General features: G+C 68.4%; 55 protein-coding genes (2 of these 55 cut by a window edge). 28 read left to right on the top strand and 27 right to left on the bottom strand.

Going from position 1 to position 54,891, the window contains the following annotated elements:
* The 4 genes from AC1DC5_RS04755 to AC1DC5_RS04740 all read left to right on the top strand — a co-directional run.
* Nucleotides 1-714, top strand: partial view of a cytochrome P450 gene (locus AC1DC5_RS04755; protein WP_476864376.1) — the 3' portion only. The gene continues 459 nt to the left of window position 1, outside the view; 714 of the gene's 1,173 nt are visible here — the last part of the coding sequence; the start codon falls outside the window, past its left edge; it ends in the stop codon at nt 712-714.
* The gene (locus tag AC1DC5_RS04750; RefSeq protein WP_476864375.1) at nt 711-905 is read left to right on the top strand and encodes a ferredoxin; all 195 of its coding nucleotides are present in this window, start codon (nt 711-713) and stop codon (nt 903-905) included. Before AC1DC5_RS04755 ends, AC1DC5_RS04750 begins: the two co-directional genes overlap by 4 nt.
* Nucleotides 902-2,116: an NAD(P)/FAD-dependent oxidoreductase gene (locus AC1DC5_RS04745; protein ID WP_476864374.1), complete on the top strand. Its 1,215-nt coding sequence runs from the start codon at nt 902-904 to the stop codon at nt 2,114-2,116. Before AC1DC5_RS04750 ends, AC1DC5_RS04745 begins: the two co-directional genes overlap by 4 nt.
* A 106-nt stretch (nt 2,117-2,222) precedes the next feature.
* Nucleotides 2,223-2,837, top strand: a complete 615-nt coding sequence (locus AC1DC5_RS04740; RefSeq protein WP_476864373.1) for a TetR/AcrR family transcriptional regulator — start codon at nt 2,223-2,225, stop codon at nt 2,835-2,837.
* Between the two features lie 38 nt (nt 2,838-2,875).
* Here AC1DC5_RS04740 and AC1DC5_RS04735 read toward each other — a convergent pair whose 3' ends face one another.
* The 5 genes from AC1DC5_RS04735 to AC1DC5_RS04715 all read right to left on the bottom strand — a co-directional run bounded on the left by AC1DC5_RS04735 (nt 2,876) and on the right by AC1DC5_RS04715 (nt 7,466).
* Nucleotides 2,876-3,691 carry a CPBP family glutamic-type intramembrane protease gene (locus tag AC1DC5_RS04735; protein ID WP_476864372.1) on the bottom strand — a complete coding sequence of 272 codons (816 nt, stop codon included), beginning with the start codon at nt 3,689-3,691 and terminating at the stop codon, nt 2,876-2,878.
* A gap of 118 nt (nt 3,692-3,809) precedes the next feature.
* Nucleotides 3,810-5,000: a 4-hydroxybenzoate 3-monooxygenase gene (locus AC1DC5_RS04730; RefSeq protein WP_476864371.1), complete on the bottom strand. Its 1,191-nt coding sequence runs from the start codon at nt 4,998-5,000 to the stop codon at nt 3,810-3,812.
* 60 nt (nt 5,001-5,060) lie between these two features.
* Nucleotides 5,061-5,870: an IclR family transcriptional regulator gene (locus AC1DC5_RS04725; protein WP_476864370.1), complete on the bottom strand. Its 810-nt coding sequence runs from the start codon at nt 5,868-5,870 to the stop codon at nt 5,061-5,063.
* 146 nt (nt 5,871-6,016) lie between these two features.
* A complete protein-coding gene (locus tag AC1DC5_RS04720; protein WP_476864369.1) occupies nt 6,017-6,250 on the bottom strand; it encodes a DUF6480 family protein in 234 nt (77 codons plus the stop codon).
* A 40-nt stretch (nt 6,251-6,290) separates the two neighbouring features.
* On the bottom strand, nt 6,291-7,466 hold the full coding sequence (locus AC1DC5_RS04715; protein ID WP_476864368.1) for a zinc-dependent alcohol dehydrogenase: 1,176 nt from the start codon (nt 7,464-7,466) through the stop codon (nt 6,291-6,293).
* Nucleotides 7,467-7,588: 122 nt separating this feature from the next.
* Between AC1DC5_RS04715 and AC1DC5_RS04710 the strand changes: the two genes are divergently transcribed.
* Together AC1DC5_RS04710 and AC1DC5_RS04705 are read left to right on the top strand one after the other, a co-directional pair.
* Complete coding sequence (locus AC1DC5_RS04710) at nt 7,589-8,062, top strand: MarR family winged helix-turn-helix transcriptional regulator (protein WP_476864367.1); 474 nt, start codon at nt 7,589-7,591, stop codon at nt 8,060-8,062.
* Nucleotides 8,063-8,151: 89 nt separating this feature from the next.
* The gene (locus tag AC1DC5_RS04705) at nt 8,152-9,609 is read left to right on the top strand and encodes an MFS transporter (RefSeq protein ID WP_476864366.1); all 1,458 of its coding nucleotides are present in this window, start codon (nt 8,152-8,154) and stop codon (nt 9,607-9,609) included.
* A 159-nt stretch (nt 9,610-9,768) separates the two neighbouring features.
* Here the strand turns inward: AC1DC5_RS04705 and AC1DC5_RS04700 are convergent, their stop codons facing one another.
* The 4 genes from AC1DC5_RS04700 to AC1DC5_RS04685 form a co-directional block, all read right to left on the bottom strand.
* Nucleotides 9,769-10,524 carry a maleylpyruvate isomerase family mycothiol-dependent enzyme gene (locus tag AC1DC5_RS04700; protein ID WP_476864365.1) on the bottom strand — a complete coding sequence of 252 codons (756 nt, stop codon included), beginning with the start codon at nt 10,522-10,524 and terminating at the stop codon, nt 9,769-9,771.
* Complete coding sequence (locus tag AC1DC5_RS04695; RefSeq protein WP_476864364.1) at nt 10,524-11,345, bottom strand: fumarylacetoacetate hydrolase family protein; 822 nt, start codon at nt 11,343-11,345, stop codon at nt 10,524-10,526. The genes AC1DC5_RS04700 and AC1DC5_RS04695 overlap by 1 nt, the downstream gene beginning before the upstream one ends.
* The gene (locus AC1DC5_RS04690; RefSeq protein ID WP_476864476.1) at nt 11,346-12,473 is read right to left on the bottom strand and encodes a cupin domain-containing protein; all 1,128 of its coding nucleotides are present in this window, start codon (nt 12,471-12,473) and stop codon (nt 11,346-11,348) included.
* A gap of 109 nt (nt 12,474-12,582) precedes the next feature.
* Entirely contained in the window at nt 12,583-13,404 is an 822-nt protein-coding gene (locus tag AC1DC5_RS04685) for an IclR family transcriptional regulator (protein ID WP_476864363.1), read from the bottom strand.
* A 49-nt stretch (nt 13,405-13,453) separates the two neighbouring features.
* On the opposite strand from AC1DC5_RS04685, the gene AC1DC5_RS04680 reads away from it, so the two are divergent.
* Together AC1DC5_RS04680 and AC1DC5_RS04675 are read left to right on the top strand one after the other, a co-directional pair.
* Complete coding sequence (locus AC1DC5_RS04680) at nt 13,454-14,794, top strand: MFS transporter (protein WP_476864362.1); 1,341 nt, start codon at nt 13,454-13,456, stop codon at nt 14,792-14,794.
* Nucleotides 14,787-16,058 (top strand): FAD-dependent oxidoreductase, encoded by a 1,272-nt coding sequence (locus AC1DC5_RS04675; protein WP_476864361.1) that lies wholly within the window; start codon nt 14,787-14,789, stop codon nt 16,056-16,058. Before AC1DC5_RS04680 ends, AC1DC5_RS04675 begins: the two co-directional genes overlap by 8 nt.
* Before the next feature lie 56 nt (nt 16,059-16,114).
* Here AC1DC5_RS04675 and AC1DC5_RS04670 read toward each other — a convergent pair whose 3' ends face one another.
* The 5 genes from AC1DC5_RS04670 to AC1DC5_RS04650 all read right to left on the bottom strand — a co-directional run bounded on the left by AC1DC5_RS04670 (nt 16,115) and on the right by AC1DC5_RS04650 (nt 21,357).
* Nucleotides 16,115-17,371 (bottom strand): N-acetylglucosamine-6-phosphate deacetylase, encoded by a 1,257-nt coding sequence (locus tag AC1DC5_RS04670; protein WP_476864360.1) that lies wholly within the window; start codon nt 17,369-17,371, stop codon nt 16,115-16,117.
* Nucleotides 17,372-17,558: 187 nt separating this feature from the next.
* A complete protein-coding gene (locus tag AC1DC5_RS04665) occupies nt 17,559-18,182 on the bottom strand; it encodes an RraA family protein (protein WP_441407196.1) in 624 nt (207 codons plus the stop codon).
* Nucleotides 18,183-18,214: 32 nt separating this feature from the next.
* Nucleotides 18,215-19,219, bottom strand: coding sequence for a tripartite tricarboxylate transporter substrate binding protein (locus AC1DC5_RS04660; RefSeq protein WP_441407177.1), 1,005 nt, complete (start codon nt 19,217-19,219; stop codon nt 18,215-18,217).
* Nucleotides 19,216-20,739, bottom strand: coding sequence for a tripartite tricarboxylate transporter permease (locus tag AC1DC5_RS04655; protein ID WP_441407178.1), 1,524 nt, complete (start codon nt 20,737-20,739; stop codon nt 19,216-19,218). Before AC1DC5_RS04655 ends, AC1DC5_RS04660 begins: the two co-directional genes overlap by 4 nt.
* A 3-nt stretch (nt 20,740-20,742) precedes the next feature.
* Complete coding sequence (locus AC1DC5_RS04650; RefSeq protein WP_476864359.1) at nt 20,743-21,357, bottom strand: tripartite tricarboxylate transporter TctB family protein; 615 nt, start codon at nt 21,355-21,357, stop codon at nt 20,743-20,745.
* Nucleotides 21,358-21,511: 154 nt separating this feature from the next.
* Here AC1DC5_RS04650 and AC1DC5_RS04645 point away from each other — a divergent pair, with 154 nt between their 5' ends.
* Entirely contained in the window at nt 21,512-22,354 is an 843-nt protein-coding gene (locus AC1DC5_RS04645; RefSeq protein WP_476864358.1) for a MurR/RpiR family transcriptional regulator, read from the top strand.
* Nucleotides 22,351-23,547 carry an MFS transporter gene (locus AC1DC5_RS04640; RefSeq protein ID WP_476864357.1) on the top strand — a complete coding sequence of 399 codons (1,197 nt, stop codon included), beginning with the start codon at nt 22,351-22,353 and terminating at the stop codon, nt 23,545-23,547. The genes AC1DC5_RS04645 and AC1DC5_RS04640 overlap by 4 nt, the downstream gene beginning before the upstream one ends.
* Before the next feature lie 15 nt (nt 23,548-23,562).
* On the opposite strand, the gene AC1DC5_RS04635 is transcribed toward AC1DC5_RS04640, so the two are convergent.
* Nucleotides 23,563-23,922 carry a Cif family virulence factor gene (locus AC1DC5_RS04635; protein ID WP_476864356.1) on the bottom strand — a complete coding sequence of 120 codons (360 nt, stop codon included), beginning with the start codon at nt 23,920-23,922 and terminating at the stop codon, nt 23,563-23,565.
* A 136-nt stretch (nt 23,923-24,058) separates the two neighbouring features.
* On the opposite strand from AC1DC5_RS04635, the gene AC1DC5_RS04630 reads away from it, so the two are divergent.
* Nucleotides 24,059-24,376, top strand: coding sequence for an antibiotic biosynthesis monooxygenase family protein (locus tag AC1DC5_RS04630; protein WP_476864355.1), 318 nt, complete (start codon nt 24,059-24,061; stop codon nt 24,374-24,376).
* Here the strand turns inward: AC1DC5_RS04630 and AC1DC5_RS04625 are convergent.
* Both AC1DC5_RS04625 and AC1DC5_RS04620 read right to left on the bottom strand, forming a co-directional pair.
* Entirely contained in the window at nt 24,373-24,987 is a 615-nt protein-coding gene (locus tag AC1DC5_RS04625; RefSeq protein WP_476864354.1) for a DUF6919 domain-containing protein, read from the bottom strand. The two genes, AC1DC5_RS04630 and AC1DC5_RS04625, sit on opposite strands and share 4 nt — an antisense overlap.
* Nucleotides 24,988-24,996: 9 nt before the next feature.
* Nucleotides 24,997-25,530: an SRPBCC family protein gene (locus tag AC1DC5_RS04620; protein WP_476864353.1), complete on the bottom strand. Its 534-nt coding sequence runs from the start codon at nt 25,528-25,530 to the stop codon at nt 24,997-24,999.
* 257 nt (nt 25,531-25,787) lie between these two features.
* Here AC1DC5_RS04620 and AC1DC5_RS04615 point away from each other — a divergent pair, with 257 nt between their 5' ends.
* Complete coding sequence (locus AC1DC5_RS04615) at nt 25,788-26,771, top strand: ABC transporter substrate-binding protein (protein ID WP_441407186.1); 984 nt, start codon at nt 25,788-25,790, stop codon at nt 26,769-26,771.
* Between the two features lie 276 nt (nt 26,772-27,047).
* Here AC1DC5_RS04615 and AC1DC5_RS04610 read toward each other — a convergent pair whose 3' ends face one another.
* The 7 genes from AC1DC5_RS04610 to AC1DC5_RS04580 are packed head-to-tail and all read right to left on the bottom strand — an operon-like array spanning nt 27,048 to nt 34,744.
* Nucleotides 27,048-28,502 (bottom strand): NtaA/DmoA family FMN-dependent monooxygenase, encoded by a 1,455-nt coding sequence (locus tag AC1DC5_RS04610; RefSeq protein ID WP_476864352.1) that lies wholly within the window; start codon nt 28,500-28,502, stop codon nt 27,048-27,050.
* A gap of 10 nt (nt 28,503-28,512) precedes the next feature.
* Entirely contained in the window at nt 28,513-29,745 is a 1,233-nt protein-coding gene (locus AC1DC5_RS04605; RefSeq protein ID WP_441407188.1) for an LLM class flavin-dependent oxidoreductase, read from the bottom strand.
* Nucleotides 29,742-30,602 carry a DUF1684 domain-containing protein gene (locus AC1DC5_RS04600; RefSeq protein ID WP_476864351.1) on the bottom strand — a complete coding sequence of 287 codons (861 nt, stop codon included), beginning with the start codon at nt 30,600-30,602 and terminating at the stop codon, nt 29,742-29,744. The genes AC1DC5_RS04605 and AC1DC5_RS04600 overlap by 4 nt, the downstream gene beginning before the upstream one ends.
* Nucleotides 30,586-31,758, bottom strand: a complete 1,173-nt coding sequence (locus AC1DC5_RS04595) for an LLM class flavin-dependent oxidoreductase (RefSeq protein ID WP_441407190.1) — start codon at nt 31,756-31,758, stop codon at nt 30,586-30,588. Before AC1DC5_RS04595 ends, AC1DC5_RS04600 begins: the two co-directional genes overlap by 17 nt.
* Nucleotides 31,755-32,783 (bottom strand): ABC transporter substrate-binding protein, encoded by a 1,029-nt coding sequence (locus AC1DC5_RS04590; RefSeq protein WP_441407191.1) that lies wholly within the window; start codon nt 32,781-32,783, stop codon nt 31,755-31,757. Before AC1DC5_RS04590 ends, AC1DC5_RS04595 begins: the two co-directional genes overlap by 4 nt.
* Before the next feature lie 9 nt (nt 32,784-32,792).
* Entirely contained in the window at nt 32,793-33,647 is an 855-nt protein-coding gene (locus AC1DC5_RS04585; RefSeq protein ID WP_476864350.1) for an amino acid ABC transporter ATP-binding protein, read from the bottom strand.
* Nucleotides 33,644-34,744: an amino acid ABC transporter permease gene (locus tag AC1DC5_RS04580; protein WP_441407193.1), complete on the bottom strand. Its 1,101-nt coding sequence runs from the start codon at nt 34,742-34,744 to the stop codon at nt 33,644-33,646. The genes AC1DC5_RS04585 and AC1DC5_RS04580 overlap by 4 nt, the downstream gene beginning before the upstream one ends.
* Before the next feature lie 258 nt (nt 34,745-35,002).
* Between AC1DC5_RS04580 and AC1DC5_RS04575 the strand changes: the two genes are divergently transcribed.
* The 3 genes from AC1DC5_RS04575 (at nt 35,003) to AC1DC5_RS04565 (ending at nt 38,303) form a co-directional block, all read left to right on the top strand.
* Nucleotides 35,003-37,021 (top strand): FAD/NAD(P)-binding protein, encoded by a 2,019-nt coding sequence (locus AC1DC5_RS04575; RefSeq protein WP_476864349.1) that lies wholly within the window; start codon nt 35,003-35,005, stop codon nt 37,019-37,021.
* A gap of 1 nt (nt 37,022) precedes the next feature.
* On the top strand, nt 37,023-37,574 hold the full coding sequence (locus tag AC1DC5_RS04570; protein WP_476864348.1) for a GNAT family N-acetyltransferase: 552 nt from the start codon (nt 37,023-37,025) through the stop codon (nt 37,572-37,574).
* Between the two features lie 162 nt (nt 37,575-37,736).
* A complete protein-coding gene (locus tag AC1DC5_RS04565; RefSeq protein ID WP_476864347.1) occupies nt 37,737-38,303 on the top strand; it encodes a LacI family DNA-binding transcriptional regulator in 567 nt (188 codons plus the stop codon).
* 22 nt (nt 38,304-38,325) lie between these two features.
* On the opposite strand, the gene AC1DC5_RS04560 is transcribed toward AC1DC5_RS04565, so the two are convergent.
* The gene (locus tag AC1DC5_RS04560; protein WP_476864346.1) at nt 38,326-39,333 is read right to left on the bottom strand and encodes a bile acid:sodium symporter family protein; all 1,008 of its coding nucleotides are present in this window, start codon (nt 39,331-39,333) and stop codon (nt 38,326-38,328) included.
* 299 nt (nt 39,334-39,632) lie between these two features.
* Entirely contained in the window at nt 39,633-39,926 is a 294-nt protein-coding gene (locus tag AC1DC5_RS04555) for a DUF4287 domain-containing protein (RefSeq protein WP_441407107.1), read from the bottom strand.
* A gap of 246 nt (nt 39,927-40,172) precedes the next feature.
* Here AC1DC5_RS04555 and AC1DC5_RS04550 point away from each other — a divergent pair, with 246 nt between their 5' ends.
* The 7 genes from AC1DC5_RS04550 to AC1DC5_RS04520 all read left to right on the top strand — a co-directional run bounded on the left by AC1DC5_RS04550 (nt 40,173) and on the right by AC1DC5_RS04520 (nt 47,613).
* A complete protein-coding gene (locus AC1DC5_RS04550) occupies nt 40,173-40,613 on the top strand; it encodes a protein-tyrosine phosphatase family protein (RefSeq protein ID WP_441407108.1) in 441 nt (146 codons plus the stop codon).
* A gap of 162 nt (nt 40,614-40,775) precedes the next feature.
* Entirely contained in the window at nt 40,776-41,060 is a 285-nt protein-coding gene (locus AC1DC5_RS04545) for a DUF1540 domain-containing protein (protein WP_441407109.1), read from the top strand.
* Nucleotides 41,061-41,193: 133 nt separating this feature from the next.
* Complete coding sequence (locus AC1DC5_RS04540; RefSeq protein ID WP_476864345.1) at nt 41,194-42,780, top strand: pyridoxal phosphate-dependent decarboxylase family protein; 1,587 nt, start codon at nt 41,194-41,196, stop codon at nt 42,778-42,780.
* Complete coding sequence (locus AC1DC5_RS04535) at nt 42,777-44,144, top strand: lysine N(6)-hydroxylase/L-ornithine N(5)-oxygenase family protein (RefSeq protein ID WP_476864344.1); 1,368 nt, start codon at nt 42,777-42,779, stop codon at nt 44,142-44,144. The genes AC1DC5_RS04540 and AC1DC5_RS04535 overlap by 4 nt, the downstream gene beginning before the upstream one ends.
* Nucleotides 44,141-44,704, top strand: coding sequence for a GNAT family N-acetyltransferase (locus tag AC1DC5_RS04530; RefSeq protein WP_476864343.1), 564 nt, complete (start codon nt 44,141-44,143; stop codon nt 44,702-44,704). The genes AC1DC5_RS04535 and AC1DC5_RS04530 overlap by 4 nt, the downstream gene beginning before the upstream one ends.
* Nucleotides 44,701-46,668 carry an IucA/IucC family protein gene (locus AC1DC5_RS04525; protein WP_441407113.1) on the top strand — a complete coding sequence of 656 codons (1,968 nt, stop codon included), beginning with the start codon at nt 44,701-44,703 and terminating at the stop codon, nt 46,666-46,668. Before AC1DC5_RS04530 ends, AC1DC5_RS04525 begins: the two co-directional genes overlap by 4 nt.
* A 204-nt stretch (nt 46,669-46,872) precedes the next feature.
* Nucleotides 46,873-47,613, top strand: coding sequence for a Type 1 glutamine amidotransferase-like domain-containing protein (locus AC1DC5_RS04520; protein WP_476864342.1), 741 nt, complete (start codon nt 46,873-46,875; stop codon nt 47,611-47,613).
* A gap of 16 nt (nt 47,614-47,629) precedes the next feature.
* Here AC1DC5_RS04520 and AC1DC5_RS04515 read toward each other — a convergent pair whose 3' ends face one another.
* Nucleotides 47,630-48,736, bottom strand: a complete 1,107-nt coding sequence (locus tag AC1DC5_RS04515) for a GTP pyrophosphokinase (protein ID WP_441407115.1) — start codon at nt 48,734-48,736, stop codon at nt 47,630-47,632.
* Between the two features lie 216 nt (nt 48,737-48,952).
* Here AC1DC5_RS04515 and AC1DC5_RS04510 point away from each other — a divergent pair, with 216 nt between their 5' ends.
* The 6 genes from AC1DC5_RS04510 to AC1DC5_RS04485 all read left to right on the top strand — a co-directional run.
* Nucleotides 48,953-49,747, top strand: a complete 795-nt coding sequence (locus AC1DC5_RS04510) for an alpha/beta hydrolase (protein ID WP_441407148.1) — start codon at nt 48,953-48,955, stop codon at nt 49,745-49,747.
* A gap of 92 nt (nt 49,748-49,839) precedes the next feature.
* Nucleotides 49,840-51,189 carry a Na+/H+ antiporter NhaA gene (nhaA, locus tag AC1DC5_RS04505; protein WP_441407116.1) on the top strand — a complete coding sequence of 450 codons (1,350 nt, stop codon included), beginning with the start codon at nt 49,840-49,842 and terminating at the stop codon, nt 51,187-51,189.
* Between the two features lie 200 nt (nt 51,190-51,389).
* Entirely contained in the window at nt 51,390-52,763 is a 1,374-nt protein-coding gene (locus AC1DC5_RS04500) for an MBL fold metallo-hydrolase (protein ID WP_441407117.1), read from the top strand.
* A gap of 62 nt (nt 52,764-52,825) precedes the next feature.
* The gene (locus tag AC1DC5_RS04495) at nt 52,826-53,827 is read left to right on the top strand and encodes a carbohydrate kinase family protein (RefSeq protein WP_441407118.1); all 1,002 of its coding nucleotides are present in this window, start codon (nt 52,826-52,828) and stop codon (nt 53,825-53,827) included.
* 9 nt (nt 53,828-53,836) lie between these two features.
* Nucleotides 53,837-54,349, top strand: a complete 513-nt coding sequence (locus AC1DC5_RS04490) for a YbhB/YbcL family Raf kinase inhibitor-like protein (RefSeq protein ID WP_441407119.1) — start codon at nt 53,837-53,839, stop codon at nt 54,347-54,349.
* 312 nt (nt 54,350-54,661) lie between these two features.
* Nucleotides 54,662-54,891 carry the start of an HAD family hydrolase gene (locus AC1DC5_RS04485; protein WP_476864341.1) on the top strand. The gene runs 589 nt beyond the window's last position, so the window shows 230 of its 819 coding nt (coding positions 1-230); its start codon is at nt 54,662-54,664; its stop codon lies off the right edge, out of view.

Below are 54,891 nucleotides of genomic sequence, written 5' to 3'. Positions count from 1 at the left end.
GACAACATGCTGCGTTGGGGCCAGGCCGCGATGCAGGTCCTTGGCCCGCTGAACCAGCGCACCCAGGAGAACTTCCCGATTGCCGGCGAGCTCTACGGTTGGTGCTCCACGGTCACCGCCGAGGACCTCGCGCCCGGCTCAATCGGCCGCGGCATCTTTGACGCCGAGACGCGGGGGGAGATTCCCCAGGGAACTGCCGGGCACATCATCCACCAGTATCTGGGGGCGGGTGTCGACACGACCATCGCGTCCATCGGGAACATCATCGCCCTGTTCGGACACCACCCGGAACAGTTCAAGCTGGTCCGGGAGAACCCGGAGCTCGTCCCGGCGGCTTTCGCCGAGGTGCTGCGCTATTGGGCACCGATCCACGTGTGGGGCCGCAAAGCAACACGTGATGTGCAAATCGACGGCGTCACCATTCCTGCAGGCGCCCAGGTGGGCATCCTCTTTGGCGCCGGCAACCGCGACCCGCGGCACTACGAGAACCCCGACACCTTTGATGTGCTCCGCAACCCGGTCGACCACCTCGCCTTCGGCTATGGACCGCACGGCTGCGCCGGCCAGGGTCTGGCAAAGCTTGAAGCGCATGCAATCATCGAGGCGCTGGCCCGCCGGGTGGAATCCATGACCATCTCCGACGAGCTCCGCGAACCCAGCAACATGACCCGGAGCTTCGAGAAGCTCCAGGTCGAAAAGGTGGTGGCAGCATGAGGATCGAACTGGACCGGCCGCGCTGCGAGGGACACGGTCTGTGCGAGGAAGCGGCACCTGGACTGATGCACCTGGATGACGACGGCGAACTGGTCATCGATGTGCCGGAGGTGGACGGTTCCGGGCTTGATGCCGCGAAGGCGGCGGTCAGGGTCTGCCCGGTAGCCGCGCTGCGGCTGGCGGCGGCATGACGATGCGCAGGATAGTGGTGGTGGGCAATGGCATCGCCGGCCTCACTGCCTGTGACTCGCTCCGCTCGGCCGGCTTCGACGGTGAGCTGACGGTCGTGGGTGCCGAGCGCCACCATCCCTACAGCCGCCCGGCCCTGTCGAAGGCGCTGTTGCACGGTGGTGATGGGAGCGGCGTCGGCGATCTCCAGGCTCATGAGCTGCCCGAGCCGAGCCACAACGCGGCCGAGCTGCTCGGGATCAGCGCCACGGGTCTCGACGTCGACGCCCGCCTGGTCCGCCTCGACGGGGGCGGTGAGCTGCCGTATGACGGCCTTGTCATCGCCTCCGGATCCCGGGCGAAGCGCCTCGCCGCGGGACCAGGGCCAGGAGGAACGCAGGGGGACGGCCCGCCCCGGGAGCTCACCCTGCGCACCATCGAGGATGCGGTACTCCTCAAGGAACGCGTCGCGTCGCGCCCCACGGTCATCGTGATTGGCGGCGGACCGCTCGGCATGGAGGTCGCGTCGGGATGCCTGCACATGGGCTGCGAGGTCACCCTCGTCGCCGACGCCAAGCCGCTGTCCGGCCAGCTGGGTGACCATCTGGCCGGGCTCTTCACCGACGCTGCCATCCGCCGCGGACTCCGGGTGGTCCGCGGCGGCAAGGCCCGCCTGGTCGATCACGGTGCCGGGTCCAGAGTTGTCCTGGCCGACGGCACCGAGCTCGAAGCGGATCTGGTCGTCACGGCCATCGGCGACGAGCCAAACATCGAATGGCTGGCCGGCTCCAAGCTCCTGGTCGACGGCTCGCTGCGGGTGGACACCCGCGGCCGGCTCCGGCCGGAGATTGTTGCCGCCGGCGACGTGGCGTTCTTACCGACTGCCCGCGGGCTGCAACGCGTGCCCCTGTGGACCAGCGCCATCGACCAAGCCAAGGTCGCTGCCGTCGGCCTGCTCCAAGGCGATGCGGCGCCCGAGCTCAACTTCCAGCCGTATTTCTGGACGGAGGGCTTCGGCCTGTCGCTCAAGTCGGTCGGCTTCACCCCCGTGGCCGGCGCCCCCGACCACTGCGAGCCGGGCAACGGCCCTGAGTCGGTGCTGCTGCGCTGGGAGAACCAGGACGGCTCCGGAACTGCCGCTGCGGTCAATTACAGGATCCCCATTCCGAAACTGCGCCGACTGGCGGACGCCGGCCCGGGAGCGCTCCGCCCGGCAGCGCCCGTGACCGTCTGATGCGCGGCTGCGCGCAGCTTGCTTTACAGCATGTCCGGTGGCTTGCCTTAGCGCATCCTTGCTCTTCCGCCGGGCAAGAACCGCACACCATGGATAGGATTGGCTCATGTCGTCACTGCGAGAGGCCCAGAAGCAGCTGACCCGCGACATGATCATCGACCGGGCGCTCGAACTCTTTACCGGGAAGGGCTACGCTGCGACGACGATCGACGAGATCGCCGTGGCGGCCGGGACAACCCGGGCGACCTTCTATGCGCACTACCCCACGCGTGCTGACCTGATGAGGGACTTCATGGCGCGGGTGAACGCCGTGCTCGACCGCGCGGATGGCCCCGGCCTGGCGACCACCGCCGCCGGGCTCGTCGACGTCGTCCGTGGCGGTGAGCTGGAAGGCATCCTTGCCTGGCTCGAGACGCGCGCTGCGCTCTGGCCGGTCTTCCGCCCTTACCTCGACGTGCTCGACGAGGCTGCCGCCGTCGACCGCGAGGTGCGGGCGTTGGTCCGCGGGTGGCATGAGGAGGTCATCTCCGACATCGTCCGCGGCATGCAGCTGGCCGGCCGCTTCTCGCAGGAGACGCACCACATCCGGGGAACGCTCGCGTTCACCCAGCTCGACTACGTCGCCACGCTGTGGACGCGACGCAAACTCGAGCCAAACCGCGACCACGCGCTCGAAGTGCTCGCCGACAGCTGGTACCACCTGCTCTGCGACGAAGGCTAAGAGTGAACCGCCCGTAGTCCTTGCCGTCCGGTGCGTGCTCAGTACAGGAAGATCGGCAGCCAGTCGCGGTTGTGTGCGTGGACCAGCGCGAGGAACAGGACGAAGTCGAACGTCAGGTGCACAGCCACAACGTAGGTGAGGGACTTCGTCAGCTTGAATGTGTAGCCCTGCAGCAGCGCAAACGGGAACGTCAGCAGCGGCCCCCAAGACTGGTAGCCGATCTCCCACAGGAATGACGAGAAAATCACGGCCTGCAGGATGTTGGCCAGCCAGTCCGGAAAGTGTTGCCGGAGCAGCGTGAACGTAGTGCAGATGAAGAACAGCTCGTCCCAGATACCGACGGCGTTCACTCCGAGGAAGAGCCGCCAAAAGATGGCCGGGTCGGTGGCGTCCGGCCAGTTTTGGTAGACCCCGGTGCGGATCAGGTACGCGGGCAGAATGAAGTAGCCGAGCAGTACGACGCCGGCCAGGTACAGCTTTGCGGTCAGCGGCCATTTCCGGCCGGTTTTCACCGGAAACCGGATGATTCTCTCGCCGTAGACGAACCGCGATACCAGCCATGGCACGAGTACGGCCAAGGCGAGGGCGCCGCCCATGAGGACGATGTGCTGCGTGCTCAGGTCAGCGTTCAGCGGGACCGCGCTGATGATGACCATGCCCGCCGCGATCAGCGCGAGATGCCGCAGCAACGCGCCGTCGATGAAAGCTGCAGTGACCAGGCCCAGGGCAAGAATTCCGTAGCCAAGGTGATTTTCTGCGCCAAACAGCACCACGCCGGACACCGAGACAAGCGCCGCGGGCACCAGCTTCCAGCTGAGCGCGGTGCGGGGAGCGTCCGTCGAGATCGATTGCACCCCACCAGCATGTCAGTGCCGACGACGGCACGCATCGGTAGCCGGAAAGCGCACGTGGGGTGCCGCCGTCGTCTCCCTTGCCGGGCTCGTTCCGGCTCAGGAACTAACGCAGGAAATGTCAGTGCGCGCCGGGCCAGCCGGTATAGGCCTCGGCGAGGTAGGCGCGGCCGTGGCGGGACGACACCACCGAGTTGAGTTCGCCGAGCTGGCGGGCGCGGGCGAAGTCGTCGCCGTCGGCCGGGGTGTGGAGCATGGAGGTCAACCAGTAGGAGAACTGCTGGGCCTTCCAGACCCGGTCCAGTGCGTTGTGGCTGTAGGCATCCAGGAGTGCGGTGTTTCCGGTCTTGTAGAAGCTGTCGAGGCCTTCAAAGAGGACCTTGACGTCGTGCAGGGCCAGGTTCAAGCCCTTGGCCCCGGTCGGCGGGACGGTGTGGGCGGCGTCGCCGGCGAGGAACAGCTTGCCGTGGCGCATCGGGGTGTGCACGAAGCTGCGGAACTTCAGGACGGTCTTGTCGATGACCGGGCCCTCCTTGAGTTCGAAGCCGTTGCCGTTGACCCGGCTGCGGAAGGTGTCCCAGATCCGGTCCTCGCTCCAGTTGTTGACGTCCTCGTCCGGGTCGCACTGGAAGTACATCCGTTGGACGGTCTCGGTCCGCTGGCTGATCAGGGCAAAGCCGTTCCCGGAGTTGGCGTAGATCAGTTCCTCGGAGCTGCGCGGGGCTTCGGCCAGGATCCCGAACCAGGCGAAGGGATATTCGTGGAAGTACCACTTGCGCCGGGCTTCGGGGATCTGGAAGCGGCTGTGGCTGCGCGAGCCGTCGGCGCCGGCGATGAAGTCCGCCTGCAGCTCCCAGTCCACGCCGTCGGCGTCGGTGAACCAGACCTTCGGCTTGCCCTCGAGGTCGTGGATCGTGGTGCCGGTGACGCTGTAGCGCACGTCGCCGCCGTCGGCCCGGCGCCGTGCGGCGAGGTCGAGGAACACGTCGGTCTGGGGGTAGAGCCAGACGGACTCGCCGACGAGGTCCTGGAAGTCGATCCGGTGGCTCTCCCCGTTGAAGCGCAGTTCGATGCCGTCGTGGCGGTCGCCGTCGCGCAGTACCCGGTCCGAGACGCCGCTGTCCACGAGCAGGTTCACGGAGCCGTGTTCCAGGATGCCCGCGCGGACGGTTTCGGAGATTTCCCGGTGGCTGCGGATCTCGATCACGGTGGATTCGATGCCCTGCCTGGCCAGCAGGTGCGAGAGCATCAGGCCCGCCGGGCCGGCGCCGATGATGGCGACCTGGGTGGTGATGACTTTGCGGCTTGCCATGGGTGTCCTCGCTTCATTGCGGTGCCGGACTGCGGGGTGGCCGGGCCGGGTGGGTGCTGGCTACAGTGTGCGCCCGGACACGTGAGGTGGGTTACTCGGATTCCGTTGAATAGAATGCATGGCAGGTTCCGGAACCTGCAGCTGCCGCCCAATTCCGCGGGCGGCGGTCTGCAGGGCCGGAACCAGCGCCTGGAGCCGCATCTCCCGCAGGGGAACGACGACGCCGAGCGCCGCCACAGTCCGGTTTCCCGCGTCGCGCACCGGTACAGCGATGCCCCACGTGTCCGGATCCACGACGCCGGCCAGCTGCGCGAAGCCCAGGCCGGCCGCCTCGTCCAGCAGGGCGCGGATTTCCTCCGGCTGCACCTTCCCGGCGGGATCGTGGAACTGCCGCACGTAATTCGCCTGCACAGCGGACGGCTGATTGGCCATCAGTGCCAGCCCGACGGAGGACAGGTGCACCGGCATCCGGCCCGCCACCCGGGCCCGGTTCGTCACAGAGCCGCGGCGGGACAGTCGCTCGACAAACAGCGCCTCCCCGCCCTCCAGCACGGCGAGGTTCACGTTCTGGTTGAGTACCTGCTGGATGTCCTCCATAAAAGGGATGGCCGCCTGGCGGAGGGCCAGGGTGGGCGAATTCCGGTTGACCAGCTCCCACAGGCGCAGGCCCAGCCGGACCGACCCGCCGCTGCCCAGCTCCAAGAGCCCGTGGCCGGCGAGCTGCCGGACCAGCCGGTGGGCCGTGCTCAGCGGCAGGTCGGCCCGGTCCGCAAGCTCGGAGAGCGGCAGCACGGTGACCCCCTCCGGGAACGCTGCGATCACCCGGACCACACGGTCCACCACCGAGTCGCCGGTGCCTGAATTAGCCATGGCCGTCACTTCCGTTGAATGGATTCTGCTGCCACTCTACGTGCCCGGACGGCTCTCCGGGCTCTCCAAGGGTCATGCGCCGGGGCCGGGGAGCGGCATTCCGCTTTCTGCGGCAGCTGCCGCCGCACCCGAACCCGACGGACTGTTTATTCCTCGTGCCCCTGGTCGCGGCTCATCTGGTCCTCGGCCGGCGGGGTCTCTCCCGGAGGCACTCCTCCGCCGGGTTCCAGCCCGGTGATCTTCCCGCTGAGCGGATCCGGGTTGGCCGAGGAGGCCGGGTCTGCAGCGCCGTCGCCGCGCGCGCCCGGGCGCTCTGCGCGGTCCGCCGGCTTCGGCGGATCCGGATTGGCCGGGTCATTTTCAGGATGGTAGCTGCTCACATTTCTGCCTTTCGTGGGTCGTTCCGGCGGTATCTTCCAGCTATGGCTTCAGGACCACCTTGATGCAGCCGTCTTCCTTTTTCTGGAAGATCTCATAGGCGGCTGCGGCGCCGTCGAGGGAGACCTCGTGGGTTTTGAGGTCCATGACGCCAAGCGGGTCGGCGGGATCTTCCACGAGCGGGAGAAGTTCGTCCGTCCACCGGCGGACGTTGCACTGGCCCATCCGAAGCTGGATCTGCTTGTCGAACATGCTGAGCAGCGGCATGGGGCTGGCTGTGCCGCCGTACACGCCGCTCAGCGAGACGGTCCCACCCCGGCGCACGGAGTCGATGGCGGCATGGAGGACCGTCATCCGGTCGACGCCCGCGGTCTCCATGGCCTTCTTGGCCAGGGCGTCGGGCAGGAGGCCCACCGCGTTCTGTGCAAAAGCGCCGACGGGCGAATTGTGCGCTTCCATGCCGACGGCGTCGACCACTGCGTCGGGGCCCCTTCCGTCGGTCATGTCGCGAAGCTGGTCACCGACGTCCTTGGTGAAATCGATCGTTTCCACTCCGTGCCGCTCGGCCATGCGGCGGCGTTCCGGTACGGGTTCGACGGCGATGACCCGGTGGCCGAGGTGCCGGCCCACCCGGCTGGCGAACTGCCCCACCGGTCCGAGGCCGAAGACGGCCAGCGTCCCGCCGGCGGGCACGTCGGCGTACTTCACGCCCTGCCAGGCGGTTGGGAGGATATCCGAAAGGTAGAGGTACCGCTCGTCGGGCAGTTCCTGCCCCACCTTGACCGGTCCGTAGTCGGCGTGCGGCACGCGCAGGTATTCTGCTTGGCCGCCGGGGACCGACCCGTAGAGCTCGGAGAATCCGAACAGGCTCGCCCCGCTGTTGTGCGCGTGGACCTGGGTTGTCTCACACTGGGACTGCAGGCCCTGTTTGCACATCCAGCAGTGGCCGCAGGAAATGTTAAACGGGATAACAACCCTGTCGCCGGGCTTGAGGTTCATGACTCCGGACCCCACCTCCTGGACAACCCCCATGGGCTCGTGGCCCAGGATGTCGCCGGACTTCATATACGGCCCGAGCACCTCGTACAGGTGAAGGTCTGAACCGCAGATCGCCGATGAGGTGATCTTCACGATGGCGTCCGTCGGTTCCTGGATTACCGGATCCGGAACCTCCTCCACGCTGACCGACCGTTTCCCCTGCCAGGTAAGTGCCCTCATGCCCGCTCCTTCAGTTGCTGTTGGAATTGATAAGTATGCTGACCAATCTGATTATTGCCTGTCTTCGCTTCGATGGGAAGGCTGCCCGACCCGCGGGCGGCACCGACGCCTATGCTTATGGAATGGAAAGTGTTCGCGCAGACGAAGGACCGGTGAAGGCTGTGGACCACCGCGCCCTGGCCGTCTCCGTGATCGACATTTCCGCCGATATCCGCCGGAAATCGCTCAATGACACCGGCGTCCGGCCGCTGTCCAACGGCGTGCTGGAGATCCTTCGCGTCATCGAAAGCCACCCGGGCATCACTGTCGCGGAAGTCGCCGCCCGGCTTGGCCGGCAGTTCAGCAACGTCAGTGTCCAGCTGCGGGAACTGGTCGCCGCCGGCCTTGTTACGCGCACCCGCGACGCCGCCGACAAGCGCTATGTCGCCCTCCACCCCACGCCGGAATCCCAGCGGGTCAAAGCGCTCCTTGAAGGCGCCTGGGCAGACGCCCTGGCCGCCGCGAGTTCACGCCTGCTGCCCGAAGAACGCGAGCAGATCGCCGCCAGCCTGCCGGCCCTGCAGCGCCTCGCCTCGCTTCTCGCCGAGCCCGAGTAGCGCACCTCACCGCCCAAACCGTCCTTCAGCAGGGCTCGATGGTAGTTATACTTGCATAAGTATTAGTACTTTGAAGGGTGGAAACAGGCGTGGCAACACAGTTGGCAGAAACAGGCATACAGCAGGGGAGCAGGCCCAAAAGCCGCTGGTGGGCGCTGGTGTTCCTGGCCCTCGCGCAGTTCATGGTGGTGCTCGACGGCACCATCGTGAACCTGGCGCTGCCGCGGCTCCAGGTCGAGATGGGTATCAGTGACTCGACGCGGTCCTGGGTGGTGACGGCCTACGCGCTGGCCTTCGGCGCCTTCCTGCTGCTCGGCGGCCGGATCGCCGACTTCTGGGGCCGCAAGCGGACCTTCATCGTGGCCGCCGTCGGCTTCGCCGTCGCGTCCCTGGCCGGCGGCATCGCGCAGCAGCCCTGGGAACTGATCGGCGCCCGGGCGCTGCAGGGTGTGTTCGCGGCGCTGCTGGCCCCCGCCGCGCTGGCGCTCCTGACGGTCGCGTTTCCGGGCGGAAGGGACCGCGGCACGGCGTTTGCGATCTTCGGCTCCATCACCGGCGTCGGTGCCGCCGCCGGCGTCCTGCTGGGCGGGTTCCTCACGGAACACGTGAGCTGGCGCTGGTGCTTCTTCGTGAACGTGCCGATCGCCCTCGTCGCTCTCGCCGGCGTGTGGTCCCTCGTCAGCGAAAGCAAGGCCCAGGGATCCACCAGGTACGACTGGCCCGGCGTTGTCCTGGCCGCCCTCGGCCTGGGGTCCCTCGTGTACGGCTTCACCAACGCGGAGCACGGCTGGGACGCCCCCGAAGCCTGGGGTTTCATCGCCGCCGGCGCCGCGCTCATGGTGCTGTTCGTCGCCGTCGAGCGGAAGGTCAAACACCCGCTGCTGCCGCTGCGTGTGGCCACCGAGCGGAACCGCGGGGCGGCCTTCCTGGCCTCGTTCCTGTCCGGTGCGGTCCTCATCGGCGGCATTTTGTTCATCAACTTCTACATCCAGATCGTTCTTGGCTTTGCACCGTTCCTCGCCGGTCTCGCGTCGCTGCCCATGACGGTGGCGGTGCTCATCACGGCGGGTCTCGTGGCGAAGAACCTGCCGAAACTCGGGGCAAAAATCCCGACGGCCGTGGGCCCGGTCTTTCTGGCGGCTGCGATGCTGTGGCTCTCCCGGGTCAGCGCCGAGGGCAGCTACCTGGTCAACATGCTGCCCGCGCTGCTGCTGATGGGTATCGGCCTGGGCATGGTCTTTGTGCCGATGCAGAACCTCGCCCTGTTCGGCGTGGACAAGGACGACTCCGGCGTCGCCAGCGCCCTGGTCAACGCCTCGCAGCAGATCGGCGGGTCCCTGGGCATCGCGCTGTTCAGCACCATCGCCGCAACGGCCACGGCGGGCGGCGTTTCCCTTGCGGCGCTTTCGACCGGCTACGCCATGGTCTTCCTGTGGGCCGCGGGCGTCGCGATCCTGATCGCCCCGATCGCCGTGCTGCTCATCAACATCGACCGGAGAAAGTTCACTGGGACCGACGGCGACGCCCCGCTTGTCCACCTGGGCTGACGGGCGGCTGCGGTCCGGGGGCACTTTGGCGCGGACACGCCGTCAGCCCGCGCGCCGGCGTCGAATATCGCCCTCAAAGTGCCCCGGGACGGTGGATTTGAGGCGCAAAACAAGGAAAGCCCCCTCGGTGTGAGGGGGCTTTCCGGTTATAGTTGCGGTTCAGATCCACTTGGGCGCGGCCGGAACCGTGCCGTTGGATCCAGCGCCCGGGCCGACGGCGGTGACGCCGCTGCTTCCGCGGCCTGCGGCCCACTCGACGACGGCCGCCAGCGGCCCGGAGACCACGGTGTGGGACGCCGACGTCGTGTCCCCGAACGTGAGATCGCGGTCCGTCACCTTGACCACGAGGCCAGCGTCGGTGCCGCGCGTCTTCCAGGCGCCGGTGATGTCCTTCAGCAGCCGTTCCAGGACGGGGGCCGGGATGTCGGCAAAGGCGGCGCCGTTGGCCAGGTCCACGGCGTGCATCCAGACTTCGCGGCTGCGCATCCAGACCGTTTCGGTGGCGGGCACTTCGCGGCCCTGGATGGTCCGCACCTTGTGGTGCCAGGCGTCCCCGGGCAGGTCCCGCCATTCGACGTTCAGGTGCACGGCGGAGTGGTCGAACAGGTGCCGCAGCGCGATCGGGCTCAGCGTGGCGCCGAAGTCGATCTCGTGGTCCCGGACATCGGTGGAGGCGTACATCGGGGTTTCCACCCCGGTGGCCGCCCACTCGATCAGCCGGGCGATGGCCCGGGCGTTGTAGCCGATATGCGCCGTGATGTGGCGGCGGGTCCAGCCCGGCAGCAGCGAGCCGCCGTCGAGCTCCGCGTCGGACAGCTCGTTGAGCTTGCGGGCGAAGAACGCCGTGCCCCGGCGCGCCTGCAGCAGGGCTGCAAGCAGCTCCGGGTCCGTCGTCTGGTCGTGGCGGGCAACCATCAGGCTTCCTTGACCACGCGGTTCTTCAGCTGTCCCAGGCCCTCGATGCTGGTGACCAGGATCTGGCCTTCCTGCAGGTAGCGCTTCGGGTCCTGGGCGTGGCCCACTCCGCCGGGGGTGCCAGTGGCGATGACGTCGCCCGGGTTCAGCGTGATGATGGTGGAGATGTAGGAGACCAGGAACTCCGGGGTGAAGACGACGTCGTTGGTGGGCGTCTGCTGCTGGATCTCGCCGTCGACCGCGGTGGTCATGAGGCCGCCGCTGAACTCGTCCTTGGTGACCAGGGCCGGGCCGAACGGGGTGGACTTCTCCCAGGTCTTGCCCTGCAGCCACTGGATGGTGCGGAACTGGTAGTCGCGCATGGACACGTCGTTGAGCACGGCGTACCCGGCGATGTGGCCCGCGGCGTCGGCTTCGCTGATCCGGCGGCCCTTCTTGCCGATCACGACGGCGAGCTCGGACTCCCAGTCGACCGTGTCGGATTCCTGCGGGAGGGCCAGGTCATCGTTCGGGCCGATCAGGGATTCCTGGTACTTGGCGAACAGGGTGGGGAATTCGGGGACTTCCCGGCCCATTTCCTTGATGTGGTTGCGGTAGTTGTGGCCCACGCAGATGATCTTGCCGGGGGAGGGGACCACGGCGTCGAGGTCCGCGCCCTCGAGCGGGTGGGTGGCGCCGTTCGCGTTCTGGGCGGTCGCTTCCCAGCCTTCTGAGCGGAGCAGCGCTCCGACGTCGGCGAAGCCGTCGATCTCGGTCAGGGTGTCGCCGTCCTGGCGCACGGCCTTGGTTCCGGCCGGGGTGCGGAGGGTGAGGAGTCTCATTTACTTGCGTCCTTCGATGTAGGTGCGGTTGAAGTTCAGCCGTTCGAAAATGGGGGCGTCGCTGAAGCGGAAGAGATCGAACTCGGTCTCGGCCTGCAGCGACCATTGAGCCCAGGACGGGACGACGAACAGGTCGCCCTTTTCCAGGGTCCTGGTTTCGCCGTTGAGGACCACGGAGCCGGAGCCCTCGAAGACCTGCCACACGCTGGAGCCGACCTCGCGCACAGCCTCGGTGGAGGCGCCGGCACGGAGGCGGTGGAATTCGGCCCGGATGGTCGGCATGACGTCGCCGCCGGTGGTGGGGTTGGTGAAGCGGACGGCGGCATGGCCCTGGGCCACGGTGGCCGGATGGCCCTCGTCCTCGAGCAGCAGCTGCTCGCGCAGTGCGCGGTCGGTGTGTTCCCAGCGGTAGGCCGCGATCGGGGAGCTCGTGGTGTCGTCCAGGCCCGAGAGGGGACGCAGGCCCGGGTGCGCCCAGAGCCGCTCGGAGCGGGAGATGTCCGGGGTGGCCTCGTCCGTGACGCGCTCGGTGCCGAACTCGAAGAAGCCGGCGTCGGCGTAGTGCACGAACGGGATGTCCAGGCCGTCGATCCAGGCCATGGGCTCATCGGTGTCGTTGTGGTGGCCGTGGAAGTTCCAGCCCGGGGTCAGCAGGAAGTCGCCGCGGGACATCCGGACCGGGTCGCCGTTCACCACGGTCCAGACGCCTTCGCCCTCGACGACGAAGCGGAACGCGTTCTGGGAGTGGCGGTGTTCCGGGGCGGTCTCGCGGGCGCCGAGGTACTGGATGGCTGCCCACAGCGTGGGGGTGGCGTACGGGGTGTTCCCCAGGCCGGGGTTGGCCAGGGCGATGGCGCGGCGTTCCCCGCCGCGGCCGACGGGAACCAGGTCGCCGGCGCGGGCAGCCAGCGGGTACAGGTCGCTCCAGCGCCAGACGTGGGGAACAGCTTTGGGGGTCGGGACCATGGGCATCAGGTCCGCGATCTCGGTCCACAGCGGGATCAGGTTCTCGCGGTCAAAATCCCGGTAGAGCTCCTGCAGCTGGGCGGCTTCTTCGGGCGTCGGCTCCGGGGCAGTGTGCCCGGCGGCCACTGATTCGTGGGTCGTGTTCTCGGCGCTGATGGACACGGAGGCCTCCTCGGTAGGGTCAGAACTGTTCATTGGCGTAGTTCGACTCTACGGACGCCGCAGTGTGACCCCCAACATATTCTGCTGGACAGAATCGTTGGGCTGGCTGTTAGTCCGGTTCGGCCGGGTTGGCCGCGATATCGATCTCCAGCTGCCGGCAGGTTTCCCGCAGCGCGGCGACAAGCCCGGCGTCGAACACCCTGCGGAAGCGGGTCGCGGGGGTGGCGACGCTGAGCGCGCCCACCACGAGCCCGTGCCGGTTGTGCAGGGCGATGCCAAGGGCGCTCACGCCGTCCTCCGTGCCTTCGAAATTGGCGGCGAAGCCGTTGCCGCGGATGGACTCCAGCTCGCGCAGGAACGCAGCATATTCCGCGGCCGGAATGGTGTCCCCGCCGATCTCGGCATTGTTGCTGCGGAAGAGCTGTTCGATCATCGGGGGTTCCAGTTCGGCGAGCATGGCCTTGCCGCCGGAGGTTCTGTTGGCGGGCATCACGGTTCCCTGCCGGTCACCAATCCGCAATACATTGTTTCCCTCGACGGTGGCCAGGAAACGCACTTTTGTCCCCACCCGCACCATGAGGTTGACGGTCTCGTTGAGCCGCGCGGAGAGCAGTTCCATGTGCGGCTGGGCCAGCGAACGGAGCAGCCTGGTCCAGCTCAGCCCGGCCGGCCCGACGCCCATCGCCGGACCCGGCACATAGCGGCGGGTTTCATCCTGCACTGCGAAGCCCCGGTAGACCAGCATCGCCAGGAGGCGGTGGGCGGTGGACGGGGCCACGCCCAGCTCCTCAGCGGCGTCCTTGAGCCGCAGCGTCCCGCCGTCGCGGAGCAGCTGCAGGAGCTGCAGCGCGTTGTCGACCGCCTCGATGGAATAGGTCGGCCGCTTCTGGACGGGCTTCCTCGCCGACTTGGTCACTGGCTTGTTCTGCACATCAGAATTCTATTGTGGTTCACCTGCGGCGGCTAGGACAGTTAGTGGCATGAATCACACACCTTCCGCTGCAGCGCCGCACCGGCCCCCGCCCGGGGCCCCCGCACCCACTGCCGCCGATGGGCCCGCATCCCGGTTCTCGAAAGGCTCGGCAGCCGCCGTCTTCGTCTGCTGGCTCCTGGTGGTCTTCGACGGCTACGACCTGATCGTCTACGGCACGGTCCAGTCCTCACTGATCTCCGAGACCGGCTGGGGCCTGACGAAGGCCACCGCAGGAACCATCGGTTCCATGGCCTTCGTCGGCATGATGATCGGGGCGATCTTCGCCGGCCGCATGGCCGACTCGTGGGGCCGCCGCCGCACCATCCTGGGCTGCGCCGTCGTCTTCTCGGTTTTCACCGTCCTCTGCGCCTTCGCCCCCAACGCCGCCGTCTTCGGCGCCCTTCGGCTCCTAGCCGGCATCGGGCTGGGTGGCCTGGTGCCCTCGGCCAACGCCCTCGTGGCCGAACTTGTCCCGACCAAATGGCGGTCCACCATCGCCACCCTGATGATGTCCGGTGTCCCGATCGGCGGATCCATCGCCGCCCTGGTCGGCATCCAGCTGATCCCCGCCTTGGGCTGGGAGTCCATGTTCCTCGTGGCCGGGCTGGCCCTGGTGATCGTGGTGCCGCTGGGGCTCAAATACCTTCCGGAGACGCTGGCGCCCGTCGGCGCCAAGGACAAGCACACCGGCGCCGGCAAGACCCACACGATCAAAGAGCCGTCCGGGTTCTCCTCCCTGCTCCGCGCCCCGTACCTTGGCGTGAGCATGCTGTTCGCCCTGGCCACGATCGCGACGCTCTTCGCCTGGTACGGACTGGGCACCTGGCTGCCCAACCTGATGCAGCTGGCCGGCTACAACCTGGGCTCCGCGCTGACCTTCGCGCTGGCACTGAACCTGGGTGCGGTGGCCGGTTCGGTCCTCACCGCCTGGGCCGGGACCCGCTTCGGCCCGGTGCCGACCGCCATCGCCGCGGCTGCCGTCGCAGCCGGCGCACTAATGGTCCTGGTCGCCGGCCCCCCGGTCACGGTCGTGTACCTCATGCTGGTCCTCGCCGGCGTCGGAACCCATGGCACGCAGTGCCTGATCATCGCCGCCGTCGCGAGCCATTACCCCGGCCACCTGCGCGGCACCGCACTGGGCTGGGCGCTGGGGACGGGCCGCATCGGCGCCGTCGCCGCACCCCAGGTCGGAGGCCTCCTGCTGGCCGCCGGGCTGGGCGTCAATTCCAACTTCCTCGCCTTCGCCGGGGCAGCCGCGATCGCCGCGGTCCTGCTGGCCGCCGTCGGCCTCAAACTCAAGTCAAAATCCTCAATCTCACCCTTATCAACAGGAGCAAGCAATGTCTGAGAACGTCCAGTCCACCGGTGACCAGTCCACCGATGTCCTCGTCATCGGAGGGGGAATGGCCGGACTGGCCGGGGCCCTCGCGCTGCGTGAAAACGGCGCCAACGTCACCCTGGTGGAGCGGGCTCCCGAATTCGGCGAGGTCGGCGCCGGGCTGCAGATGGCGCCCAACGCCTCCCGCGTGCTGAAGCGCTGGGGCCTCCTGGAGAAGGCCCTGGAAATCGGCGTCCAGCCCAAGCACCTGGTCTTCCGCGACGCCGTCACCGGCGAGGAGCTCACCCGCCAGACCCTCAACGGGGAATTCGCGGACCGCTACGGCGCCCCGTACGTCGTCATCCACCGCAGCGACCTGCACCGGGTCCTGCTCGACGGCTGCGAGGCGGCCGGCGTCAAGCTGGTCAACGACGTTATGGTCGAAAGCGTGGAAACCGTCAACGGCCGCGGCGTGGCCCACACCGCCGCCGGCGTGGACTACGAGGCCGACGTCGTGATCGGCGCCGACGGGCTCCGGTCCACCCTGCGCCCGCTCGTGGCCAGTGACGAGCCCGTCTCCTCGGCCTACGTCGCCTACCGCGGCACCGTCCCGATCACCGAAGACACCCCCAAGGCCGACCTCGAGGACGTCATTGTCTACCTCGGCCCGGACTGCCACCTCGTGCAGTACCCGCTGCGCAAGGGCGAGCTGCTGAACACCGTGGCCGTCTTCAAGTCCCCCTCCTTCGAGCGCGGCGAAGAGCAGTACGGCGGAGTGGACGAGCTCGAGGCTGCCTACAAGGACTGTGTCCCGGCCGTTCAGGAAGCGCTGAAGAATCTGGCCACCGGCATCCGCTGGCCCATGTACGACCGCGACCCGATCGAAAACTGGGTCGCCGGCCGGATGGTGCTGATGGGCGACGCCGCGCACCCGATGCTCCAGTACCTTGCCCAGGGCGCCTGCCAGGCGCTCGAAGACGCCGCCGCGCTGCAGGACGCCACCGAGGGCACGGTCTTCACGGACCACGGCGTGAACCCGGAAGCCTGGGACAGTGCAATCAGGGAGTTCAACGAAGTCCGCGCCGGCCGCACCGCCCGGGTCCAGCGCACCGCCCGCGTCTGGGGCGAATCCTGGCACGTCTCCGGCCTGGCCCGGACGCTGCGCAACCTGCTCTTCAAGAGCCGGAAGGACAACGACTTCAGGTACAACGACTGGCTGTACGGCCAGGACGGCGACGGCGTCCCGGCAGTCCGCGAGGCCCGCTCCACCCTGACGGACCGGGTTACCGCCTGACCTGATCAGAACGACGCGGGGTCACTTAGCGCCCGTCCCGAGGCCCGGGATGGACGCTATGTGACCCCGCGTTGTTTGTTTGGTGGGCCGGGCAGGATCTGGCCGGCTCGCAGGACCGCCACCAGCTCGAAGTCCGGGCCCACGGCGACGACGTCGGCGCGCATCCCGGCCCGGAGCCCCCCGATCTCGGCCTCCAGGCCCAGGACCCGGGCAGGGACCAGGGTTGCCGCCAGAACGGCGTCGGCAGGGCTCACCCCGCCGGCAATGGTGGTCCGGACAACCTCCAGCAGCGTCGCCGTGCCGCCGGCGAGGGCGCCGTTGCTGCTCAGGGTCGCCACGCCGTCGTGCACCACCACCTCAGAAGGACCCAGGGCGTAGCCGCCGTCGGGCAGCCCGGTTGCCGCCATGGAGTCCGTCACCAGCGCGATGTTTCCGGCGCCGGCCAGGTCGAACACCATTCGGACCGTCTCCGGGTCGAGGTGCACCCCGTCGCCGATGAGCTCGACGACGGCGGTCCCCGCCGCCGCCAGCCGCAGGCAGGCCGCGGCCGGCCCCGGCGCCCGGTGGTGCAGCGGAGGCATGCCGTTGAACAAATGAGTCACCGTCGGCCGGGCATGCGGCCCGAAGCCCCGCGCAGCCCTGCCGATGAAGTCTGCGGCCTCCGCCAGCGAGGCGGCGGCCGTCCGCGCATCGGCGTCGGTGTGGCCCAGCGAGGGCGTGACACCGTGGCCGGTAAGCGTCCGGACCAGCTCGCTGGCGCCCGGCAGTTCGGGGGCGTAGGTCACCGTCCTCAGGGCACCGCCGGCAGTGTCCAGCATTTCCCGCAGCAGTTCAGGATCGGGGTCCCGGAGCCAGCGGGGGTTCTGCGCGCCGCAGCGGGCGCGGGAGAGGAAGGGGCCTTCGGAATGGATCCCGGCGATGAGTCCCTCAGCGGTCAACTCCTTGAGGACGCCGAGTGCCCGCAGCAGCTCATCGGCCGGGGCGGTGACGAGGCTGGCCAGCAGCGTGGTGGTCCCGTGGCGGTGGAGGAAGTCCACTGCCTCCCGGCAGGCCTGGTCATCTCCGGTCGGGAATCCGCCGCCGGCCGCGCCGTGGCAGTGAAGATCGACGAGTCCGGGCAGCAGCGAGCTGCCGGGCGGCAGCGTGAGCTCCTCGGCGCCGGGGAATTGCGTGGCGTCATAGCCGCCGCCGGGTCCCGCGTAGGCGATCCGGCCGCCCGTCACGGCCACGACGGAGTCCGCGGTGCTGGCACCGTCGGTGAGGAGGGTGCCGCGCAGGACGAAGGCGGGAGCGGTTTCGCGGGATTCCGGCATCTGGAAAGTCCTCAGCAGTACGGCGCGGCGGATGGGGTCAGTTGAAGACTAGCCGCCCGGTGAAGCAGACGCCGTTCCGGCTGCCGTCGGTTTCCACGATCCGGACGCGCGCAGTGCGGGTGGCGAAACAAAAGGGGCTGCCTCCAGCCACATCTGGAGGCAGCCCCGCAGGCATCGGGCAGCGGGGTCAGGCCCGGGGGCTGACCATCTCCTCGATGGAGAGGCGCTTGGCGGTTTCCTTCGCCTCGACGCGTTCGGCGGCGGCTAGAACCTGAACGGCGTCCTGTTCGCTCACTACGACGACGCCGTCGGCGTCGGCAACGATGATGTCGCCCGGCGCGACGACGACGCCGGCGATCGCCACCGGGATCTGCAGCCGTCCCGGGCCGAACTTGTACGGCCCGGCGGGTGTGACCGAGCGGGCGAAGACGGGGAGTCCGCAGGCGGCCAGAGCCTCTGCGTCGCGGACCGCGCCGTCGATCACGAAACCGGCGATGCCGAGCTTCTTCGCGCGGAGGCCGATCAGGTCACCGATGAGCGCTCGTGACTGGTCCCCGCCGCCGTTGACCACAATGACGTCACCGGGCTTCGCACCGTCGAGGGCGGTGTGGATGATGAGGTTGTCCCCGGGGCGCGTCCAGACGGTGAAGGCGGGGCCTGCGAGCCTGGCGCCGGCCCAGACCGGATAAAGGCCGGACGCTACACCGATCCGCTCCTGGGCGTCGCCGATGTTGGCGGCCGGGATGGCGCCCAGCCGGCTGATCACGTCCGGGGTTGGAGCGTAGGTGGAGGAAATGGTCTCTGCCTGCATGTCCTGCACGGCCTCTCTGATGGTTTCCATGGTCACTTCTGCTGGAGCAGTTCTTCGATGACGGGCTTGATGGTCTTTTCGCGTTCTTCCCAGAGTTTGCTGGCATCGCTGCTGGACAGCCACGCCGGCTGAGTGGCAGCGCCCTTGAGCTTTTCCTGTACCGCAGTGTTTTCGTAGGCCTTCTTGAGCGCCGCCTCGAGCCGGGCAACGACGTCGGCGGGGGTCTTGGAAGGAACCGAGAGGACAAAGGTGCTGGACATCGGAGCCATCTGGTAGCCGGCGCTCTTGAGCGTCGGGACGTCGGGGGCGAACGGGCTGGGCTGGTCCGAGACCACCGCGAGGAGTTTGAGGTCTCCGGCCTTGTACTGGCCGAAGAAACTGGATACCCCGCCCAGGGAAAAGTCGAGTTCGCCGGAGACCAGGGCGGCTACTTTGTCGGCGCCGCTGTTGTAGTGGACGATGTTGAAGTCCAGGCCCAGCTCCTTCTCGAGAAGCAGGAGGTTGATGTGATCGTCGCCGGCACGGGAGTCTGTCCCTGCCTTGATGGTCCCGGGTGATGCTTTGACGGCCTCGAACAGGGACTGGATGTCCTGGTAGGGGCTGTTCTTGTTCACTCCGATCACCACGGCATTCGTCGCGTAGGCGCCGATGGGAGTGAAGCTGCTGCGGGTAAACCCTGCCTTCTTGGACGGGTCCAGGTAGCGGCCCAGGATGGACGGGACGTTCGTGGTTCCAAAAGTGAGGCCGTCGGGCTTCGCGTTGGCCACGTAGCTGAGGCCCACGATCTGGCTGCCGCCTTCCTTGTTGACCACCTTGACGTTGGCGCCGAGGTCCTCCTGCATGGCGGGCGCCACGATGCGGGCCAGAATGTCGCTTCCGGCGCCGGCCGCGGACGGAACGACCCACTCGATGGTGGCCCCTGCTTTGGGGAACGCGCCGCCCGCAGGGCCGGTGCCGTTTGCTGCGCCTCCGCAGCCGGTGAGGGCCAGGGTGGCGGCGGCGATGGCCGCTGTGGCCAAGACTGTCAGTTTCTTCATTTCGCAAGCTCCTTTGGTGCGACGGGGACGTTGGTTTTCTTCTTCAGCGTTGAAGCGATGAGGGGGCGGACGGCGCCGAACACGATGGCGATGACGATGACCGCGATGAGGGTGAGGCTGATGGGTCCCTCGAGGAAGACGCTGTAGTCGCCGCGGGACAGGGCCAGCGACCTTTGGAAGTTTTCTTCGAGCATGGGTCCAAGGATCAGGCCAAGGACCAGCGGGGTGAGCGGGACCTTGACCAGTTGGAAGATGTAGCCGAGCACCCCGGCGCCGAGCATGATGAGGATGTCGAACGGGCTGCCGTTGATGGAGTAGGTCCCCAGGAACATAAAGGCCAGGATGGCGGCCATCAGGTAGTGGAAGGGGACTTTCAGCACGGCGATCCATACCCGGGCGAGGGGGACGTTGAGGATGAGCAGGATCAGGTTGCCGACGATCAGGCTGGCGATGATGGCCCACGCGACATCCGGGTTATCGCGGAAAAGCAGCGGTCCGGGGATCAGGCCGTTCATGGTGAAGGCGCCGGCCATGATCGCCACCGTCGCCGACGTCGGGATGCCCAGGGTGAACAACGGGATCATGGACGACACGGCCAGGGCGTTGTTGGCCGATTCCGGGCCGGCGATGCCCTCCACTGCGCCCTTGCCGAACTCGTGGGACCGCCTGGACATCTTCTTCTCGGCGGCGTAGGACGCCAGGGAAGTCGCAGCACCGGGCGAGCCGGGGAGCAGCCCCATAAAGAAGCCGATGACGGAGCCGCGCAGGGCCGGGAGCGCGGAGCGCCGCAGGTCGGTGCGGGTGGGCATGAGCCGGGCCACCTTCAGCGGGCTCGGCACGCCGAGCGGGCCTTTCTGGGCCTGTCCGAGGACCTCGCTGAGGCCGAAGATGCCCATGACCACCGCCACCAGCCCGACGCCGTCGAACAGTTCCGGCAGGTCGAACGTGAACCGGGCGAGGCCGACGCCGGAGTCCACGCCGACTGTGGCAATCGCAAGTCCCGTAGCTGCACTGAGCAAGGCCTTGGCGGGGTTGTTGCCGGCGAAGCTGGTGATGAGGGCGAAGCCGAGCAGGGAGACGAGGAAAAGCTCCGGGGCGCCGAACTCCAGCGCCAGCCTGCTGAACGGTGCCACCACAACGAAGCCGATGACTCCGATGAGTCCGCCGATGAACGAGGCCAGGGCCGCGATGACCAGGGCAGGGCCGCCTCGGCCCTTCTTCGCCATTTGGTAGCCGTCCAGGGTGGTGGCGATGGAGGAGGCTTCGCCGGGGATCCGCAGCAGCACTGCTGTGGTGGTTCCTCCGTAGGCCGCGCCATACAGGATGGCGGCGAGCATAATGATGGCGGAAGTGGCATCCAGGCCGAAGGTGACCGGGATCAGCAGTGACACCGCCGCGGCCGGGCCGAAGCCTGGCAGGACGCCCACCAGCATGCCCAGGACGCAGCCGAGGAGGGCAAAGAGTAAGTGTTCGGGAGTTAGGACGGTGGCGAGACCACCGAGGAGCTGGTCAAATCCCATGGGTCACAGCCCCAGTCCGGCAAGGAAGTCCAGGCTGGCCGTCGGCAGTGCGGTCCCGAGCCAGACCTCGAAGACCAGCCGGGAGGCCAGGGCCGCGCCGACCGCCACGGCGGCGGAAATCCACAGTTTTCGCTTGCTGACGAAGTGGAGGATAGTGCCCAGCTGCAGGGTCATGACGACGGTGTAGCCGAGTAGGGGGAGCAGCAGCGCGGCCAGCAGGATTGAGCCGACAATAATGCCCACCCGGGCCCAGCCCTGGCGGTCCGGGAACTCGGCGACGTCGGGCTCGTCGCTGTTGTCGTCGTCGAGCAGGGACACGAGTGCTGATTCCGACTCGTGGTGCGGCGGGAGTGATTCCGTCGTGTCGCTTCCGGAGACGGCGGCGGCCGGCGCCGTCGCCAGGTCCGGCGTTCGGCGGGCGGCGACTAGCTGCAGGATCCAGAGGATGCCGGCGATGGCCATGAGCGTTCCGGCGACCGCTGGGAAGAACCCCGCCCCGACCCCGGAGCTGTTCGACAGGCCGTATCCGGCGCCGACGACGGCGATCCCCAGGCCTCCTGCCAGGGCCGCTCCCGCGACCGTCCATTCAAGCGCCACCGGCGCTGTGAGGGTTTGCATCTTAGTGTCCGCCTCTCTGCGGCAAAATAAGTTGAGAACATGGGTTACAAGCCTGATCCCCTAACCAACTTGCAACCTTGCACAGGATTGCATCTTCGTGAGAGAGTGTCAAGCATCACATGATTTCCCCCGCGGACCTCAAAGGAGAGCCATCTTGAGTTTCAAAGCAGTAGTGGCCAGCAGTACGGCCCGGCTCAGTGCATCGGAGGAGCGCGTCATGAACGTGCTGCTCGGTGATGAGATGTCCGGCATCACCGCGGCTGAAGTGGCGGAACGCGCGCAGACCCACGAGTCCACTGTCGTGCGGCTGGCAAAGAAACTCGGATACCGCGGATACCCGGAGCTGCGCGGTGATCTGCGCAGGGACGAAACCCCCATGGAACACTCCCACGGACAGATCATGCGCGGAGAGTCCGGCTACGATCTCTCCGCGTTCATCGCCGACGAAATCCGGGCACTGAAGCGGTTGCCGCACTTTGTCCCGCAGGAGGACCTGGACGCTGCCGCGGGAACGCTGCACGCGTCGCGGACCGTGTACCTGTTCTCCAGGACCGACGAGAGGCCGACGCTTGACCTGCTGGCACGGCGGATGCGCCGGCTCGGCCTGACCACGGTCACGCTGGGCACAACACCAAAGGACATCGCGGAACGCTTCGCAAGCTTTGACGAAAACAGCACGCTGATCGCCATGGCCCTGCGCGAGGCACCAGGCCAGCTGACGACGCTCGTTTCCGAGGCCGCCCGACGCGGCGGCAAGACGATCCTGATCTCGGATGTGCCCGGCTACCGCTTCCGGCCCAGCCCGGACCATCTCATCACAGCCCGCCGGGGTGATGACACGGAGTACCGCACCCAGCTCATCCCCGCGGCCCTCGCCTATGCGCTGCAGCTTGCGGTGTTCCACACCGATCCGGCCAGATACCAGGCGGCCCGGGACGGCATCGACGACCTGACCCGCCTCCTGGGGGGAGCAGACGAAATCCCGCTGCGTCCGTGAGCGCGCGTCCGTGGCGCGCGGCGCTGAGCGCCCAGGCTGTCCTCGCCCAGGCCGCGTGGGTGGGGATCCGGCTCATGATCGGCTACAGGGCCCTCGAAGCCGGGGCTGAACCCGTGTTCCTTGGTGTCGTGGCGTCCACGTTCGCGCTCCCAGCCCTCATTGCGGCGCTCCCGGCCGGCAGGCTCGCGGACAAGTTCGGCGGGACACGGATGTCGATCATCGGCCTGTTGTGCGCGGCAGCGGGGACAACGCTCATGTTCGCGGTGCCGGGCCTGCCCTTCCTTCTCGTGGCCAGCGTCATCATCGGCCTGGGGAACCTGTTGGTGATGGTGGGACAGCAGACGTTCGTGGCCCATGCCAGCAGCAAGGGATCAAGCGACAGCGCCTTCGGCACCCTCACCGCCGCCGCCTCGGTGGGCCAGTTGATCGGTCCGCCCGCAGTCACCTTGGTGGCATCCCTGGGCGGTGGCGGCGGAGCTGTGCCCAATACGGACCTCGGGCTTTTGGTGTGCATCGGCTTCAGCTTGCTGGCTACACCGGCCTTCTTTTTCCTGCGCCGGACGGACGCGGCCCTCCGTGAGGAACGGCGGCTGGCTGTCGCGTCCCGGCCCGCAGAGGGCGGTCTCTACCGAACCCCGGGATTGTGGCGCTCCCTCGCCGTCAGCGGTGCCGTGCTGGTCACCGTGGACTTGATGTACGCCTTTGTCCCGGTGTGGGCCACGGAGCAGGAAGTGAGTGCAACGGCTGTCGGGCTGCTCTTGGCCCTCCGCGCAGCCGTCTCCCTGATGAGCCGGGTGGGTCTCACGCGCCTCATTCACCGGTTCGGCCGCAAGGTATTGCTGCTCACTTCCATTGTCACAGCCGTGGCGTCGCTGATCGCGCTCCCCCTGGTCGGACCCTATGGCGCCATTGCCGTGATGATCGGGCTGGGAATCGGCCTGGGCATTCCGCAGCCATTGACCATGGCCTGGGTTGTTGCCCTGACGCCGGCATCCCGCCACGGAGCGGCCCTCGGGCTGCGGATGACCCTGAACCGCCTCGCCCAAATCACACTGCCGATCGCCGTGGGATCGTTCGCGGCACCGTTGGGGGTCCTGGGCATCTTCTGGGCCAACGCCGCGCTGCTGGCCGGCGCCGTCGTCGTCGTCGCCGGGTCGGATGCCGGCTCAGCCAGGCCTCCTCAGCCTGACTGAGGGCGGTTCCGGTCCTCAGGCCATCAGGGTGAGCACCGCGATCCGGTACCCCTCGGTTGATTCGATGAGCTGGTAACAAAAGTGCTCGGGCTGCCGGCCGAGGTAGGACCAGGTGACGTCGGCCCAGACGGTGCCCGGCGCCTCCCCCATGATGACGGTCTGCCGGCCGACGTCGTCCACTCCGGCGTACTGGCTGAAGGCGGAAGTGAAGAACTCCTCGGTCTGGCGGGAATCGCTGACCGGAATCGACGTGCCGGGGAACAGGATGAGTGAAGGCACCGCGTACAGGCCGGCGATCGCCTTGGCGTCGCGCGACAGCAGCGCTGCGGCGTAGCGCTCGAAAAACTCTTCTACCTTGCCCGTGGTCGCAGTCATGGCCCCAGACTACAAACTCCCCGCGCCCCGCGCACCGGCATCTTGATCCCGGCGGGTGGGCGTCATCGGGTAAATCGGCCCTACCGGCCTGCCGGCGGGCGGTCCGATAATCGGCGTATCCACCCCTGTCCAAACTATGGAGGCGATCGACGTGTCGGTTTATACGCTGGGAATCTGGTTGGTGCACCCAGGCCGCGAGAATGATTTCGTGCAGGCGTGGCGGGACCTGGCCCGGAAGACCCAGGAGGACTTCCCGCACGCGAAGGCCGTGCTGATGCATGACCACGACGTCCGGAACCGGTTCATCAGCACCGGGCCGTGGGAATCCCTGGAACAGGTGGAGCAGTGGCGGGCGTCCGCGGTGTATACCCAGGGCATTGAGGCGATGAAGGACCTGCTGGAGCACTTCGAGCCGCACACCCTGGACGAGGCCGCGGGCATCGGCGGGGATTAGCTGCCTGATTCCCCGACCGTCAAAGCCTCGAGCACCGCGGGCAGGAGCACGCCGTTCCGGCCCCAGACCGGGTCGAACACTTCCACGTACCAGGACTCGGCCAGCAGCAGGGCGAGGGTTTCGTTGGCCTCCTCGGTCCAGTCCCGGAGCTGTTCCCCGCTGACCGGGCCTTCGCTGCTGCCAAGGACCGTCACCACGGCGTCCTCCCACAGGGTCACAGGGATGGAAGCCTGGCTGGTTTCCCCGGGAGCGTGCGCCACGGTGACCAGGCCGGTCCGCGTGGACAGATCCAAGAGCGCCGACGCCGACTCCGCACTGCAGAAGCCCGTCACGTAGGCCCGCTGCGCATGTCCTTCCGCGAGGACGCCGGGCTGCGATTCCCTGGTGAAAAGACTGTTCCGGTTCAGCTCCGCGAGCCCGCCGGCGATGACCTTCGTTTCGGCGTCATAACCGGGGGTGAAGGTCCCCGGCTGGTACTCGCTGCGGCCTTCCAGCCAGCGCGCGGTGAGCTCGCCGGCTGCCGGGATGGTGCCTGCCTGCCGCCAGACCTCACGGTCTGCCAGGAGCCGGCCAAAGGAATCCCGTTCGGTGGTGTATCTGTCCTCTGCCATGTTTGAACGCTACGCCTTTCGCGCGGTGGCCGCCGACGGGTTCGTGGCGGACGGTGCGCCGCCTGCGGCGCCGGAGTGCTGCTGCAATAGCAGGGCGAGGCGCTCGCAGCTCAGGCGGAGGGCCTCCAGTTCGCGCCGGCTGTATTCGTCGATGGTGCGGTGGATCAGCTCCGGGAGCTCCCCGGCTTCCTCATCCACCTCGAACTCGTGGTGCAGCGTGACCTCGGAGGACTCCTCCGCGCGGAGGATCTCCCAGCCGCCGTCGAGACGGACCAGCGGGGGTTCCAGCCCGAGCTGTCGGAAGCCGGCACGGTGGCCCTCGGCATCGAAGACCCGGTGGCAGTGGCTGGAGTTCAGCGAGCCGTTGGCCACGACGGACGTCCGTAGTTCATGGTCGGCGTCGTCGCCGCTGACCCGTTCGGAATAGACAGTGAGCCCGTCAAGGAGAGGCCAGTGCGACGAGTCGCGCAGCACGGTGAAGATGAGGTCGGCGGGGGCACCAATGGTGAGCCGGTGGGTTGTCCGGCGGGTGGTCAGCGGCAAGTCCTACACCTCCTGTGATCTGCGGGCTTGTTAAGCAATCTAGGCCAGCCGGGCGGGGCCGTGCAGATTTTTGTCCCGCGGCGTCACGGCGGGAAATCTGGGGTAACACTCTGCCGCCGCAGAGGACCTTGGCAGTCGCCGGATGAAGCCCGGTGACCCCCTGTATCTCCTGGTTTCGCGGTGCTTTGACCCGCCTTCCAGCGGCCCGGATAGTAACTGGCACCAGCATCACATCCGAGCCTTCCAAGGGGAGAACAATGTCCAGAACCACCCTCAAATCCGGCGTTACTGTCGCGCTCGCGGCCACCACCCTGCTGGGCCTGGCGGCCTGCTCCGACCCGGGTGCCTCGGCTGCCGGCAATGCCAGCCCCGCGGCGTCGTCGGCCACGGGCATCAAGCAGTTCAACCTCTCGCCGGAGCAGGACCGGATCACGGTCACCGTCAACAAGGAAGCTGCCGCCCTGGTGCCGGACGCGATCAAGCAGGACGGCAAACTGACCGTTGCGGTCAGTCCGTTCGCGGCCCCGCTGGCGGTCTACGCCACCGACAACAAGACTCCGGTGGGCAACGAAGTGGACCTCGCAGTCGCCCTGGCCCAGTCGCTCGGGCTGGAAGCCGACATCGTCCCGACCGCGTGGGCGGACTGGCCGCTCGGCGTCGACTCCGGCAAGTACGAGGCGGTGCTCTCCAACGTGACGGTGACGGAGGAGCGCAAGCTCAAGTTCGACTTCGCCAGCTACCGCGACGACAAGCTGGGCTTCTACGCCAAGGCCGACAGCGCCGTCAGCAAGGTGGAGACGGCCGCGGACGTGGCCGGCAAGCGCGTGATCGTGGGTTCCGGCACCAACCAGGAGTCCATCCTGCTGCGCTGGGATGAGGAGAACAAGGCCAAGGGCCTGAAGCCGGTGGAGTTCCAGTACTACGACGACGACTCCGCCTCCCAGCTGGCCATCCAGTCCGGCCGCGCGGACCTCACCTTCGGCCCGAATGCCACATCAGCCTTCAAAGCCGCCTCGGACGCCAAGACCAAGCTCGTGGGCCTGGTCGACGGCGGCTGGCCGCTGAAGGCGAACATCGCGGCCACCACGAAGAAGGGCAACGGCTTTGCTGTGGCCGCCGCGGCCGGCCTGAACCACCTGATCGCGGACGGCTCCTACGCGAAGATCCTGGACCGCTGGGGCCTCAGCTCCGAGGCCGTCACGAAGTCCGAAGTCAACCCGGCGGGCCTGCCCAAGAAGTAGCCTCCACGCAGCACCACGCCACACCAGACAAACCAGGAATCCCCGCCGGAAAGTGTCCGGCGGGGATTCCTTGTCTGCCTGATGCGTCGATTGCTCCGTACCCGCCCATATGAGCCCTCAAAACGGCGGGTACGGAGCAATCGATGGGGATGAGCGGCTGGAGATCCTCTAGAGATACTGCTCCCAGAGCGTCAGCTGGAGCCGGGTGAGGGCGGTGCCGCTGCCGTCCGTTCCGCTATGTCCCACGGCCGTGCCGGATTCCGTCTCGCTCATCGTTTAGGCCCGCGCCGTTTCAGCCGGGGATGCCGGGGTGGCTTGGGCCTCCGCGGAGCCGGGATCGGCCCCGGCGGCTCCGGGGCGGACCGGAGCGGCCAGCCCGAGATTCTCCCGGAGCGTGGTCCCGGCGTACTCGGCCGGGTACACGCCGCGTTCCTGCAGTGCGGGAACCAGGTGGTTGACGATGTCGTCCAGCCCGCTCGGGATCAGCCAGGGCGAGATGTTGAAACCGTCGACGGCGCCGGTGCGAGCGTACTCGGCCAGGCGGTCCGCGACCTCTGTGTAGGAGCCGGTGAACGTGGAGTCCCCGCGGCTGGTCTTGGCGGAGACGAACTGGCGGATGGACTGGCCCTTGTCCTTGGCCTCCGCGCGCCACTGGTCCGCCAACTGGCGGGCCTTGGCGCCGTGGAAGCCGCTGCCGCGGGTTTCGGACGTCTCCTCCACCACGGGGTCAATCTCGGGCAGCGGTCCGTCCGGGTCAAACTCCTGAAGTTCCCGGCCCCAGAACTGCTCGAGGTAGGCGATGGCCTGCTGCGGGCCGATCTGCAGGCTCCGCACCCACTCCTTTTTCGCCAGGGCCTCCTGCGGTGTGGCGGCCAGGATGAACTCGCTGGCGGGCATGATTTTGACGTCGTTGGCCCCCCGGCCCGCCTTGAGGGTGCGTTCGACGATGTCGCCGCGGAACTTCAGCGCGTCGTCGAGCTGGGGGTGCGCGGAAAAGATGACGTCCGCCTGGCGGGCGGCAAAGTCGCGGCCCTCGGGGGAATCGCCGGCCTGGAACAGGACCGGACGGTACTGGGCGCTGCGGGGCAGCCGCGGCGAGACGTCGACGGCGTAGTGCTGGCCGGTGTGCAGCGCCCGGCGGACGGCGCCGGGGGCGGCCCAGCGTTCGGCCGACGCCGAGGCGGCGATGGCGCCGTCGTCCCAGGCATCCCAGATCCGCTTGGCTGTCTCCACGAAGGCCTCGGCATGGACATAGCGGTCCGCGTGGTCGAGGTAGCCGCCGCGGCGGAAGTTGGCGCCGGTCCAGGCATTGTCCGTGGTGACGATGTTCCAGGCCGCGCGGCCGCCGGAGAGCAGGTCCAGGGAGGAGAGCCGGTGGGCCAGGTCCGCCGGATCGTTGTAGTTGGTGTTCTGGGTGGCGACCAACCCGATGTGCGTGGTGACGGCGGCCAGGGCGGCCAGGGCAGTCTGCGCGTCCGGCCGGCCGGCGACGTCGAGGGCGTGCGGGCGGCCGAGGTGCTCGCGCAGCCGCAGTCCTTCACCGAGGAAGAAAGCGGAGAACAGTCCGCGCTCGGCGGTCTGGGCGATCCGCCGGAACGATTCGAAGTCCGTCTGGGAACCGGACTCTTCCGATTTCCAGATGGTTCCTGAGTTGACGCCCTGGAAGAAGACGCCCAGCCGAAGCTGCCCGGACGGAGTGAATTCCCGGGCGGGATTCGCGGTGTGGCTCACGGTGATCTCCTTAGTTTCCTGCGTTGACGGCGTCGGCGGCCGGTGAAGCGGCCGGTGAAGCGGCCGCAGCGTAGCGGCTGGCGGGCCGGGCCAGGCCCAGCTGCTCCCGGAACGTGGTGTCGCTCTGCGCCGGTGCCAGGATTCCGCGGCGGCGCAGTTCGGGGAGGACCAGCCGGCCGAGTTCTTCAAGGTCGGTGTCCAGGACCGCCGGGTGCAGGCGGACGCCGTCGGCGGCAGCTTTTTCACCGGCAGCCGCAGGTGAAAGGAGCCCGGCGAGGAGTTCGATGAGCTCGGTGGGGGCACCGACGAAACGCGCCCGCGGGCTTTCCCACGGAGTGTGCGCGTCCAGTGCGGCGAGCCGTTCGGCCCCGCTTTGCCCGCGGGAGGCGAGGACGACGTCGAGCTCGGCAATGAGGGCCGGGGCGGTCCCGGCGCCGAACGCGGCGAGGGCTTCCCGGGTTTCCGCGAGCTCGGCGGCGAGCAGTTCCGGCGTCGGAGCGGAGACCAGGAGTCCGTCTGCAGCGCCGGCGGCGAGCTCCTCCGGTGCCAGCAATCCGGCCGGGGCCAGCACGGGTAGCTGGCCCTGGAGCGGACGCGGGATGATCGATGGACCCTTGACGGAGTAGGTCCCGCCCGCAAAATCGGCGTAGTGGAGCTTGTCCACGTCCAGGTAGCGTCCGGTGGGGACATCGCGGATCACGGCGCCGTCCTCCCAGCTGTCCCAGAGCCGGCGGCTGACCTCGATGGAATCCGCGGCTTCCTGCGCGAGCCGGTCCCTTCCGACCGGTTCACGGCCGACGGCGGCGGCGTCGGCGGTGCTGGCCGACGCGGCGACGAGCCAGCCGGCCCGTCCACCGGTGACGTAGTCAAGGCTGGCGAGCTGGGTGGAGACGTGGAACGGCTCCGTGTAGACCGTGTCCACCTCCGGGATCAGTGCGATGGAGTGCGTGATGGGCCCTGCGAAGGCTGCGCGCTGCAGGGAGTTGAGCTGTGCGGCGGCGTCCGCGGGCCGCTCGGCGTCCTCCGGTCGCGGGGCGTCACTGAACGTGGCGGCGTGGAAGCCGGCGCTTTCGGCGGCCAGGACCACGTCGCGGAGCCTGGCCGGCGTGAGCACCGCGGCCGGGGCTGTGCGGGTGGCGCGCCACGCGGCGGGGTGGCTGCCGGCGCCGTCGAGTTCGATGATTAGCAGGCCGGCGCCGTGGCCGGGCGGGCGGGTGCCGAGGGGTTCGGGGGAGATGCTCATGACACGTCCTGACGTTCGTAGGGGATCTGCTCTCCGGCTTCGACGGCGACCGGCAGGCGGTTCTCCGCCGGCGGCAGGGGGCAGGTGGCGAGGTCGGTGTAGGCGCAGGGCAGGTTCACTGCGCGGTTGAAGTCGAGCGTGACGGTGCCGTCCGGGCCGGGCGCCGCAACCGTGAGGGAGCGGTTGGCGGCATAGGTGGTCCGGCCCGACGTCGCATCGGTGAACAGCACGGACAGGGTGCCCGGGGAGTGTCCGTTGAAGGCGGTGAGGACCAGATCCTCGCCGCCCAGCCGGAACCTGAACTCGCCCGGCGCCTCGTAGACGTGTTGGATGCCCTCGACCGCGGCCCCGACAGTGGTCTGGCGCGGCTCAGCGAAGGGAACGAATATTCCCGAAACGGAATATTCGCTCGCTGGTGCATAGGCGGGTGTTCCCTGGTAGCCGGTGAGCAGCGGATTCAGCGGATGCCGCGGCCGCACAACATACCGGCCGCCGCGTTTGGCGACCTCGATCACGATGTGCCCGGCCCCGGCGTCCTCCACGCGCAGGTTGAGGCCTTCGCGCTCGGAAATCGGCCCGAGGAGCACGGTGGCTCCGGTCCCGTCGGCGTTGAGTTCCTGACCGTCGCGGAGGACCCGCTCGCCTGCCCCCAATACCAGGCGGACCGCGTCATGCTCCACGTTCCAGGTGCCCGGCGCGCCGTCCAGCCGGGCGGGGGAGGCATCGAGCCAGTGCAGGTGGGTGACGGCGAGGAAGCCGTGCGGGTCCGCGCGCCGGCGTTCATGCGCGGCGTGCCACCCGGCCCACTCAGCGGCAAAGGAATCCGTGCTGGTGGCCGTTTCAGTGGGCGTAGACATGGGAGCTCCTGTGGCTGGTGTGGTCGGCGGCGACGCGGGCCGCGGCGTCGGGTTCGGTGCCTGTAGTGCCAGTGAGGCTGAAGCCCGGGCGGCCGGCGAAGGGGTCGCCGTCGGCCCAGAGGTCGGTCGGCGCCGCGGCCCGGACGGCCGGGATGACTTCGAGCGCAAACCGCTCCAGGATGTCCAGCTGCTGCTCGAACGGCTGCGTGGTGGGCAGGGAGATGGACTGCAGGTCGTGGCCGTAGAGCTCGTGGTAGCTGAGAATCTTGTCGATCACCTGTTCCGGGCTGCCCACCAGGGCCGGTCCTTCGGCGACGGCGTGGTCGATGTCCCGGTAGGGCGAGTTGTTACCGGGGACGTCACGGCCGGCGGTGAGTGCCTCATAGACCGGACCGAACTGGCGTTTAGCCTCCTGGGTGGTGTCCGCGATGAAAACGCCGCCGGCGCCGGCACCCGAGCCCAGGAACTGGTGCTTGGGATCGTGGCCATGGCGTTCGTACTCCGCGCGGTAGTGCTCGATCAGCACGGCGTAGTTTTCCCGCGGCTGGATCGCATTCGCGGTGAACAGCGGGTCGCCCCACTTGGCGGCCAGCGCGGCGGAGGTCAGGCTGGTCGCCGAACCGTGCCAGACGCGCGGTGCCCCGGCGAACGGTCGCGGTGTGGTGGTGGTCGGCTCGGTCAGCGGCGGGCGGAACCTTCCGGACCAGGTGACGTTCTCCTCGCTCCAGAGCCGCCGGAGCAGCCCGTATTTCTCGGCCAGGAGGTCCCATTGATCGTCCAGATCCAGACCGAACAGCGGGTACTGCAGCACCTCGTTGCCTTTGCCGATCACGAGTTCCAGCCGGCCGCGGCTGAGCTGGTCGATCGTGGCGTAATCCTCCGCAACCCGCACCGGGTCCAGCACGGACAGCACGGTCACCCCGCTCTGCAGCCTGATCCGGCTGGTCACCGCGGCGATGGCCGCGAGTACGGTGGTGGGGGAGGAGGAGATGAACTCGCCGGCGTGCCGTTCCCCGACGGAGAAGCTGTCGTAGCCGAGCTCCTCGGCGCGCTGCGCCGTTCTGACCACCTGGTTGAGCCGGTCGGCGGTGGAGACGATCTCCCCGGTCACGGGGTTCTTCAGGTGCGGAATGATGTCCAGGACCTGGAACCTCACGGTGTTTTCCCTTCCCGGGCGGGCCCGAAGTTCGCCTCGGTGACCGTCTTCGCCTCCGCGAGGGCTTCCTCGGAGAGGCCCCAGCGCTCCAGGACCTTGCCGTAGGAGCCGTCCTTGATGGCCGAGTTCAGTGCGTCGGTGATGGCGGGGGCCAGACCGTTGCCCTTGAGTGTGGTCGCGGCCACGAGGGTCTCGGACGGCCAGCCGGCGTTGACCTTGCCCACCACCTTCAGGTCGTCGCGGGTGTTCTCGCGGTACGTCACGGAGGGGAAGGGGGCGATGTTCAGGTCGGTGCGGCCGGAGGACAGCGCCAGGATGGTGTCGGCATCGGACGAGTAGTACTGCAGCACCGCGGGGGCCTTGCCCTTGGCCTCGAGTTCCTTGTTCCAGGCGATCAGGATCTTCTCCTGGTTGGTGCCTGAGCCGACGGAGATCTTCAGCCCGGAGATGTCGTCGGAGCCTTTGATGCCGTAGCTGGAGGTCTTCTTCGCCTCGAAGCCCATGTACGCGGCCCGGTAGCTGGAGAAATCGAACAGCTTCACGCGGGCGGCATTGATGCCGACATTGGAGAACACGGCCTCGAAGTCGCCGGACTGGGTCTTCAGCGGCCAGTTCTCCCAGGATGTCACCTGGACGTCCAGCTCCAGGCCCAGCTTGTCCGCGACCAGCTGGGCGATGTCCAGTTCGACGCCGATCGGCGTCTTGTCGTCGCTGGCGTGGAAGGACAGCGGGATGGAGCCCGCGGTGGTGGCCACCGTCAGCTTGCCGTCCTTGTTGATCAACTCGGGGACGTTCGCGGCCAGGGCCGGGTCCTTCTGCGCGCGGATTCGTTGCTGGTCCGGCGAGGTGTTGTAGACGACGCCGTTCCTGGCCGCCGTCGTGGCCGGCTGCGCACCGGCCGCCGCGGCGCCCGGATCGGAGCAGCCGCTGAGCGCCAGGGTCCCGGAAAGTGCTCCAAGAAGGGCGACGGCGGGAAGTCCCGCGAGGCGGCGGAAACTGGGTGTGCGGGTGATGCGAGTAGCCATGGGGGGTCCTTAGATGTTGAAAGCGGGTTCGATCACCTTGGAGAAGAAGCTGCGGGTGCGTTCTTCGCGCGGGTTGGTGAAGATGTCCTGGGGGCTGCCTTGTTCCACGATCTGGCCGTCGTCCATAAAGATCACGGTGTCTGCGACGTCGCGGGCGAAGCCCATCTCGTGGGTGACGATGATGAGGGTGGTGCCCGAGGTGGCGAGCTCGCGGATGACGTCGAGGACCTCGTTGACGAGCTCCGGGTCCAGGGCCGAGGTGGGCTCATCAAAGAGCAGGATCTTGGGGTCCAGGGCCAGCGCCCGGGCGATCGCCACCCGCTGCTGCTGGCCGCCCGAGAGCTGGCGGGGGTAGGCGCCGGCGCGGTCCTTCAGCCCCACCCGGTCCAGGAGTTCGAGGCCCCGCTCCCGCGCCTCCGCCTTGGTGAGGCGCGGCTTTCCGGAACGCGGCGCGACGACGGGCGCCTCCACCACGTTTTCCAGGGCCGTGAGGTGCGGGAAAAGGTTGAAGTTCTGGAACACCATGCCGATTTCCGTGCGCTGCTTGAGGACGTCCCTTTCGCGCAACTCGTGGAGCGTGCTGCCGCGGACCTCATAGCCCACCAGCGTCCCGTCGATGGCGATGAAGCCGCCGTCGACCTTTTCCAGGTGGTTGATGGTGCGCAGCAGGGTGGACTTGCCTGAACCGGAGGGACCGACGATCACGGCCACGCCGCCGGGCTCCACCGTCAGCGTGATGCCTTTGAGGACGTCGGCGGCGCCGAAGGACTTGCGGACCTTCGTGATCTCCACGAGCCCGCGGGTGGGACCGGCGCCGGCGGCAGTGGCGCCGGTGGCGGGGAGTTCGGTGGCAAGGGTGCTCATCGGGTGACCTTCGCTGAGTTGTCGGCAGACAGGGCGTGGGTGGACAGGAACTTGCGGGCCTTCTGCAGCGGCGTCAGGGGCAGCGTGCGGACGGCGCCCTTGGAGTAATGCCGTTCGATGTAGTACTGGAAGACGCTCAGCACCGAGGTGATGGCGATGTACCAGAGGGTCGCCACGAGCAGCAGCGGCAGGACCTGCTGGGTCCGGTTGTAGATGACCTGCACGGTGTAGAAAAGCTCGGAGTAGGCCAGCACGTAGACGATCGAGGTGCCCTTCACCAGGCCGATGATCTCGTTGAAGGCCGTGGGCAGGATGGCCCGCATGGCCTGCGGCAGGACGATCCTGGTGGAACGCCGCCAGGCCGGTATGCCGAGCGCCGCGGCGGCTTCCAGCTGGCCCTGGTCCACGGAGAGGATGCCGCCGCGGATGATCTCGGCCGAATACGCCGCCTGGTTCAGGGTCAGGCCGAGCACCGCCGCCGCGAACTGGCTGATCAGCGTGGTGGTCTGGATCTCGAAGAACCGGACATCGGTGAACGGGATGCCGAGGCTGATCTTCTCGTACAGGTACCCCAGGTTGTACCAGAGCAGCATCTGCACCAGCAGCGGGGTGGAGCGGAAGATCCACGAGAAGGTCCAGGACACGGAGACCAGCAGGGGCGACGCGGATAGCCGCATCAGGGCCAGGATGAAGCCCAGCACGAAGCCGAGGATGCCGGAGATCGCTGTCAGTTTGAGGGTTTCCAGCAGGCCGTTCAGGATCGACTTCGCCGTGAACCACTGCGCCACGATGCCCCACTCCCAGCGCGGGTTGGTCGCCAGCGACCAGGCGATGCCGGCGACGCCGAGGGCCACCACCACGGTGCCGACCCAGCGCCAGGGATGGCGGGCAGGGATGACGCGGTAGTCGGCGTAGTCCGTGGCGGGGCCGCGGTGTCCCGGAAGCGGCCCGCCGTCGGCCGCCGGCGTCGCGGCAGCCGGAACGGCCGTGGCCGCGGACGGCCCTGCGGCAGTGTTGTCGTCATGGGTTTGGGCTGTGCCGCCGGCAGACGCCGGCTCGGGTGCGGACTGCGCCACCTTGGTTGTTGTCGAACTCATGCGCCACCTCGCTTCTTCCAGTTGCTTCGTAGGGGGTCGGGATTTCTGCAAATCTAGGGGCGCGCCAGAGGCCCGGCAAGGCCGGATGTTGCATTCGGTCACGGGGCTTCTTGCGGCGTCATGAGTCGCTTTTTTGCACTGTTTGACGCCCCGTGACGTGCGGTGAACAGCCGTGACCGACGCCTCGACCGGCGCCTTGCGGCTTGCCTAGCATGGGGCCCTGAAGCACCCGAAAGCGCCATCCCGAGAAGGAGTCCCATGCCAGCGAAAGCCCCCACAGTGGTCTTTGTTGGCGGCGGTCCCCGCACGGCCGGCATCCTGGAGCGCCTCGCCGCCAACAGGCCCGGACTCCTCGACGGGCCCTTGGACATCCACGTGGTCGAGCCGCACACCGCGGGCTCCGGCCGGATCTGGCGCTACGACCAGCACCCCGGCCTCATGCTCAACTCGGCCGCCGCGGACGTCACCATGTTCACCGACGAGTCAGTGACCTGCGAAGGTCCCGTGGCAGCCGGCCCGGGCCTGGCCGACTGGGCCGCCGGTGTCCTGGCCGGCTCCATCACGGACGTCCCGGAGCTTCCGTCGGAGTTGCGGTGCCAGCTGGAAGAACTCACAGCCACCACGTTCCCCACCCGGCAGCTCCAAAGCCTGTACCTGGAATGGTTTTTCCGGCGCGCTGTCGCACAGCTTGCTCCGGATGCCACAGTCACCGTCCACCAGGACACCGCTGTTGCGATCGAACAGGTCCCGCCCACGCCGGGACAGCACGACGACGGCCCGCACCACGACGACGGCCGGCACCTCGTGCGGCTGGCCGGCGGCGCGGCGCTGCAGGCCGACGTCGTGGTTTCCGCGGTGGGGCATACAGACTCGCTGCCCGATGCGGCGTCGGCGGCGTGGGCCGACTTCGCCGCCCGGCACGGTGGCTTTCATGCGGCGCCCAGCTACACCACCGACGTCGACTATTCGGCGATCGCCCCGGGCCAGGACGTGATTGTCTCCGGCATGGGCCTGGCGTTCGTGGACCTCCTGGTCCTGCTCATGGAGGGCCGGGGCGGACGCTTCGAGGACACCCCCGACGGCGGCCTGGAATACGTGCCGTCCGGCGCCGAACCACAAATCTGGGCAGGATCCCGGCGTGGTGTGCCGTACCACTCGAAGATTTCCTCGCAGTTGCGCGGCCAACCGGCCGGTGCGCCGCGCTTCTTCACCGCGGGCGCTGTTGACGCCCTCCTGGCCGAGCACGGCGAGCTCGATTTCCGCACCCAGCTCTGGCCCTTGATCGCCAAAGACGCAGGCTACGGCTATTACCGCGAGCTGTTCACCGGCTACCCCCAGCGGACCGGCATGGCCTGGTCCGACTTCGCCGGGCGCTTCGCCGCCGTCCCCTGGTACAGCCCGGAGCGGGTCCGGCTGGTGGCCGAAGCGGTCCCGGACAAGGAACTGCACCTGGACCTCGAACAGCTGGACCATCCCTTCGCCGGCCGGGAACTGGGCGGACTGCCCGCGGTCCAGGCCGCGGTCACGTCCTACATCGAGAACGACCTCCGGCTGCGCACCGGACCGGACCATTCGGAGACCCTGGGCCTCTTCACGGCACTGCTCAAGGTCTACATGGAGCTGGGCCGGCTGGTGCCGCCGGAGCGCCTCAACTCCCGTTCGCAGCAGACCGTCCACGGCTGGTGGCACGGGTTCTTCAGCTTTGTCGACTCCGGGCCGCCGCCGCGCCGGCTCCGCGAGATGCTGGCCCTGCACCGGGCCGGGGTCCTGCGGTTCATCGGCCCCGGGCTGACGATCGCCGCGGACGAGGCTTCGGGCCTGTTCGTCGCCACCTCGGCCCAGGCCGGGGTCACGGTGCACGCCGCCGCGCTGATCGAAGCCCGCCTCCCGGCGCCCTCTGTGGCCCGGTCGGCCAACCCGCTGCTGCGCCAGCTGCACCGCTCCGGCCTGGGCGCCGAACAGCAGCACCTCAGCGCCGAAGGCCTGCACTCCACCGGGCGGCTGCTCGTCTCGGACCGCAACGAGCTCCTCAGTCCGGTCGGGGAACCGAGCCGCCGCCTGTTCGGCGTCGGGCCCGGAACGTCCGGCTGGGGAGCGGGGGCCTTTGCCAGGCCCGGCACCAACGCGGCCCCCTTCCGGGAAAACGACGCCCTGGCCCGGCGCATCCTGACCGTCCTGGCCGGGCAGACCGGGCTGGCCGGGCAGGGCGGCTCTTCGAGGCATCCTGAGTCCGCAGCAGACAATCCGACGCCCGCCACCAGCCAGGGAAAGGCCTGACATGAACCAACAAACCGTCCCGGCTCCGGCACCGCCCGGTTCGGCCCTGAACCCTGCGGCGCTCACGGTGCTGGACCTGCCCATGGACGACCCGCGGGTCCGGCCGCTCCTGGACGAACTGGCCGTGGAATATGACACCCGCTATGCGGGCCTCTTCGGCCGGGACGCGGCTGCCGAGGAGCTCAACCGCTACCCGGCCGGGGAATTCAGGGCACCGGACGGCGCGCTGCTGATCATCCAGGAGAACGGCAGGTCCGTCGCCGGCGGGGCGTTCCGCCGGCACGGTCCCGAGACGGCCGAGTTCAAACGGATCTGGACCCACTCAGCGCAACGCCGCCGCGGCCTGGCCCGCTTTGTCCTCGCGGAACTCGAGGCGTTGGCGGCCCGGCGCGGTTACCGGCACGTGTACCTGACCACCGGGCCGCGGCAGCCCGAGGCAAAGCATCTCTACCTCAATACGGGGTACGCGGCCCAGTTTGACCTGTCCGCCGACCCCGAAACCATCGGACCGCTCACGTTCACCAAGGACCTCCCGCCTCTGCCCTCCCGGTAATCCACCAACGCGGGGTCACTTAGCGCCGATCCGGGGCCTCAGGATGGGCGCTATGTGACCCCGCGTTGGAGTGGGGGCTAGAGTTCACCCAGGGGTTGACCCCGCGACCAAGTTTCAGCAGCCGCCGCGAATCCGTGGCGGAGAAGTACCCGGGAGTCATCAGTGCGGCACGGATCCAAGCCCACCATCCGCGATGTCGCGGAGGCCGCAGGAGTATCCCTGACCACGGTTTCCTACGTGCTGTCCGGCCGGCCCGGCGGCAACACCCGGATCAGCCGGCCCACCCAGGACCGCGTCCATGCCGCGGCGCATGAACTGGGTTATGTGCCCAACCGCGCCGCCCGCGGGATGCGGCGCGGCCGCACCGACGTCGTCGCCGTGGCCATCACCGACCTCGACGATTCCGGGGACCGCGGGCTCGCCGCGGCAGCCGCCAGGATCCTGCCCCGGCACGGCTACCAGCCGGTCATCCTCGTGGGCGAAAGCTGGCGGCAATTTATGCTCTCCGGCGGCGCCGACGGCGTCATCCTCGGCTCCGTTCCGGCGGAGCGCACCGCCGCCGACGTCGAGACGATGACGGAACTTGTAGACCGCGGGGTTGCCCAACTGGTCGTCTCGGAGACCGAGCCGCCGGACGGCGTCGACGTCCTGGCGCCGGGAACCAGCGCGACGCCGGATGCCCTCGCGGAGGGCGCCGTCGCCCGGTTGCTTTCCCGCCTGCGCGGCTGATCACCCGGCCGGGCGCGGGAGGCTACGCGTCCCGCAGCGGGCGCCGCGCCAGCCAGGCCGCGACGATGGCGCCGGAGATGTTGTGCCAGAGCGAGAATACCGCGGACGGCAGCGCGGTCAGCGGGCTGAAATGCGCCGTCGCCAGGGTGGCGGCGAGGCCCGAGTTCTGCATGCCGACCTCGAACGCCAGCGCCCGGCGTGCCTTGTCATCCAGGCGACCCAGCTTGCCCGCCAGATACCCGAGGCCGAGGCCGAAGCCGTTGTGCAGCACCACGGCCAGGAACACGATCCCGCCGGCGGCGACGATCTTGCTCGCGCTGCCGGCCACCACAATCGCGACGATCAGCGAAATGACGACGGCGGAGGCCCAGGGCAGGGCCGGCAGCACCTTGGCCACGAGCTTCTTCAGGAACAGGCGTGCCAGCAGGCCGGCGATCACCGGCAGCAGAACGGTCTTGACGATGTCCAGCACCATGCCGCCGGCGTCGATCTGCAGGTAGGAGCCGGCCAGGAACAGGACCAGCAGGGGCGTCACCACCGGGGCGATCAGGGTGGACACCGAGGCGACGGCGACCGAGAGGGCAACGTCGCCCTTGGCCAGGAACGCCATCACGTTGGACGCGGTGCCCGACGGCGCGCAGCCGACGAGGATCAGCCCCACGGCCAGTTCCGGCGGGAGGTTCAGGGCGACGGCGATGAGCCAGCCGGCGCCGGGCATGATGACGTAATGCGCCACGATGCCGAGAACCACGGCCCAGGGGCGCTTGGCCACGGACGCGAAGTCGGGCGGAGTCAGGGTCAGGCCCATGCAGAACATGATGATGCCCAGCAGGTACGGCACGGCGGGGCCGAGGGGCTTGAACGCCCCCGGCAGCAGGTAGCCGGCCACGCCTGCGACGACGACCAGCAGCGGGAAGACGGTCACCGCGATGCGGGCGATCTTTGCCTCGGCGGCCAGGGCTGGGTTGACCGGGACCGCGTCGGTGCTGGTCTCCGGGGTGGACTCAGGTGATTTGGTTGCCTCAAGCATCTAAGAATGGTGCCAGTCCGGACGCCCCGGAGCCAGTTAGTGACTGCTGCCCGGCGTTTATGTCAGATTATTAGGGCCCGCCTGAGAAGTGCCGGCACCGCGGCAAGACCGCGGAGGTAGTGGGCCTGAAGGGCGCCAGCCTGCTCATGCGCGAACGGCTGGCCGGGAAGCTCGGCTCCGACGCGCAGGCTGCGCTCCTGCCCGGTTACTTCCGCCGACGCGCGCAAGAGGCCGGCGTGTCACGCGGGTTTGCGACCCTTCTTTGGCTTGTAACTGGGAAGGAGCGCGGCCCTGGGCTGTCAGGGTGCTGGTTTGCTCGCTTTGCCGTCCAGCCAGAGCGTGTCCGACTCGTCGCGGTGCACACCGGAGGACCCGACGTGCTTCGAATCGATCCGCGGACCGTTCTTGATCACGTGGACCAGCGCCATGCCGTGGCCGCGCCCCAGCCCGTAGTCCTCCTTGAGCCATTCGAGGACCGGCCCCGCCTTCACGGACGGGCCGGCAAAGCCCTTCTCCCCGGCGATCTCCACGAGTTGGCGCGGGGTGAGCCCCGTCTTGTCCTCGATGGTGTCGAGATAGGCCTGGAACGACATGCGGGTCTTCCTCTCAGCGGGCTGCGGGTTCCTCCGCCACTCTAGGGACACCCGCGCCGCGCCGCCAGACCCTGTTTCCCCCGGATGCAGCCGAACCGGCGCGCTCCTGCCCGGTGACTGGGCGCGGGGCACGAAAAGATGCGGCGTGTTCCCCGGATTCGCCGGGTTCCCGCGCCGCGGCCGGGGAGTAACCGGGCAGGAACGTAGCCGGTGCGGGTTGGAGGCCGAACGGCTACGCTCGGGAAGATGACGCAGACCTGGGATCCGGGCCAGCAGGGAGTCCTGGAGTTTCCATCCGGGCGGCTCATCCGCGGCCGCGGGCTGCTCACGCCGTTTCCGGCCGGCCCGCGGCCCGAGTTTGGCCTGTACCTGCTGGGAAGTCGCCCGGCTCCGGTGGCGTGGGATTCGCGGTGGGTCCGCTGGCGGGATTTGCGCCTGCCGGCCGACGACGCCGACACCCTGGACGCGCTCACGGAGGCGTGGCGCCGCGCTGAGACCGAGCGGGTTGAGGTCGCGTGCTGGGGAGGCCGCGGCCGGACGGGCACTGCCCTGGCCTGCTTTGCGGTCATGGACGGCGTTCCGCCTGCGGAGGCCGTGGCGTTTGTGCGTGCGCGCTACCGCCGGGGCGCCGTTGAGACTCCGTGGCAGCGGAAGTACGTCGCCCGGTTCAAGCGCCCGGGGGCATAACGCGCCAACCCCATGATGCGCCAACCCCCATGACGCTCCGACGCCGTATCCGGTCCGGAATTAGCGCACACAATTGGGTCTTTTTGTTTGCCCGGGACAGGCCTACCGTGGACAGACGGAGCCGCCCGGCCCGGGGCGGCCGAATCCATGGAGGAATAACCAATGACGACGCACGTAGCCGACTGCAGCGTGACCAATTGCTCCTTCAACGACCACTCCAACTGCAACGCCGCCGCCATTACCGTCGGCGGGGCTGAAGATCACGCCTCCTGCACCACCTTCATCGATATCGGGGTCCACGGCGGGCTGCCCAAGGTGCTTGCCGACGTCGGCGCCTGCCAGCGTTCCGAATGCGCGCACAACGACCACCTGATGTGCAAGGCCACCGAGGTGCATGTGGGCCCAGGTGTCGACAACGCCGATTGCCTCACGTACGCCCACAGGTAGCCCGCCGCACCATCCCAAGCCAGAGGACCCACCGCCTTCCACGGGAATTAAGTCACACAAGTTTGACGTTAAGGCTTGCCTAAGTAAGGGTTAGCTTACTCGATGCTGTCTACGTCAAACAAAGGATTTCTCTGTGGCGCCCGTAACCCCTGTGGATGTTCACCCGCTGCCGCCCGGCACCGAAACCGGCACCGAAGCCGGCCCTGACTCCGCGGCCGCGCTGCTGCAAGACGCCGCCGCCCACCTCTTCAACGCCCGCAATGCCGGCACGTACACGGCCCAGGTGCTCCAGGGCGTGACGGCGGTCGCGGGCAGAGTCGCCGAATGCACGCGGCCGTTCACCGGCGCCACGCCCGCAGAGCTGAAGCACCGGGTCGACGCCGTGGACCTTGGCACTCCGCTCTCGGACACCGCGGCTGCCCTCGAGGAGCTGGAGGGGGTCTACCTCCGGGACGCCGTCTACTTCCACGACACCAAGTACGCGGCACACCTGAACTGTCCCGTCGTGATCCCCGCCCTCGTGGCCGAGGCCGTCCTGTCCGCCGTGAACTCCTCCCTGGACACCTGGGACCAGAGCGCCGGCGCCACCATGATCGAACGCAAGCTCATCTCGTGGGCCGCCGGGCAGCTACAGCTTGGCGACTCCGCAGACGGTGTCTTCACCTCGGGCGGGAGCCAGTCCAACTTCCAGGCCCTGCTGCTGGCCCGGAACCAGGCCGTCGAATGGCTGAAACTGGACCCGGAAACTGACGGGCTCCGGCTGCCTTCCCTCCTGGAGAAGCTGCGGATCCTCACCTCGGCGGACAGCCACTTCAGCATCCGGAAGTCGGCATCCATGCTGGGACTCGGGTACGACGCCGTCGTGTCCGTGCCCTGCGGAACGGACCACCGGATGGACCCGGCGGCACTGGCCGGAGAACTGGCCCGGGCCCGGAACGAAGGCCTGGTGCCCATGGCCGTGGTGGCCACGGCCGGGACCACCGATTTCGGGGCGATTGACCCCCTCGACGAGCTGGCCGCGGCAGCCCGCGAACACGGCGCCTGGTTCCACGTCGATGCGGCGTACGGCGGCGGACTTATGGTGTCCGGGCGGCACCGGCACCTGCTGGACGGGATCCACCGGGCCGATTCGGTCACCGTCGACTTCCACAAGACCTTCTTCCAGCCGGTCAGCTCGAGCGCCCTGCTGGTCCGCGACGCGGCCACGCTCCGGCACGTGAGATTCCACGCCGACTACCTGAACCCGGCCGCCGCCGTCGACCTCCCCAACCAGGTGGACAAGAGCATCCAGACCACCCGCCGTTTTGACGCACTGAAACTCTGGCTGACGCTGCGGATCATGGGAGCCGACGCCCTCGGGGCGCTCTTCGACGAGGCCATCGACCTGGCCTCGAGCGTGGGTGAGATCCTGGCCGCGGATCCAGACTTTGAGCTCGCCGCCGGGCCGCAGCTCAGCACGCTCGTATTCCGGTACCGTCCGCTGCAGGAGGATGGCGGCCGCCTGTCCGAAGACACGGCGGACCGCCTCAACCAGGACATCCGCTCCGCCGTCTTTGCCTCCGGCGAGGCCGTCGTGGCCGGGACCACGGTAGCGGGCCGGCACTACCTGAAGTTCACCCTGCTCAACGCCGAAGCCGGCGTGGCGGACATCCGCGGCATCATCGACCTGCTCCGGACCACCGGGGCATCACTGCTCGCTGATGCGCAGGTGTCCGCATGAACGCCGGGACCCCGCGCCCGCAACGCGTCCACGACTTTGCCGCGATCGGCGTCGGGCCGTTCAACCTGGGCCTCGCCGCGCTGAGCGCCCCGGTGGACGGGCTGGACGGCGTCTTTCTGGAGCGCCGGGACTCCTTCGACTGGCACCCCGGCATGATGCTGGAGCCGGCCCACCTGCAGGTCCCGTTTATGGCCGACCTGGTCACCCTGGCGGACCCGACCTCCCCGCACTCGTTCCTGAACTTCCTCAAGCAGACCGGACGGCTGTACCGCTTCTATATCCGCGAAAACTTCTACCCGCTGCGCGCAGAGTACAACCAGTACTGCCAGTGGGTGGCGGGGCAGCTGGATTCCGTCCGGTTCGGCACGGACGTCCGGAAGATCACCTACGACGACGGCGTGTACCGGCTCGCGCTGGAAGGCCCGGACGGCCCCGAGGTGCTGTTCGCCCGGCGGCTGGTGCTGGGCACCGGCACCTCGCCGTATCTTCCGGCGGCCTGCGACGGCATCGTGGACGCCGGCGGACTGGTCCTCCACAACGCCGAGTACCTGCCGCGGAAGAGCGAACTCCAGCGCCGGCGGAGCATCACGATCGTGGGCAGCGGCCAAAGCGCCGCCGAAATCTACTACGAGCTGCTGCAGGAGATGGACATCCACGGCTACCGGCTGGACTGGGTGACCCGCTCCGGCCGGTTCTTCCCGCTCGAGTACACCAAGCTGACGCTGGAGATGACCTCGCCCGACTACGTGGACTACTTCCACGCGCTCCCGCCGGAACAGCGCGACTGCCTGGTCAAGAGCCAGAAGAACCTCTACAAGGGCATCAACTCGGAGCTCATCGACGCCATCTATGACCTGCTGTACGCCAAGAGCCTGGCCGGCCTGGTGGACACCCGGCTGCTGACGCATTCGGCGCTCACCGGCGCGTCCTGGGACCCGGCGGCCGGCGCCCACACCCTGCAGCTGCGGCATGAGGAGCAGGGCGCCGACTACTCGCTGGACACCGAGGCCGTGGTGCTCGCCACCGGTTACGGCTACGTCGAGCCGGAGTTCCTTGCCGGCGTGCAGGACCGGCTCGCCCGGGACAGCAGCGGCAGGTTCGCCGTGGACCGGAACTACAGCACCGGCGTCGAACCCGGCGAGATCTTCGTCCAGAACGCCGAGCTGCACACCCACGGGTTCGTCACCCCGGACCTGGGCATGGCCGCCTACCGCAACTCGTGCATCCTGCGCGAAATCACCGGCCGCGAGGTCTACCCGGTGGAACGGAGCATCGCGTTCCAGCAGTTCGGCCCGCCGCCGGGGACGGAGCGGCGGCACGCCACCGGCGGTGCCGTCCGAGAAGCTGCGGGGGTGCCGGCATGAGCTTCACCTTCCGCAGCCTGGACCCGGTGGCCGACGCGCCGCTCCTGCACTCGTGGGTGACCCAGCCGTACGCCGGCTTCTGGGACATGCTCGGCTGCACCGTGGAGGACGTGGCGCAGGAATACGCCAGGATCCAGTCCAGCGGGCACCACCACGCGCTGCTGGGGCTCGACGGCGGCGTCCCCGCCTTCCTGATGGAGGTGTACCTTCCGGCATCATCACCGCTGGCCGGTGTGTACGCCGTGCAGCCCGGTGACGTCGGGATGCACCTGCTGGTCGGCCCGCCTGCCGGGCCGCCGCGCGCCGGCTACACCACGAGGGTGATGGACGCCGTCCTGGAACGGCTGTTCGCCGACCCGGGGGTGGAGCGCGCCGTCGTGGAACCGGACGCGCGCAACACGAAAATCCACATCCTCAATGCCCGCTTGGGGTTCCAGCCCGCCGGGGAAGTGGCCCTGCCCGACAAACGGGCCCTCCTCAGTTTCTGCACGCGCGGGGCCTTCCACGCCGCCCGCGCCGACCTCCATTCATCCCCGATCCGCCAGGGAGCACCGCTATGACCACTGTTGAACTCGAATCCGTCCTCGCCGCTGGCAACGCAACCGCCCACCTGAGCCCGGAACGCTGGGCCGCCGCGAACCGGCACGTGGTCCGCAAAGCGCTCGCCGAGTTCTCGCACGAACGGATCCTGGTGCCGGAACTCCTCACGGCTGAACCCGCTGCGACTGCCGGGACCGGCCGGCCGCCGGGGCAGGACGAACCGGGCCTGCCCGCCGAAGCGGGGACCCGGGAGCCCGCCCTCTACCGCGTCACGAGCGACGACGGCTCCGTGGAATACCGGTTTGCCGCCCGGAAACTGGAGCTCGACCACTGGTCCATCGCGGACATGTCCATCCGCCGCCTCGAAGCCGGGGCATATCCCGGCATGCCCACGCCCGGGGCCGAAGGCCGGACATGTCCCGCGGGGGAGGGGACGGAACCCGACGCGCTGCGCTTCATAACCGAGTTCCGGGACACCCTGGGCATCCGCGAGGAGATGCTCCCGGTCTATCTCGAGGAAATCAGCAGCACACTCTCCAGCCACGCCTACAAGCAGTGGATAGGCCAGCCTTCCTCCGCGGAACTGGCGGCCGGCGTGACCGGCGGGGCAGACGCCGCGATCGACTTCCAGGCCATCGAACGGAGCATGACCGAAGGCCATCCCTGCTTCGTGGCCAATAACGGCCGGCTGGGCTTCGGGATCGCGGACTACCATTCGTTCGCTCCGGAGGCGGGCGCCCCTGTGCAGCTCCAGTGGATTGCGGTGCACCGGAACCAGGCCGTCTTCACGTCCGCCGACGGCCTCAATTACCGGAACCACCTCGACGCCGAACTGGGGGCTGCCGCCGTCGCGTACTTCGACGCGGAGCTCAATGCCCGAGGCCTGAACCCTTCGGACTATTTCCTCATGCCCGTCCACCCGTGGCAATGGGACAACAAGCTCACCGTGACGTTTGCCGCCGAAATAGCCCGGCAGCGCATCGTCCATCTCGGAATCGGCGCGGACGGCTACCAGGCCCAGCAGTCCATCCGGACGTTCTTCAACACGGTTTCGCCGGAGAAGTGCTACGTCAAGACGGCTATGTCGGTGCTGAACATGGGCTTCATGCGGGGGCTGTCGCCGCAGTACATGAAGGCCACCCCCGCTATCAACGACTGGCTCCGTGACCTGATCCTCGGCGACGCCGCCCTGCAGAAGCGCCGGCTGACGCTCATTCGCGAGGTGGCAGCCGTCGGCTATCACAACGGGTACTACGAGGCCGCCTCGGCGAAGGGTTCACCGTACCGGAAGATGCTGTCCGCGCTGTGGCGGGAAAGCCCCCTGGCGCTGCTGGAGGACGGGCAGCAACTGGCCACTATGGCGTCCCTGCTGCACGTTGACGCGGCGGGCAAGCCGATGGTGTCCGCGTTGATCGAGCGTTCCGGCCTGGCTCCCGCGGAGTGGCTGCGCCGGTATTTCGAGGCCTATCTGGTCCCGCTGGTCCACTGCCTCTATGCCTACGAGCTGGCCTTCATGCCGCACGGCGAAAACGTCATCCTGATCCTGGAGAACGGTGTGCCGGTCAGCGCCATCATGAAGGACATTGCCGAGGAGATCGTCGTCATGGGGGACCGGCTGGAGCTGCCCGAGGACGTGGCACGCATCAAGGTTGCGATCCTCGACGAGGAGAAGGTCCTGGCCATCTTCACGGACGTCTTCGACTGCATCTTCCGGTTCCTCAGCGCGCTGCTGGAGGAAGACGGCAAGCTCAGCGGCGAAGAGTTCTGGCGCACCGCCGCGGCTGTCCTCCGGAACTACCAGGGCGAGCACCCCGAGCTCGCGCAGCAGTTTGCCCGGCATGATCTGTTCGCCACGGACTTCCCGCTGTCCTGCCTCAACCGGCTGCAGCTGCGCAACAACCAGCAGATGCTGGACCTGGCCGACCCGTCCGGCGGACTCCAGATGTCCGGCCGGCTGCTGAACCCGCTGGCGCGGTTCGCCTGAGGCCGCCCTCGACGCCGGAATCTCTCCACTTTTGGAGGCGGCGCCCCTCGTGCCGTGTCGAATCGCCGGTGAGTACCGGCGTCGCAGCTTCAAAAGTGGGGAGAATCCGGGCAGGCAGGCTCGCCGGATTCCTGCCGGCCATTCCTGCGGGGGAGGGTAGCCTCGATGGCGAGACCTCATTCCCCGACCCAGGAGACCTTCCCTATGGCTGCCGAAAGTCCGACTATCCTTGCGACCTCCGGCGGGTACAAGCCGGGGACACGGACCCGCCTGGAATTCAACAAGCTGGTCCATCACGCCGTCGACTTGTCCGGCGTGACCGGGCGGGCGCCCAGGATCGCCCATGTCGGCACAGCCAGCGGCGACCAGCGGTGGTTCAACAACGAGGTCAGCGAAGCGGGAAACGCGGCCGGCTTCCAGCTCACCCACCTGAACCTGTTCACCATGCCCAATGTCGCCAACGTCGAGGAGTACCTGCTCGGCCAGGACGTCGTGTGGGTCAACGGCGGCTCGGTGGTCAACCTCCTGGCGGTCTGGCGCGCCCATGAACTGGACTCGATCTTCCGGCGGGTCTGGGAAGCCGGGGTCGTCCTGGCCGGAGTTTCGGCGGGTTCGATCTGCTGGTTCAACGGCGGGACCACCGACTCGTTCGGTCCCGAGCTGCGTGCCGTGAACAACGGCCTGGGGCTGCTGCCCTACGACAACGGAGTCCACTACGACTCCGAAGCAGCGCGCCGTCCCCTCGTGCACCGGCTGGTCGCGGACGGAACATTGGGCGAGACCCACTGCACCGACGACGGCGTGGGCCTGGTCTACCGCGGGACCGAACTGGCCGGGACGGTCACCGAAACGCCGGGCGAGGCCGCCTACCGGGTGACCCAGACCTTGTCCGACGGCTCAGACGGCAGAGTGCTCGAAGAACGGCTCGAGCCCACCCAGCTGTAGGCGCGTGCCGGAAGCCCTACCCCTGCGTCAGGCGGTAGCGCTCGATCTGCTTGAGCCGCCGCAGGAGGCTGTCTCGCCGCGGGTGCGGGACGGCGTCGGCCGGTTCCGCGGTGAGGTCGATGTGCTTGGTGCCGTACTGCCAGAGCAGCAGGTCATCGAGGAGCCGGTCCGGGCCGGGGGAGTAGCGGTGGTCCAGGGCCCGGCGGACCTCCGTGATCCGGTTGGCGCTGAGCAGCCCGGCCAGCTGCATGGTCTGGTTGAGGCCGTGGGCGGCCATCAGCTCGGCGGCCCAGCCCCAGTCGTCGTCGACCTTCCGGTCCACGTGCGGCAGGAGGGTGCGCCAGACGTCGCGGATCCGGTTCGGGGTCAGCTGGGCGGCGCCCTCGCCGTCCATGTCCCAGTAGCTGCGGACCTCTTCGTAGCGTTCGTGCAGGTCAGCGAACGCCCCCTCCACGGTTTCCAGCATGGCGGCCGTGGCAGTGAACTGGCGGTCAAAGTGCGGGGTCCAGGCGCGCGGGTCCTCGGCCTTGAACCGGATGTCGTGCTCGATCTCGCTCCAGGCGTGCGCGAACACGGTCCGGATCTGGCATTCGAAGAAGTAGCTGCCGTTCGGCGGCACGTCCGGGTTGAAGGCCTGCTGGTAGTCCTTGACGGACTCGTTCTGGATGGTCCGCAGGATCAGGTGGCGGCTGGAATAGCCGTACGTGCCGGACTCGATCGAACCGATGTCCTTCTCGCGGTCGCCGCGGCAGTCGAAGAGCTGGCGCTGGCGTTTGATCAGGTTGGCCACCACGGCGTTTTCCGCCGGCAGCTTCGTGATGACGCGGACGCCCACCATGTCATTCAGGGTCCGGAACGGGTCCGGGAACTTCAGCACCGGCGGACCGCCCGGCTCCAGCGGCTCCTCCGTCCGGGAGATCTTCTCGCGGAAGGACTCGACCGTCTTGGTGCGGCCGGTGACGAACAGCGGCGTCACCTCGGTTCCCTTGAGCATGCTCCGCAGCGTCAGCAGGACCTCGCGGGTGACCAGCTTCAGGGCAGGGCGCACCCGCTCGTACAGTTCCACGTTTTCCTGCACGGATTCGCGCAGGTCCGCGTCCAGTCGATCCCAATTGCTCGCCATGCGTCCAGCTTACGGCGGGGGCACGACGGCGGCGGGCTGACACCCGGGCGCCGGGGCGCCTTCGGGCCCGGCACGGCCTTACGCACGGCCGCGCGGCGCTCAAGGTAGGCTCCTCACATGGCTGATGTGCGGCGTCGGGCATTTATCGCGGCCGCAGCGACGGTGACACTGGGGGCAGTCTCCGCCGCCTGTTCACCGGGCCCCAAGGAGGACAGTGTGAAGCGGCATAGGTATAGCTACGGCGATGACTCCAGCCAGTGGGGGGAGCTCTTCCTGCCGGATGCTGCCGCCATCAAGGGCGTGGTGGTGGTCATTCACGGCGGATACTGGCGTTCGCAGTACGGCGCGGAACTCGGCGAACCCCTGGCCAAGGACCTGGCGGCGCACGGCATGGCCGCCTGGAACCTCGAGTACCGCCGCGCCGGAAACGGCGGCGGCTGGCCCCATACGTTTTCCGACGTGCTGGCCGGCATCGACAAGCTCGGCGACATCGCCGGTGACCATGGCCTCGGGCTGGACAGGGTGGTGGCCCTGGGGCACTCCGCCGGCGGGCACCTCGCGGTCTGGGCAGCGGGACGGAGCCGCCTTGCACAGCTCGGCGCCCCCGATGCGGACCGCCAGCTGCTGCGCAAGGACGACGACGGCGCTGTGCACCTGACCGGCGTCGTCAGCCAGTCCGGGCTGTTGAACCTCGCCGAGGCCGAGCGGTTGAACCTGAGCAATGGCGCTGTCAGCAACCTGCTGGGCGGCTCCTCCGAAAAATACCCCAAACGGCATAAATACGCTGATCCGATGAGCGCAGTGCCCCTGAAGATTCCCGTGTATGCCGTCCACGGCACGGACGATGACACGGTTCCCGTCAGCCAGTCCGATTCGTACGCGGCGGCGGCCAAGTCCGCCGGCGCCCCGGTCCAGCTCCTGAAGGTCCCGGGCGACCACTTCGCCCTGATCGATCCGAAGGCCGCCGCCTACCGGAAGTGCCGCGAACTGGTGCAAATTCTTCTCGGCTGAACCCGCCTGTGCACTGACGCACTAGAATGGGGGCAGGTGCGCCGGGAAGTCTGGTCGGCATAGTTCCGTCGATCCAACTTTTAGGACCCCGCATGAGCACCACACCTCCTCCCGGCCCCCCGCGTCTGACCATCTTCGGCCGCGGCAGCTACGCCGAGTCGCTTCGGATCGGTGAGATCCTCCGCAAGGAGACTGTCGGCGGGGCCCTGCTCGTCGCGGCGGCCGTGATCGCGCTCATCTGGGCCAACTCGCCGGTTTCGGAGAGCTACTTCGCCCTCCGCGACTTCAAGTTCGGCTACGCACCGTGGGACCTGGAGCTCAGCCTCGGCGCGTGGGCGGCTGACGGGCTGCTCGCCATCTTTTTCTTCCTGGTGGGCCTCGAACTCAAGCGCGAATTCATCGCCGGGGACCTGCGCCAAATCAACAAATCGATCGTTCCGGTCGCGGCGGCCGTTGGCGGCGTCGCCGTCCCGGCGCTGATCTACGCGGTGATCAACGTCGCCAGCCCGGAGACACTGCGCGGCTGGGCCATTCCCACCGCCACCGACATCGCGTTCGCCGTCGCCGTGCTGGCCATCATCGGCTCGCATCTGCCCAGCGCACTGCGGATCTTCCTGCTGACCCTGGCCGTCGTCGATGACCTGATCGCCATCACCATCATCGCCGTCTTCTATACGAATGACCTCCAGCCGCTGCCGCTGCTGCTGGCATTGATCCCGCTGGCCATCTACACCTACCTGGCGCACAGATACCGGCGCTTCTTCAAAATCAACGCCTCGGCCGCGTGGCTGATTCTCCTGCCGCTCGGGGCTGTCACCTGGGCCCTGGTCCACGCCTCCGGCATCCACGCGACTGTGGCGGGTGTACTGCTCGGCTTCGGCATCCCGGTCCTGCGTTCGAAGGCCAGCGGGGGCCCCGAGGCCGGTCCGGGCCTCGCCGAGGTCTTCGAGCACCGGTTCCGCCCGATCTCGGCCGGCGTGGCCGTCCCCATCTTCGCGTTCTTCTCCGCCGGCGTGGCCGTGGGCGGCTGGGATGGGCTGGTTTCGGCCCTGACCGACCCTGTGGCGGTGGGCATCATCGTGGCGCTGGTCCTCGGCAAGCCGATCGGCATCATGGGCACCACCTGGCTGCTCACCAAGGTCACGAGGGCCCGGCTGGACACCAGCTTCAAGTGGATCGACGTCGTCGGAATCTCCCTGCTGGCCGGTATCGGATTCACCGTTTCGCTCCTCGTGGCCGAGCTGAGCTTCGGCCAGGGCAGCATCCACGACGACCACGCCAAGGTAGGGATCCTCGCGGCGTCGGCGCTGGCGGCCTTGCTGGCCACGGCGGTCCTGCGGACCCGGAACCGGCAGTACCGGAAGGCCGAAGAAGACGAGAAGGTCGACTCGGACCACGACGGGATCCCGGACGTCTACCAGCAGGACGGCACCACCGGGTAGCCCCTGTAGCCCCCCCGGCGGCCGAGTTCGGCGGCGCCGTGCCGTTCGTTAGCGGCGTCGGAGGCCGGTGTGGCGGCCGACGTCGTTATTCTCACCGAAGCAGGTCTTGCGTTCATACCCCAGGGGGTTTGATCATGAAAGCGTGCAGCAGCCGCGGCCTTCCGGCCGGCCGCGGCTGCGCAGACCGGCAGGAGCGAATCATGGACGTCGTCGTCATTGAGACCAGGCAACTCGGGGACCGCAGCTACCTCGTCCATGACGGCACGTTTGCGCTGGTCATCGACCCGCAACGGGACACTGAGCGCGTTGAAGCGGCCGCGCGCGACGCCGGCGTCACCATCACCCACGTCGCCGAGACCCACATCCACAACGACTACCTGACCGGCGGGCTCGAACTGGCCCGGGCGCACGGCGCGAGCTACCTCGTGAACGCCGCAGACCCGGTGTCCTTCGCGCGGCAGCCGATCACGGACGGGCAGAGCGTCCAGGTCGGTGCGCTGACCGTCAAGGCCGTCGCCACCCCGGGCCACACGCACACGCACCTGTCCTTCATCGTGGACGACGGCGGGCAGCAGGCCGTCTTCTCCGGCGGAAGCCTGCTGTACGGCTCGGTTGGCCGCACGGACCTTGTGGATGCCGGGGACACCCTCGGCCTGACACATGACCAGTACGCCTCGGTGCGCCGGCTCGCCGGGGAGGCCGCACCCACCGCAGCGCTCTTTCCGACCCACGGGTTCGGGTCTTTCTGCTCCTCGGGCCCCGCCAGCGGCGCCGGGTCCTCCACCATCGGCGAACAACTCACCAGCAACCACGCCCTGACGGACCCGGACGAGGACCACTTCGTCCAGGAACTCATCGCGAACCTCACCGCCTACCCCTCCTACTACGCCCACATGGGGGTCACCAACGCCGCCGGGCCGGGCCCGGCTGACCTGACCGTGCCGGAATCGCTCGACGCCGCGGAACTCATGCGCCGGCTGGACGGCGGCGAGTGGGTGGTGGACCTGCGCCGCCGCGTGGCCTTCGCCAGCAACCACCTGCTGGGCAGTGTGAGCTTCGAATACGGCACCAGCTTCAGCACCTACCTGGGCTGGATCCTGCCCTGGGGTGAGCAACTGACCCTGGTGGGATCCAGTGGTGACGTCGAAAATGCCATCCGCGACCTTTCCAGGATCGGCATCGAATCCCCGGACGCCGCCCTCGGAACGGACCCGCAGGCGCTGGCACCCCGCGCCGCGCTTGCCTCCTACCCCCGTGTGGGCTGGGACGGCGTGCTCGCCGGCCGGGCCCCCGGGGACACCGTCGTCGACGTGCGCCGGGCCGACGAGTACGCCGCCTCGCGGGTGGCAGGAGCGGTCAATATCCCGCTCCATGAACTGTTGCGTCGGCTGGATTCCGTCCCCGCCGGGAAGCTGTGGGTGCACTGCACCACCGGCTACCGGGCCGGCACCGCCGCGAGCCTGCTGCAGCGCGCAGGCAGGGATGTGGTCCATATCGACGCGAAATTCGACGCCGCCGGAGCGGCGGGAATCCCGGTGGACAACGCCCCCGTGCCGGCCGGCCCGCCTGGCTGAGCGGGTTGCCCGCGCACCGAAACACGGGGGCGCATGCCCGCGTTCTCTGGCAGAGTATGAGCATGCTCACAGTTATTGGCGAGGGCCTGGTTGATGTGGTCCAGCGCGCCTCCGGGATCCAGGCCCATGTGGGCGGCAGCCCCCTCAACGTCGCCGTGGGGCTGGCCCGGCTGGATCATCCGGTGCAGTTCATCGGCCGCTACGGCCGCGACGCCTACGGAGAATCGGTGGCCGCCCACCTGAAGTCCAGCTCGGTGCTCCTCCCGGTGGGCCCGGACGAGCTGCCCACGTCCGTGGCCACCGCCCTGATCGACGACGACGGCGCCGCCAGCTATACGTTCGAGCTCGCCTGGGAACTTCCCGGGCTCGCGGACCGGCTGCCGTTCATGCTGCAGGCAACGACGCTGCTGCACACCGGCTCGATTGCCACCATGCTGGCTCCCGGGGCCGCCGAGGTGCTCTCCGCCGTCGAGCATGCCCATCCTTTGGCCACCATCAGCTTTGATCCCAACTGCCGGCCCAGCATCATTACGGACGTGGATTACGCGCGCCGGCAGGCGGAAAAGTTCGTCACGCTGGCCGACGTGGTCAAGGCCTCGGATGAGGACCTCGAGTGGCTGTACCCGGGCGAGGATCCGCTGGATTCGGCCCGGCGCTGGCTCTCGCTCGGCGGCTCCGAAGGTCCCGCGATGGTGGTGGTCACCCGCGGCGCGCAGGGGCCCTGGGGCGTGAATGCCGCCGGCGAAGCGCACTTCCCTGCACCGTCGGTGACAGTGGCGGACACTGTGGGCGCCGGGGATTCCTTCATGGCGGCGCTCCTGTCCGCCATTGTGGACCTGGGCCTGGACGGGGCGCAGAACCGCAAGGACCTGCGCGGACTCTCCGCCGGGAGCCTCCGGGAACTCCTGGCCCACGCCGCCTGGGCCGCCGCCGTCACCGTGTCCCGGGCCGGCGCCAACCCGCCCACCCGTGCGGAGCTGAACCGGATGGAGCTGGGCGCCCAAGCGCCGCCCGGGGACGCCGCAGGCAACGACCCCGAAAGTGCAGAACTCCCCAAGAACTGAAAGGCAGCCATGACACACGACGATGCCACGTCCTTCCGCGTCAGCAGTGAGTCATTCGAGGACGGCCAGACCCTGCCGCCGGCCCAGCGCGGCGCCGCCACCGGCGCAGGCGCGAAGGACGAGTCCCCGCAGCTGAGCTGGAGCGGCGCCCCGGACGGAACCCTGGGCTACGCGGTCACGGTGTTCGACCCCGACGCCCCGGGCCGCGGCGGCTTCTGGCACTGGGCCGTGCTCGACATTCCGGCGGCCACGACGTCCCTGCCGGCCGGGGCGGGCTCGCGCCCAGGCGGGCACCTGCCGCCGGGTGCGTTCCAGCTGAAGAACGACGGCGGCAGCACCGGCTACATGGGAGCGGCCCCGCCCAAGGGCCACGGCCCGCACCGGTACATCGTCACGGTCCACGCCCTCGACGTGGCGCACTCCGGGCTCGACTCCGGAGCCCACCCCGCGAAGCTCGAAGCGAAGCTCGCCCCGCACACCCTGGCCCGGGCGAGCCTGACCGGGATCTACGAACGCCACTAGGCCCGGAACTGTCGGGACGTCGGGGCGCCAGGCCGGATACCTGCGCCAAGGCCTACGTTGCTGCCCGCGAATTCGCCGGACACCGACGTCCGCGCCCACGTTGCGCCTCACGAACTTGCCGGTTGCCTGCGGAGTCGCCGTAACTTTCCGGCGACCCGGCACGTTACCGGCGATTTCGACGTCGGCGGGGGCCGACCGGGCACGTCTCCAGCGATTTCGACGGCGGCCGCACCAGGCCCCCCGGCCCGGTGCGGGCACCTCCAACAGCCCCAGCCCGGCCCCGTACCGGCACCGCCAACGTAGACTGGCGGTATGCGGCTGGTAGCAAGTGATATTGACGGAACGATCCTCGGCCACGACGGCAAAATCAGTGACCGGACCGTCCGCGCGTTCCACGCCTGCCGTGAAGCCGGCGTCGAACTGGTCTTCGTTACGGGACGCCCGCCGCGCTGGCTCCACCCGCTGCAGGACCGGCTGGGGCACACCGGAACCGTCATCTGCTCCAACGGCGCCGTCGTCTGGGACCTCGAGGCGGACCGGCT

The organism is Arthrobacter sp. 10L424 (genome assembly GCF_056395325.1).
This window is presented reverse-complemented; position numbering and strand designations above follow the sequence as displayed.

Excerpts from the sequence above, each read along its gene's own strand:
- AC1DC5_RS04600 (WP_476864351.1), bottom strand. The coding sequence starts at position 30,602 with ATGTCTACGCCCACTGAAACGGCCACCAGCACGGATTCCTTTGCCGCT.
- AC1DC5_RS04665 (WP_441407196.1), bottom strand. The coding sequence starts at position 18,182 with ATGCAGGCAGAGACCATTTCCTCCACCTACGCTCCAACCCCGGACGTG.
- AC1DC5_RS04680 (WP_476864362.1), top strand. The coding sequence starts at position 13,454 with ATGAATCACACACCTTCCGCTGCAGCGCCGCACCGGCCCCCGCCCGGG.
- AC1DC5_RS04715 (WP_476864368.1), bottom strand. The coding sequence starts at position 7,466 with ATGAGGGCACTTACCTGGCAGGGGAAACGGTCGGTCAGCGTGGAGGAG.
- AC1DC5_RS04660 (WP_441407177.1), bottom strand. The coding sequence starts at position 19,219 with ATGAAGAAACTGACAGTCTTGGCCACAGCGGCCATCGCCGCCGCCACC.
- AC1DC5_RS04550 (WP_441407108.1), top strand. The coding sequence starts at position 40,173 with ATGACGCAGACCTGGGATCCGGGCCAGCAGGGAGTCCTGGAGTTTCCA.
- AC1DC5_RS04745 (WP_476864374.1), top strand. The coding sequence starts at position 902 with ATGACGATGCGCAGGATAGTGGTGGTGGGCAATGGCATCGCCGGCCTC.
- nhaA (WP_441407116.1), top strand. The coding sequence starts at position 49,840 with ATGAGCACCACACCTCCTCCCGGCCCCCCGCGTCTGACCATCTTCGGC.
- AC1DC5_RS04580 (WP_441407193.1), bottom strand. The coding sequence starts at position 34,744 with ATGAGTTCGACAACAACCAAGGTGGCGCAGTCCGCACCCGAGCCGGCG.
- AC1DC5_RS04635 (WP_476864356.1), bottom strand. The coding sequence starts at position 23,922 with ATGACTGCGACCACGGGCAAGGTAGAAGAGTTTTTCGAGCGCTACGCC.
- AC1DC5_RS04515 (WP_441407115.1), bottom strand. The coding sequence starts at position 48,736 with ATGGCGAGCAATTGGGATCGACTGGACGCGGACCTGCGCGAATCCGTG.
- AC1DC5_RS04625 (WP_476864354.1), bottom strand. The coding sequence starts at position 24,987 with ATGGCAGAGGACAGATACACCACCGAACGGGATTCCTTTGGCCGGCTC.
- AC1DC5_RS04575 (WP_476864349.1), top strand. The coding sequence starts at position 35,003 with ATGCCAGCGAAAGCCCCCACAGTGGTCTTTGTTGGCGGCGGTCCCCGC.
- AC1DC5_RS04590 (WP_441407191.1), bottom strand. The coding sequence starts at position 32,783 with ATGGCTACTCGCATCACCCGCACACCCAGTTTCCGCCGCCTCGCGGGA.
- AC1DC5_RS04655 (WP_441407178.1), bottom strand. The coding sequence starts at position 20,739 with ATGGGATTTGACCAGCTCCTCGGTGGTCTCGCCACCGTCCTAACTCCC.
- AC1DC5_RS04560 (WP_476864346.1), bottom strand. The coding sequence starts at position 39,333 with ATGCTTGAGGCAACCAAATCACCTGAGTCCACCCCGGAGACCAGCACC.
- AC1DC5_RS04740 (WP_476864373.1), top strand. The coding sequence starts at position 2,223 with ATGTCGTCACTGCGAGAGGCCCAGAAGCAGCTGACCCGCGACATGATC.
- AC1DC5_RS04670 (WP_476864360.1), bottom strand. The coding sequence starts at position 17,371 with ATGCCGGAATCCCGCGAAACCGCTCCCGCCTTCGTCCTGCGCGGCACC.
- AC1DC5_RS04520 (WP_476864342.1), top strand. The coding sequence starts at position 46,873 with ATGGCTGCCGAAAGTCCGACTATCCTTGCGACCTCCGGCGGGTACAAG.
- AC1DC5_RS04615 (WP_441407186.1), top strand. The coding sequence starts at position 25,788 with ATGTCCAGAACCACCCTCAAATCCGGCGTTACTGTCGCGCTCGCGGCC.
- AC1DC5_RS04675 (WP_476864361.1), top strand. The coding sequence starts at position 14,787 with ATGTCTGAGAACGTCCAGTCCACCGGTGACCAGTCCACCGATGTCCTC.
- AC1DC5_RS04490 (WP_441407119.1), top strand. The coding sequence starts at position 53,837 with ATGACACACGACGATGCCACGTCCTTCCGCGTCAGCAGTGAGTCATTC.
- AC1DC5_RS04570 (WP_476864348.1), top strand. The coding sequence starts at position 37,023 with ATGAACCAACAAACCGTCCCGGCTCCGGCACCGCCCGGTTCGGCCCTG.
- AC1DC5_RS04555 (WP_441407107.1), bottom strand. The coding sequence starts at position 39,926 with ATGTCGTTCCAGGCCTATCTCGACACCATCGAGGACAAGACGGGGCTC.
- AC1DC5_RS04495 (WP_441407118.1), top strand. The coding sequence starts at position 52,826 with ATGCTCACAGTTATTGGCGAGGGCCTGGTTGATGTGGTCCAGCGCGCC.
- AC1DC5_RS04730 (WP_476864371.1), bottom strand. The coding sequence starts at position 5,000 with ATGGCAAGCCGCAAAGTCATCACCACCCAGGTCGCCATCATCGGCGCC.
- AC1DC5_RS04605 (WP_441407188.1), bottom strand. The coding sequence starts at position 29,745 with ATGAGCATCTCCCCCGAACCCCTCGGCACCCGCCCGCCCGGCCACGGC.
- AC1DC5_RS04585 (WP_476864350.1), bottom strand. The coding sequence starts at position 33,647 with ATGAGCACCCTTGCCACCGAACTCCCCGCCACCGGCGCCACTGCCGCC.
- AC1DC5_RS04725 (WP_476864370.1), bottom strand. The coding sequence starts at position 5,870 with ATGGCTAATTCAGGCACCGGCGACTCGGTGGTGGACCGTGTGGTCCGG.
- AC1DC5_RS04700 (WP_476864365.1), bottom strand. The coding sequence starts at position 10,524 with ATGGTTGCCCGCCACGACCAGACGACGGACCCGGAGCTGCTTGCAGCC.
- AC1DC5_RS04650 (WP_476864359.1), bottom strand. The coding sequence starts at position 21,357 with ATGCAAACCCTCACAGCGCCGGTGGCGCTTGAATGGACGGTCGCGGGA.
- AC1DC5_RS04535 (WP_476864344.1), top strand. The coding sequence starts at position 42,777 with ATGAACGCCGGGACCCCGCGCCCGCAACGCGTCCACGACTTTGCCGCG.
- AC1DC5_RS04630 (WP_476864355.1), top strand. The coding sequence starts at position 24,059 with ATGGAGGCGATCGACGTGTCGGTTTATACGCTGGGAATCTGGTTGGTG.
- AC1DC5_RS04530 (WP_476864343.1), top strand. The coding sequence starts at position 44,141 with ATGAGCTTCACCTTCCGCAGCCTGGACCCGGTGGCCGACGCGCCGCTC.
- AC1DC5_RS04695 (WP_476864364.1), bottom strand. The coding sequence starts at position 11,345 with ATGAGACTCCTCACCCTCCGCACCCCGGCCGGAACCAAGGCCGTGCGC.
- AC1DC5_RS04545 (WP_441407109.1), top strand. The coding sequence starts at position 40,776 with ATGACGACGCACGTAGCCGACTGCAGCGTGACCAATTGCTCCTTCAAC.
- AC1DC5_RS04525 (WP_441407113.1), top strand. The coding sequence starts at position 44,701 with ATGACCACTGTTGAACTCGAATCCGTCCTCGCCGCTGGCAACGCAACC.
- AC1DC5_RS04750 (WP_476864375.1), top strand. The coding sequence starts at position 711 with ATGAGGATCGAACTGGACCGGCCGCGCTGCGAGGGACACGGTCTGTGC.
- AC1DC5_RS04500 (WP_441407117.1), top strand. The coding sequence starts at position 51,390 with ATGGACGTCGTCGTCATTGAGACCAGGCAACTCGGGGACCGCAGCTAC.
- AC1DC5_RS04710 (WP_476864367.1), top strand. The coding sequence starts at position 7,589 with ATGGAAAGTGTTCGCGCAGACGAAGGACCGGTGAAGGCTGTGGACCAC.